General features: G+C 62.1%; 52 protein-coding genes (1 of these 52 only partly in view). 24 read left to right on the top strand and 28 right to left on the bottom strand.

Features of this window, described 5'->3' with window-relative positions; translation table 11 throughout:
* The 5 genes from K6M89_RS20690 to gyrB form a co-directional block, all read left to right on the top strand.
* Nucleotides 1–624, top strand: the 3' portion of a protein-coding gene (locus K6M89_RS20690; RefSeq protein WP_222140788.1) for a Tim44/TimA family putative adaptor protein. It extends 81 nt beyond the left edge of the window; only the last 624 of its 705 coding nucleotides appear in the window; the start codon falls outside the window, past its left edge; it ends in the stop codon at nucleotides 622–624.
* Nucleotides 617–1,738, top strand: a complete 1,122-nt coding sequence (gene mltA / locus K6M89_RS20685) for a murein transglycosylase A (protein WP_222140787.1) — start codon at nucleotides 617–619, stop codon at nucleotides 1,736–1,738. Before K6M89_RS20690 ends, mltA begins: the two co-directional genes overlap by 8 nt.
* Nucleotides 1,738–2,304: a Smr/MutS family protein gene (locus tag K6M89_RS20680; protein WP_222140786.1), complete on the top strand. Its 567-nt coding sequence runs from the start codon at nucleotides 1,738–1,740 to the stop codon at nucleotides 2,302–2,304. Before mltA ends, K6M89_RS20680 begins: the two co-directional genes overlap by 1 nt.
* Nucleotides 2,301–2,678, top strand: coding sequence for a helix-turn-helix domain-containing protein (locus K6M89_RS20675; RefSeq protein ID WP_222140785.1), 378 nt, complete (start codon nucleotides 2,301–2,303; stop codon nucleotides 2,676–2,678). The genes K6M89_RS20680 and K6M89_RS20675 overlap by 4 nt, the downstream gene beginning before the upstream one ends.
* Nucleotides 2,679–2,812: 134 nt before the next feature.
* Nucleotides 2,813–5,248, top strand: a complete 2,436-nt coding sequence (gene gyrB, locus K6M89_RS20670) for a DNA topoisomerase (ATP-hydrolyzing) subunit B (RefSeq protein WP_222140784.1) — start codon at nucleotides 2,813–2,815, stop codon at nucleotides 5,246–5,248.
* Nucleotides 5,249–5,315: 67 nt separating this feature from the next.
* On the opposite strand, the gene K6M89_RS20665 is transcribed toward gyrB, so the two are convergent.
* Nucleotides 5,316–5,915, bottom strand: coding sequence for a nitroreductase family protein (locus tag K6M89_RS20665; RefSeq protein WP_222140783.1), 600 nt, complete (start codon nucleotides 5,913–5,915; stop codon nucleotides 5,316–5,318).
* A gap of 42 nt (nucleotides 5,916–5,957) precedes the next feature.
* Complete coding sequence (locus tag K6M89_RS20660) at nucleotides 5,958–6,242, bottom strand: DUF2218 domain-containing protein (RefSeq protein WP_097584106.1); 285 nt, start codon at nucleotides 6,240–6,242, stop codon at nucleotides 5,958–5,960.
* A 346-nt stretch (nucleotides 6,243–6,588) separates the two neighbouring features.
* On the opposite strand from K6M89_RS20660, the gene K6M89_RS20655 reads away from it, so the two are divergent.
* From K6M89_RS20655 to K6M89_RS20615, 9 genes are all read left to right on the top strand, one after another.
* Nucleotides 6,589–7,431: a fumarylacetoacetate hydrolase family protein gene (locus K6M89_RS20655; protein ID WP_097584023.1), complete on the top strand. Its 843-nt coding sequence runs from the start codon at nucleotides 6,589–6,591 to the stop codon at nucleotides 7,429–7,431.
* Between the two features lie 205 nt (nucleotides 7,432–7,636).
* The gene (locus K6M89_RS20650) at nucleotides 7,637–8,917 is read left to right on the top strand and encodes a polyhydroxyalkanoate depolymerase (RefSeq protein WP_222140782.1); all 1,281 of its coding nucleotides are present in this window, start codon (nucleotides 7,637–7,639) and stop codon (nucleotides 8,915–8,917) included.
* 143 nt (nucleotides 8,918–9,060) lie between these two features.
* Nucleotides 9,061–9,498, top strand: a complete 438-nt coding sequence (locus K6M89_RS20645) for a DUF2852 domain-containing protein (protein ID WP_183840391.1) — start codon at nucleotides 9,061–9,063, stop codon at nucleotides 9,496–9,498.
* Between the two features lie 109 nt (nucleotides 9,499–9,607).
* Nucleotides 9,608–10,366, top strand: a complete 759-nt coding sequence (locus tag K6M89_RS20640; RefSeq protein ID WP_222140781.1) for a M48 family metallopeptidase — start codon at nucleotides 9,608–9,610, stop codon at nucleotides 10,364–10,366.
* Between the two features lie 75 nt (nucleotides 10,367–10,441).
* Nucleotides 10,442–11,110 (top strand): phosphoribosylanthranilate isomerase, encoded by a 669-nt coding sequence (locus K6M89_RS20635; RefSeq protein WP_222140780.1) that lies wholly within the window; start codon nucleotides 10,442–10,444, stop codon nucleotides 11,108–11,110.
* A 2-nt stretch (nucleotides 11,111–11,112) separates the two neighbouring features.
* Nucleotides 11,113–12,333, top strand: a complete 1,221-nt coding sequence (trpB, locus tag K6M89_RS20630) for a tryptophan synthase subunit beta (protein ID WP_222140779.1) — start codon at nucleotides 11,113–11,115, stop codon at nucleotides 12,331–12,333.
* Between the two features lie 3 nt (nucleotides 12,334–12,336).
* Nucleotides 12,337–13,176 carry a tryptophan synthase subunit alpha gene (trpA, locus tag K6M89_RS20625; RefSeq protein WP_097584037.1) on the top strand — a complete coding sequence of 280 codons (840 nt, stop codon included), beginning with the start codon at nucleotides 12,337–12,339 and terminating at the stop codon, nucleotides 13,174–13,176.
* A gap of 39 nt (nucleotides 13,177–13,215) precedes the next feature.
* A complete protein-coding gene (gene accD / locus K6M89_RS20620) occupies nucleotides 13,216–14,121 on the top strand; it encodes an acetyl-CoA carboxylase, carboxyltransferase subunit beta (protein WP_222140778.1) in 906 nt (301 codons plus the stop codon).
* 27 nt (nucleotides 14,122–14,148) lie between these two features.
* A complete protein-coding gene (locus K6M89_RS20615; RefSeq protein ID WP_222140777.1) occupies nucleotides 14,149–15,501 on the top strand; it encodes a bifunctional folylpolyglutamate synthase/dihydrofolate synthase in 1,353 nt (450 codons plus the stop codon).
* Between the two features lie 69 nt (nucleotides 15,502–15,570).
* On the opposite strand, the gene trxA is transcribed toward K6M89_RS20615, so the two are convergent.
* From trxA to K6M89_RS20555, 12 genes are all read right to left on the bottom strand, one after another.
* Nucleotides 15,571–15,891, bottom strand: coding sequence for a thioredoxin (gene trxA, locus K6M89_RS20610; protein WP_008528748.1), 321 nt, complete (start codon nucleotides 15,889–15,891; stop codon nucleotides 15,571–15,573).
* A 75-nt stretch (nucleotides 15,892–15,966) separates the two neighbouring features.
* On the bottom strand, nucleotides 15,967–19,518 hold the full coding sequence (addA, locus tag K6M89_RS20605; protein WP_222140776.1) for a double-strand break repair helicase AddA: 3,552 nt from the start codon (nucleotides 19,516–19,518) through the stop codon (nucleotides 15,967–15,969).
* A complete protein-coding gene (gene addB / locus K6M89_RS20600) occupies nucleotides 19,511–22,705 on the bottom strand; it encodes a double-strand break repair protein AddB (RefSeq protein WP_222140775.1) in 3,195 nt (1,064 codons plus the stop codon). The genes addA and addB overlap by 8 nt, the downstream gene beginning before the upstream one ends.
* A 3-nt stretch (nucleotides 22,706–22,708) precedes the next feature.
* Complete coding sequence (locus K6M89_RS20595) at nucleotides 22,709–23,440, bottom strand: nucleotidyltransferase family protein (protein WP_222140774.1); 732 nt, start codon at nucleotides 23,438–23,440, stop codon at nucleotides 22,709–22,711.
* Between the two features lie 13 nt (nucleotides 23,441–23,453).
* The gene (tsaE, locus tag K6M89_RS20590) at nucleotides 23,454–24,965 is read right to left on the bottom strand and encodes a tRNA (adenosine(37)-N6)-threonylcarbamoyltransferase complex ATPase subunit type 1 TsaE (RefSeq protein ID WP_222140773.1); all 1,512 of its coding nucleotides are present in this window, start codon (nucleotides 24,963–24,965) and stop codon (nucleotides 23,454–23,456) included.
* Complete coding sequence (locus K6M89_RS20585) at nucleotides 24,962–27,544, bottom strand: sensor histidine kinase (protein WP_222140772.1); 2,583 nt, start codon at nucleotides 27,542–27,544, stop codon at nucleotides 24,962–24,964. The genes tsaE and K6M89_RS20585 overlap by 4 nt, the downstream gene beginning before the upstream one ends.
* Nucleotides 27,545–27,747: 203 nt before the next feature.
* Nucleotides 27,748–29,148, bottom strand: a complete 1,401-nt coding sequence (gene ahcY / locus K6M89_RS20580; protein ID WP_012482107.1) for an adenosylhomocysteinase — start codon at nucleotides 29,146–29,148, stop codon at nucleotides 27,748–27,750.
* A 278-nt stretch (nucleotides 29,149–29,426) separates the two neighbouring features.
* A complete protein-coding gene (locus tag K6M89_RS20575) occupies nucleotides 29,427–29,702 on the bottom strand; it encodes an HPr family phosphocarrier protein (RefSeq protein WP_003571382.1) in 276 nt (91 codons plus the stop codon).
* Between the two features lie 9 nt (nucleotides 29,703–29,711).
* Complete coding sequence (locus tag K6M89_RS20570; RefSeq protein WP_004672623.1) at nucleotides 29,712–30,113, bottom strand: PTS sugar transporter subunit IIA; 402 nt, start codon at nucleotides 30,111–30,113, stop codon at nucleotides 29,712–29,714.
* 150 nt (nucleotides 30,114–30,263) lie between these two features.
* Nucleotides 30,264–30,713, bottom strand: coding sequence for an HPr kinase/phosphorylase (locus K6M89_RS20565; protein WP_222140771.1), 450 nt, complete (start codon nucleotides 30,711–30,713; stop codon nucleotides 30,264–30,266).
* Nucleotides 30,710–32,500, bottom strand: coding sequence for a sensor histidine kinase (locus K6M89_RS20560; protein WP_097584054.1), 1,791 nt, complete (start codon nucleotides 32,498–32,500; stop codon nucleotides 30,710–30,712). The genes K6M89_RS20565 and K6M89_RS20560 overlap by 4 nt, the downstream gene beginning before the upstream one ends.
* Nucleotides 32,501–32,578: 78 nt before the next feature.
* Nucleotides 32,579–33,316, bottom strand: a complete 738-nt coding sequence (locus K6M89_RS20555; protein WP_190233656.1) for a response regulator transcription factor — start codon at nucleotides 33,314–33,316, stop codon at nucleotides 32,579–32,581.
* A gap of 338 nt (nucleotides 33,317–33,654) precedes the next feature.
* Here K6M89_RS20555 and K6M89_RS20550 point away from each other — a divergent pair, with 338 nt between their 5' ends.
* The 3 genes from K6M89_RS20550 to K6M89_RS20540 all read left to right on the top strand — a co-directional run bounded on the left by K6M89_RS20550 (nucleotide 33,655) and on the right by K6M89_RS20540 (nucleotide 36,431).
* Nucleotides 33,655–35,265 (top strand): phosphoenolpyruvate carboxykinase, encoded by a 1,611-nt coding sequence (locus tag K6M89_RS20550; protein WP_222140770.1) that lies wholly within the window; start codon nucleotides 33,655–33,657, stop codon nucleotides 35,263–35,265.
* 115 nt (nucleotides 35,266–35,380) lie between these two features.
* The gene (gene arfB / locus K6M89_RS20545) at nucleotides 35,381–35,818 is read left to right on the top strand and encodes an alternative ribosome rescue aminoacyl-tRNA hydrolase ArfB (RefSeq protein WP_222140769.1); all 438 of its coding nucleotides are present in this window, start codon (nucleotides 35,381–35,383) and stop codon (nucleotides 35,816–35,818) included.
* 1 nt (nucleotide 35,819) lies between these two features.
* On the top strand, nucleotides 35,820–36,431 hold the full coding sequence (locus K6M89_RS20540) for an alpha-ketoglutarate-dependent dioxygenase AlkB family protein (protein WP_222140872.1): 612 nt from the start codon (nucleotides 35,820–35,822) through the stop codon (nucleotides 36,429–36,431).
* 24 nt (nucleotides 36,432–36,455) lie between these two features.
* Here K6M89_RS20540 and coaA read toward each other — a convergent pair whose 3' ends face one another.
* The 9 genes from coaA to hisB are packed head-to-tail and all read right to left on the bottom strand — an operon-like array spanning nucleotide 36,456 to nucleotide 41,886.
* Nucleotides 36,456–37,451 carry a type I pantothenate kinase gene (gene coaA / locus K6M89_RS20535; protein ID WP_097584061.1) on the bottom strand — a complete coding sequence of 332 codons (996 nt, stop codon included), beginning with the start codon at nucleotides 37,449–37,451 and terminating at the stop codon, nucleotides 36,456–36,458.
* Nucleotides 37,448–37,771, bottom strand: a complete 324-nt coding sequence (locus tag K6M89_RS20530) for a phosphoribosyl-ATP diphosphatase (RefSeq protein WP_097584063.1) — start codon at nucleotides 37,769–37,771, stop codon at nucleotides 37,448–37,450. Before K6M89_RS20530 ends, coaA begins: the two co-directional genes overlap by 4 nt.
* 17 nt (nucleotides 37,772–37,788) lie before the next feature.
* Nucleotides 37,789–38,577 carry an imidazole glycerol phosphate synthase subunit HisF gene (gene hisF / locus K6M89_RS20525; RefSeq protein WP_097584065.1) on the bottom strand — a complete coding sequence of 263 codons (789 nt, stop codon included), beginning with the start codon at nucleotides 38,575–38,577 and terminating at the stop codon, nucleotides 37,789–37,791.
* Nucleotides 38,578–39,324, bottom strand: a complete 747-nt coding sequence (gene hisA, locus K6M89_RS20520; protein ID WP_222140768.1) for a 1-(5-phosphoribosyl)-5-[(5-phosphoribosylamino)methylideneamino]imidazole-4-carboxamide isomerase — start codon at nucleotides 39,322–39,324, stop codon at nucleotides 38,578–38,580. It lies immediately after the preceding gene.
* A gap of 6 nt (nucleotides 39,325–39,330) precedes the next feature.
* Nucleotides 39,331–39,888: a hypothetical protein gene (locus K6M89_RS20515; RefSeq protein ID WP_222140767.1), complete on the bottom strand. Its 558-nt coding sequence runs from the start codon at nucleotides 39,886–39,888 to the stop codon at nucleotides 39,331–39,333.
* Nucleotides 39,885–40,067 carry a hypothetical protein gene (locus K6M89_RS20510; RefSeq protein ID WP_222140766.1) on the bottom strand — a complete coding sequence of 61 codons (183 nt, stop codon included), beginning with the start codon at nucleotides 40,065–40,067 and terminating at the stop codon, nucleotides 39,885–39,887. Before K6M89_RS20510 ends, K6M89_RS20515 begins: the two co-directional genes overlap by 4 nt.
* Before the next feature lie 52 nt (nucleotides 40,068–40,119).
* On the bottom strand, nucleotides 40,120–40,770 hold the full coding sequence (gene hisH / locus K6M89_RS20505) for an imidazole glycerol phosphate synthase subunit HisH (protein ID WP_097584072.1): 651 nt from the start codon (nucleotides 40,768–40,770) through the stop codon (nucleotides 40,120–40,122).
* A 2-nt stretch (nucleotides 40,771–40,772) separates the two neighbouring features.
* Nucleotides 40,773–41,255, bottom strand: coding sequence for a DUF2628 domain-containing protein (locus K6M89_RS20500; RefSeq protein WP_097584074.1), 483 nt, complete (start codon nucleotides 41,253–41,255; stop codon nucleotides 40,773–40,775).
* Between the two features lie 22 nt (nucleotides 41,256–41,277).
* Nucleotides 41,278–41,886 carry an imidazoleglycerol-phosphate dehydratase HisB gene (gene hisB, locus K6M89_RS20495; protein WP_222140765.1) on the bottom strand — a complete coding sequence of 203 codons (609 nt, stop codon included), beginning with the start codon at nucleotides 41,884–41,886 and terminating at the stop codon, nucleotides 41,278–41,280.
* A gap of 175 nt (nucleotides 41,887–42,061) precedes the next feature.
* Here hisB and hslV point away from each other — a divergent pair, with 175 nt between their 5' ends.
* From hslV to K6M89_RS20465, 6 genes are all read left to right on the top strand, one after another.
* On the top strand, nucleotides 42,062–42,589 hold the full coding sequence (hslV, locus tag K6M89_RS20490) for an ATP-dependent protease subunit HslV (protein ID WP_222140764.1): 528 nt from the start codon (nucleotides 42,062–42,064) through the stop codon (nucleotides 42,587–42,589).
* Nucleotides 42,576–43,088, top strand: a complete 513-nt coding sequence (locus K6M89_RS20485; RefSeq protein ID WP_222140763.1) for a GNAT family N-acetyltransferase — start codon at nucleotides 42,576–42,578, stop codon at nucleotides 43,086–43,088. The genes hslV and K6M89_RS20485 overlap by 14 nt, the downstream gene beginning before the upstream one ends.
* The gene (gene hslU, locus K6M89_RS20480) at nucleotides 43,085–44,392 is read left to right on the top strand and encodes an ATP-dependent protease ATPase subunit HslU (RefSeq protein ID WP_097584082.1); all 1,308 of its coding nucleotides are present in this window, start codon (nucleotides 43,085–43,087) and stop codon (nucleotides 44,390–44,392) included. The genes K6M89_RS20485 and hslU overlap by 4 nt, the downstream gene beginning before the upstream one ends.
* 189 nt (nucleotides 44,393–44,581) lie before the next feature.
* The gene (locus K6M89_RS20475; protein WP_222140762.1) at nucleotides 44,582–45,529 is read left to right on the top strand and encodes a DUF1402 family protein; all 948 of its coding nucleotides are present in this window, start codon (nucleotides 44,582–44,584) and stop codon (nucleotides 45,527–45,529) included.
* Between the two features lie 47 nt (nucleotides 45,530–45,576).
* The gene (locus tag K6M89_RS20470; RefSeq protein ID WP_222140761.1) at nucleotides 45,577–46,989 is read left to right on the top strand and encodes a cytochrome P450; all 1,413 of its coding nucleotides are present in this window, start codon (nucleotides 45,577–45,579) and stop codon (nucleotides 46,987–46,989) included.
* Between the two features lie 85 nt (nucleotides 46,990–47,074).
* Nucleotides 47,075–49,246: a malate synthase G gene (locus tag K6M89_RS20465; protein ID WP_222140760.1), complete on the top strand. Its 2,172-nt coding sequence runs from the start codon at nucleotides 47,075–47,077 to the stop codon at nucleotides 49,244–49,246.
* Nucleotides 49,247–49,425: 179 nt separating this feature from the next.
* Here the strand turns inward: K6M89_RS20465 and K6M89_RS20460 are convergent, their stop codons facing one another.
* Nucleotides 49,426–50,109, bottom strand: a complete 684-nt coding sequence (locus tag K6M89_RS20460; RefSeq protein ID WP_222140759.1) for a L,D-transpeptidase — start codon at nucleotides 50,107–50,109, stop codon at nucleotides 49,426–49,428.
* Between the two features lie 179 nt (nucleotides 50,110–50,288).
* Between K6M89_RS20460 and K6M89_RS20455 the strand changes: the two genes are divergently transcribed.
* Nucleotides 50,289–50,783, top strand: coding sequence for an MmcB family DNA repair protein (locus K6M89_RS20455; protein WP_010029986.1), 495 nt, complete (start codon nucleotides 50,289–50,291; stop codon nucleotides 50,781–50,783).
* An 11-nt stretch (nucleotides 50,784–50,794) separates the two neighbouring features.
* On the opposite strand, the gene K6M89_RS20450 is transcribed toward K6M89_RS20455, so the two are convergent.
* The 4 genes from K6M89_RS20450 to lhpI all read right to left on the bottom strand — a co-directional run bounded on the left by K6M89_RS20450 (nucleotide 50,795) and on the right by lhpI (nucleotide 56,188).
* Entirely contained in the window at nucleotides 50,795–51,373 is a 579-nt protein-coding gene (locus K6M89_RS20450; protein WP_097584093.1) for an ActR/PrrA/RegA family redox response regulator transcription factor, read from the bottom strand.
* A 70-nt stretch (nucleotides 51,374–51,443) separates the two neighbouring features.
* The gene (locus tag K6M89_RS20445; protein ID WP_097584095.1) at nucleotides 51,444–52,754 is read right to left on the bottom strand and encodes an ActS/PrrB/RegB family redox-sensitive histidine kinase; all 1,311 of its coding nucleotides are present in this window, start codon (nucleotides 52,752–52,754) and stop codon (nucleotides 51,444–51,446) included.
* Nucleotides 52,755–52,778: 24 nt separating this feature from the next.
* A complete protein-coding gene (gene hrpB, locus K6M89_RS20440; protein ID WP_222140758.1) occupies nucleotides 52,779–55,244 on the bottom strand; it encodes an ATP-dependent helicase HrpB in 2,466 nt (821 codons plus the stop codon).
* Nucleotides 55,241–56,188 (bottom strand): bifunctional Delta(1)-pyrroline-2-carboxylate/Delta(1)-piperideine-2-carboxylate reductase, encoded by a 948-nt coding sequence (lhpI, locus tag K6M89_RS20435; RefSeq protein ID WP_097584099.1) that lies wholly within the window; start codon nucleotides 56,186–56,188, stop codon nucleotides 55,241–55,243. Before lhpI ends, hrpB begins: the two co-directional genes overlap by 4 nt.
* Between the last annotated feature and the right edge of the window lie 341 nt (nucleotides 56,189–56,529).

Here is a 56,529-nt window from a genome sequence, read left to right as displayed (position 1 = left end):
CGCCGCACGGGAAACGAGAAGCCGCCGCGCGATCTCTATACGCCGCGGGACGCGGCGCCCGCTGAAGCCGCCGATGCCGGCAAGGTCGTGACGCTGCCGCGGCGTGACACGACGGCCGAGGACGAGGATCGCTTCGCCGCCATCGATGCCGTTGCCGCACCCGGAACGCCGCTCAACGAATCGCTGCGTGCCTTGAACAAGGCCGATCCCTCCTTCAGCCCGAAGGAGTTTTTGAACGGCGCCCGCATGGCCTATGAAATGATCGTCATGGCCTATGCCGACGGCGACCGGAAAACGCTGAAGAACCTGCTGTCCCGCGAAGTCTATGAGGGCTTCGATGCGGCGATCGGCGAGCGCGAAGCCCGCGGTGAGAAAGTGAAGTCCACTTTCGTCGGAATCGACAAGGCCGAAATCACCCATGCCGAGACGAAAGGCAGCGAAGCGCAGATCACCGTGCGCATCGTCAGCCAGCTGATATCGGCCACTTACGACAAGGCGGATGCGCTGATCGAAGGCGATGCCGAGAACGTCGCCGAGGTCAATGACCTCTGGACCTTCGCCCGCGATACCCGCTCGCGCGATCCGAACTGGAAACTTGTGGCGACCGAATCGGAACATGAGTGACCACGCATCGGACTTCGTCCTGCAGGCCATAAGCTTCGACACTTTGGAAGGCTGGAAGGATGATGATCCCTCCGGCCTTTTTGAAGTCATGCGATGCTGTCGGCGCCAGATCACCGAGGTCAAACCTTACCGCACCGGCTCGCTCGGCCTGAGTTCGGAGGATTTGCTTCCGCTTCTGATCGCCGCTGAAGATTTCACACCGTCCTCTCCCGCATCGGCACGCGGCTTTTTCGAAACACACTGCCGGCCCTTCCTGATCAGCCGCAAGGATGGCAATCCCGGCTTCGTCACCGCCTTCTACGAGCCCGAGATCGAGGTATCAGAAACGCCGGATGACGTTTTTCGTTTTCCCTTCTATCGCCGTCCGGACGATCTGATCGATCTCGACGACGGCAATCGCCCGGCCGAACTGGACGAGGCCTATGCGTTCGGCCGCCGCCATGATGACGGCCGCATCGGCGCCTATCCGGACCGCCGCGCGATCGACCAGGGTTTCCTCGAAGGCCGCGGCCTTGAAATCGCCTGGGCGAAGTCGAAGGTCGATGTCTTCTTCGTCCATGTGCAGGGCGCCGCCCGGCTACGTTACAGAGATGGCCATATCGGCCGGATCACCTACGCAGCGAAGGCCGGTCATGTCTTCTCGGCGATCGGCAAGCTGCTGATCGAGCGCGGAGAAATCGATCGAGCCGAGATTTCGATGCAGTCGATCCGCGCCTGGCTGGCGCGCAATCCCGAGCGGGTGGACGAAGTGCTATGGCACAACCGCTCCTATATTTTCTTCCGGGAAGCGGCGGTCGCCGATCCTGAGGCCGGTCCGATCGCGGCCGCCAAGGTGCCGCTTCTTGCCGGCCGCTCGCTGGCCGTCGATCGGCTGATCCATACCTTCGGCTTTCCCTTTTTCATCCGCTCCGAAAGCCTCACCCATCTCGACGATGGCCGGGCCTTCGCCAGGCTGATGCTGGCGCTCGATACCGGCTCGGCGATCGTCGGGCCGGCGCGCGGCGATATCTTCACCGGCTCGGGGGATATGGCGGGAGAAAGAGCGGGCACCGTCCGCAACGCCGCCGATTTCGCTGTCCTCATTCCCAATGCCGCCGCCGGACGATTCGACTGATGGCCAAGGATCGCAAGCTCAGCGCCGATGAAAGGATTCTCTGGGGCAAGGTTGCTCGCAGCACGCGGCCGATGCCCGGCAAGGCAGGTGAGCTGAGCGAACTCGATACCTTTCTCGCCGAGACGGAAGCGGCGGCGGAACGGGAGAAGGCCGAAAAGCTGCCCGCCTCGTTTACGCCGGAACATCCGGCCATGCCGTCGGCGTCGAAACGGCCGGCCGGGGTGCATCATCCGCTGGAAAAGCCGGTCAAGCGCAAGATCGCCAAGGGCCGGCTCGCTCTGGAGGCGCGCATCGACCTACACGGCCTGGTGCAAAGCGAGGCCCATGTCATCCTCCTCGATTTTCTGATCCGCGCCCATGAGCGCGGCATGCGCCACGTGCTTGTCATCACCGGCAAGGGCAGTTCGATGGGCAGTGCCGGTGCGCTGAAGCGGGCCGTGCCGCTCTGGTTCTCGAAGCCGGAATTCCGCTACCTGATTTCTTCCTATGAGCCGGCCGCACAGCATCATGGCGGCGAGGGCGCGCTCTATATCCGCCTGGCGCGGCGGCATGGGGAACGGCCATGACCCCCTTCGGCGAGGCGGTTCGCCGGCTGAGGGCGCGCAAGGGCGTCTCGCAGAAGGAGATGGCGGGAGCGCTGAACGTCTCTCCCGCCTATCTCTCGGCGCTCGAACATGGCAAGCGCGGTCTGCCGACATTCGATCTTCTGCAGCGCATCGCCGGCTATTTCAACATCATCTGGGACGAGGCCGAGGAACTGTTCCTGCTCGCCCGTTCCTCCGACCCGCGCGTCGTCATCGACACCTCGGGCCTGCCGCCGGAATATACCGAATTTGCCAACCGGCTGGCCCGGCGGATCCGCGAGCTTGACAGCGCTGAGATCGCCCGGTTATCGGCTCTTCTCGAAAATGGCGGCAAAGGCGACGGAAAAGCGTCATAATCCCCTGTTTTATGGCTTGTTCAGGGGACTTGCCATTGGGAACCGGGCTCAAAAAACCTATATACGAGGGTGAAGAAAGCCGGTGATTCGCAAGGCGCGCCGCCGCTTTACGACAACAGGGAAATCTCGACAGAATGAGCGATACATCCGCGACGGACAACGGCGTAAGCACCGAATATGGCGCAGATTCCATCAAGGTCCTGAAGGGCCTCGATGCCGTGCGCAAACGCCCCGGCATGTATATCGGCGACACCGACGACGGATCCGGCCTGCATCACATGGTCTACGAAGTCGTCGACAACGCGATCGACGAAGCACTGGCCGGCCATGCCGACATCGTCACCGTCAGCCTCAATCCGGATGGCTCGGTGACGGTCACCGATAACGGCCGCGGCATCCCGACCGACATCCACACCGGTGAAGGCGTGTCGGCCGCCGAAGTGATCATGACGCAGCTGCACGCCGGTGGTAAATTCGACCAGAATTCCTACAAGGTCTCCGGCGGTCTGCACGGCGTCGGCGTTTCCGTCGTCAATGCGCTTTCCGTCTGGCTGAAGCTGAAGATCCGCCGCCATGGCAAGATCCATGAAATGAGCTTCACCCATGGCGTCGCCGATGCGCCGCTGAAGGTCACGGGCGACGCCCCGGATGCGACCGGCACGGAAGTGAGCTTCATGCCGAGCAGCGAAACCTTCACCATGACCGAATTTGACTACGGCACGCTGGAGCATCGCCTGCGCGAACTCGCCTTCCTGAATTCCGGCGTGCGGATCCTGCTGAGCGACAAGCGTCATTCCGATATCCAGCAGGAAGAGCTGCGCTATGACGGCGGCCTCGAGGCCTTCGTCGCCTATCTCGACCGCGCCAAGAAGCCGCTCGTCGACAAGCCGGTCGCCATCCGCGGCGAAAAGGACGGCATCACCGTCGAGGTGGCGATGTGGTGGAACGACAGCTATCACGAGAACGTGCTCTGCTTCACCAACAATATTCCCCAGCGCGACGGCGGCACCCATATGGCCGGCTTCCGCGCGGCCTTGACGCGCCAGGTGGTTTCCTATGCCGATAATTCCGGCATCACCAAAAAGGAAAAGGTGACGCTGCAGGGCGAAGATTGCCGCGAAGGCCTGACGGCAGTCCTGTCGGTCAAGGTGCCTGATCCGAAATTCTCCTCGCAAACGAAGGACAAGCTCGTTTCCTCGGAAGTCCGTCCTGTCGTCGAAAGTCTGGTCAACGAGGCGCTGAGCACCTGGTTCGAAGAGCATCCGAGCGAAGCCAAGATCCTCGTCGGCAAGGTCGTCGAGGCCGCCGCCGCCCGCGAGGCAGCCCGCAAGGCCCGTGAATTGACCCGCCGCAAGGGCGCCCTCGACATCGCCTCGCTGCCCGGCAAGCTTGCGGACTGCTCCGAGCGCGATCCGGCAAAATCCGAAGTTTTCCTGGTCGAGGGCGATTCCGCCGGCGGCTCGGCCAAGCAGGGCCGCTCGCGCGAAAACCAGGCGATCCTGCCGCTGCGCGGCAAGATCCTCAACGTCGAGCGTGCCCGTTTCGACAAGATGCTGTCGAGCCAGGAAATCGGCACGCTGATCACGGCACTCGGCACCGGCATCGGCAAGGACGAGTTCAACGCCGAGAAACTGCGTTATCATAAGATCATCATCATGACGGACGCCGACGTCGACGGCGCCCATATCCGCACCCTGCTGCTCACCTTCTTCTTCCGCCAGATGCCGGAGCTGATCGAGCGCGGCCACCTCTACATCGCCCAGCCGCCGCTCTATAAGGTCGCACGCGGCAAGTCGGTGCAATATCTCAAGGACGAGAAGGCGCTCGAGGAATATCTGATCGCCCAGGGTCTGGAAGATGCGGCGCTGAGGCTCGGCAGCGGCGAGGTCCGCACCGGCCAGGATCTGCGCGAGGTCATTCTGGATGCGCTGCGCATGCGCGCTCTGCTCGACAATCTTCATTCGCGCTACAATCGCGCCGTCGTCGAACAAGCGGCAATTGCCGGTGCGCTCAACGCCGAACTCGTCAGTGACCAGGCAAGAGCCCAGGCACTGGCGAGCGAGGTCGCAAGCCGTCTCGACATCATCGCCGAGGAAACCGAGCGCGGCTGGCAGGGCGATCTGACCAGCGATGGCGGCCTGCGCCTCGAGCGCATGGTCCGCGGTGTCAAGGAGATCGTCGTGCTCGACATGGCGCTGATCGGCTCGTCCGATGCCCGGCATATCGACCAGCTGACGTCACGTCTCAAGGAAATCTACCAGACGCCGCCGTCGCTGCATCGGCGCGAAGGCGACATCGAGATTTCGGGGCCGCGCGCCCTGCTTGACGCGATCTTCGCCAGCGGCCGCAAGGGCCTCTCTATGCAGCGCTACAAGGGGCTTGGCGAAATGAACGCCGAACAGCTCTGGGAAACGACGCTCGATCCGAACGTCCGTTCGCTGCTGCAGGTCAAGGTCACGGACGCCACCGATGCCGATGGTCTCTTCGCCCGCCTGATGGGTGACGAGGTCGAGCCGCGGCGCGAATTCATCCAGGAGAACGCGCTCAGCGTTGCAAATCTCGATATCTGATCGTTATTTTTTCAGCAAAAGGCCCCGCTGTCCTCGAACCGCGGGGCCATTGTTTGTCCGGTTTCGCTCAGTTCGCGACGAAACGGCCGTTGAAGGCGACTTCGGAGAGCGGCTTGCGCTGGCTGGGGAATTCGCGCGCCTGGTTGCGTTCGGAGAGGACGCCCTTATCGGCCAGCCGGCCGACGGCGACACCCGCCTCGACCCTGTACCCCTCGGGAATGCCGAAGGTCTTCATGATGTCTTCGTGTTTGATACCGCCCATGCCATGGGCGTAGAAACCGGAGAGGCGCGCCTGCAGCGCCAGGTGGCCCCATGCCGCGCCGGCATCGAAGGAATGCGTGTAGCTCGGCTTTTCCTCGCCGGAACCGGCAACTCCGGTGAAGCTGCGCGACAGGACGAAGATCAGCGCTGACGCATTCTTCGCCCATTCCTGATTGGCATCGACGAGCAATGCGGCGAATTTCTCCCAATGTTCCGAACCTTTCAGGGCATAGACGAAGCGCCAGGGCTGCTGGTTGGAAGAAGACGGCGCCCAGTGGGCGGCGTCGAGCAGGCTGAGAAGCTGTGCCTCCTCGATAATCTCGCCGGTGAAGGCGCGCGGCGACCAGCGGTTGAGAAAAATCGGATCGATGGGATATTGGGATTCGCGGTTATTGCTCTTCGTCATAATTGTTCCGGGGTCGGGGCAGAAATTCGGATCAGGTTCGGGTCAGTCCGTCCAGACGATGTCGAGTTCCTCGCGAAAGGCGAAGCGCTTCAGGTGATCGTCGATGACGCCCTGCATCCTTGCCTGCTGCGCGGGATCGGCAACAGAAAGCATCATGGTCAGGCCCGCATCACTCGCGGCAAAGGTCACTTCAGCGCTATCGCTGAACGGAACCCGGCCCCTGTGCGGGTCGAAATCGACGCTGAACTTGTGGCTCCAATGTTTGCAGAGCTGCTGCAGGTAGCGGCTTGCATGTTCGGTGCGCACGGTTGCCTTGGAGAGGTGCATGTCGAACTCCATCTCATCTTGGACTGCAGAAAAGTCATATTTCCTGCCTCGCAGTCTTGGCAAGCGCAGCGTCGTCGCAGTTGGGGTGCACAGACTGTCTTCATAAAAGCAACCTCTCGCCGTCGAAGCAGGATAAAGAACCCTTCAGTCAATCGATCGGAGAATTGCGCATGCTGGTGAAGGGAAAATGGACGGAAGACTGGCAGCCCGAAGATCGTTCCGGCCGGCCCTGACCTATCAGAAATTTTCTAGAAGGCCGTACCGCTTCCCGGCAAAGCCGTAATGACACCGATGAATAATTCGTTCATAGGTGATCGCAACTTCGTTTTTGATGAGGAGGAATTCCATGAAGCTGATGCGTGTTGGCGAAGCAGGTCGTGAAAAACCGGCACTTCTCGATGCCGATGGCAAAATCCGCGATCTCTCCGGTCATGTCGCCGATATCGGCGGCGAGGCGATCTCGCCGGCGGGCCTTGCAAAGATCGCGGCGATCGATCCGAACAGCCTTCCCGAACTTGCTCCCGGGCGCATCGGCGCCTGTGTTGCCGGCACCGGCAAATTCATCTGCATCGGCCTCAATTTCTCCGACCACGCCGCCGAAACCGGCGCCACCGTGCCGCCGGAGCCGGTGATCTTCATGAAGGCGACGTCGGCCATAACAGGCCCGAACGACACCGTTCTCATCCCGCGCGGTTCGGAAAAGACCGATTGGGAAGTCGAGCTCGGCGTCGTCATCGGCAAAACCGCGAAATACGTCGGCGAAGCCGACGCGCTCGACTACGTCGCCGGTTACTGCGTCTCGCACGACGTTTCCGAACGCGCCTTCCAGACGGAACGCGCCGGCCAGTGGACCAAGGGCAAGTCCTGCGACACATTCGGACCGATCGGCCCCTGGCTTGTTACCAAGGACGAGATTGCCGACCCGCAGAACCTCGGCATGTGGTTGAAGGTCAACGGCCAGACGATGCAGAACGGCTCCTCGAGGACGATGGTCTACGGCGTCGCCCACATTGTTTCCTATCTCAGCCAGTTCATGTCGCTGCATCCGGGCGACGTCATCTCGACAGGCACGCCGCCCGGTGTGGGCATGGGCATGAAGCCGCCGCGCTATCTCCGGGACGGCGATGTCGTCGAGCTCGGCATCGAAGGCCTCGGCAGCCAGAAGCAGAGCTTCGTTGCCGATCGTTAACGATGCTAACTGCGCTGAAGCTTAAGCTTTCAGTTCTATGGTGATGCCAGGGATCAACACTCTGGCATTTCCTGTGCAGGTTCGGCACGTCCATGTTGCTGTGCAACAAAAACCTGTTAGTCTGCGTTACGTGCCAGCGTGCGGAAAGAAATTCGATGTCCATCAATCGACGTCATCTTTTCGATAGAGAAAGGCGGCGCCTTGTATGTTTTATCAGCTTTATGAATTGAATCATGCTGCCATGGCGCCGTTTCGCGCCGCGGCGGATATCATGCGTTTTGCCTATGCCAATCCACTGAACCCGTTTGCCCACACCCCGTTCGGCCGAACGATCGCGGCAAGCCTCGAAATGTTCGAACGCACGACACGCCGCTACGGCAAGCCGGAATTCGGCTTGAAGCAGACGACGATCGGCGACCAGACGGTTTCCGTTCGTGAAGAGGTCATCTGGTCGCGCTCCTTCTGCAATCTGCTGCATTTCGCGCGGAACGTTCCGCCCGGCCGCGCCAGCGACCCGCGCATTCTGATCGTGGCGCCGATGTCCGGTCACTATGCGACGCTGTTGCGCGGCACGGTCGAGGCGCTGCTTCCGAACGCCGATGTTTACATCACCGACTGGATCGACGCCCGTATGGTGCCGATGACGGAAGGCACGTTCGATTTCGACGATTACGTCGATTACATCATCGAGATGCTGCATTTTCTCGGTCACGACACGCATGTGATCGCCGTCTGTCAGCCGTCCGTCCCGGTGCTGGTCGCAGCCGCGGTGATGGAGGAAGCCAACGATCCGCTCTCGCCATCCTCGATGACGCTGATGGGGGGGCCTATCGATACGCGTATCAATCCGACCGCCGTCAACAAGCTCGCCCAGGAACGGTCGCTGCAGTGGTTTTCCGACAATGTCATCATGAATGTGCCCTGGCCGCAGCCGGGCTTCATGCGGCCTGTCTATCCGGGATTCCTGCAGCTTTCCGGCTTCATGTCGATGAACCTCGACCGGCACCTCGTCGCCCACAAGGAATTCTTCATGCACCTCGTGAAGAACGACGGCGAACCGGAAAAACATCGCGATTTCTACGACGAATATCTGGCGGTGATGGATTTGACGGCCGAATTCTACCTGCAAACGGTCGAACAGGTCTTCATGAAGCATTCGCTCCCGAAGGGTGAATTGATGCATCGCTGCAAACGCGTCGATGCCGCGGCGATCCGCAACGTCGCGCTTCTGACCGTTGAAGGTGAGAATGACGACATCTCGGGCGTCGGCCAGACCAAGGCGGCGCAGACCATCTGCGTGAACATTCCCGAGGATATGCGTATGCATTATCTCCAGCCGGATGTCGGCCATTACGGTGTTTTCAATGGCTCGCGTTTCCGCCGCGAGATCGCGCCGCGCATCGTCAATTTCGTCAGCCAGCATTCGCGTGCCACGGTCAAGCGCCGCCCGGTGCCGCGCGTCATCAAGGGCGGCCGGACGGCGTAAATCAGGGCCAGCTGAATTAGAAAAATGGATTCAAGACTTTGTCCGATTTCGCGGGCAATCGTCTTGAAGCCTGCTATTGCGGTAACCACATCGATTTCAGCGTTCGGCATCTTGCCGGGCGCAGAACGCGAGGATACCGCACGATGAACCAGTCAGCATTGCTTCGACCGGATTGGACTCCGGCTACCATTGCCCTGATGATTCTCGGCTTCATGGTTTTCTGGCCTCTGGGTCTGGCCATGCTTGCCTACATCATCTTCGGCGAGCGTCTGCGCGGCTTCAAGCGCGACGTAAACCAGGCGACCGACGGCTTCTTTGCCTCCTGCCGCCGTTCGCATGGCCATCACCGCCCGCATTTCTCGACCGGCAACGTCGCTTTCGACGACTGGCGTAAGGCCGAACTTGACCGGATCGAGGAGGAGCGCCGCAAGCTCGATGAAATGCGCAAGGAATTCGACGAGTATCTGCGTGAACTCCGCCGCGCCAAGGACCAGGAAGAGTTCGACCGTTTCATGCGTGACCGCAGGAATGCCAAGCGCGACGATAACGGCGGCCCGGTCGCGGAATTTCAGACGCCGTGAGCGATTGAGTGATGAAGCGATGACCGGCATCTTGACCGATGCCGGTTTTTCCACGTCTGCCTGCCGGGCAATCGTTTAGATTCGCCGGCGAATCGTATAGAAAACACCCATGTTTCCGCTTCTGAAAACACGGCCAAAGGCGCGCAAGCTGGCTCCGCCCGAAACGCGGACGCTTGATGTCGCCGGCCGGCTGATGCCTCTCACCATTAAGCATCATGAACAGGCGACGCGTATTACCCTGCGCATCGAGCCGGGCGGCCGGGCCTTGAAGATGACGGTTCCGAAAGGGCTTGCACCGCGCGAGGTCAATGCCTTCCTTGACCGTCACCAGGGCTGGCTGCTCACCAAGCTTGCCAAATTCTCGACCGATGGCGGCCTGCGCGATGGCGGCAGGATCCTCTTGCGCGGCGTTTCCCATCGGATCGAGCATTCCGGCAGCCTGCGCGGATTGACGGAGGTGGTCTTGGCGGAGAACGGACCGGTCCTGCGCGTCAGCGGCATGCCGGAGCATATGGGGCGGCGTGTCGCGGCGTTTCTCAAGAAGGAAGCGCGCACCGATCTCGAGAAACTGGCGGCGATGCATGCCGCAACCATCCGGGCGCCGATCCGCTCGATCTCGATGAAGGATACCCGCAGCCGCTGGGGTTCCTGCTCGTCGGAGGGAAATTTGAGTTTTTCCTGGCGGATCGTCATGGCGCCGCCTGCGGTGATCGATTATCTTGCCGCTCACGAGGTCGCCCACCTCAAGGAAATGAACCACGGGCCGCGCTTCTGGGCGCTTTGCCGCAAGCTTTGTCCCGGGATGGAGGAGGCGAAAGCCTGGCTGAAGCGGCATGGCAGCCAGCTGCACGCCATTGATTTTAATTAGTCGAACGCCGCGCTAAATACAGCTTCCCATGCAAATTGGCTCGACTCTTGCCGCATTTCGTGTCACTTCGCTGCCATGAAACCGGATATCAAAATCTGTGGCTTGAAGACGCCGGAAGCGATTGATCGCGCGCTGAAACGCGGCGCGACCCATATCGGTTTTATCTTCTTTGAAAAGAGCCCGCGCTACATCGAGCCGGACGTGGCGGCAAAACTTGCCGAACCCGCGCGCGGTAAGGCGAAAATCGTCGCTGTCGTCGTCGATCCCACCAATGACGAGCTGGACGAGATCGTCTCGCTGTTGAAGCCGGATATTCTGCAGCTCCACGGCAGCGAAAGCCCCGAACATGTGCTGACCATAAAGGCGCTCTATGGCTTGCCAGTCATGAAGGTCTTTTCGGTGCGCACCGCCGACGATCTGAAGCGGGTCGAGGCCTATATCGGCATCGCCGACCGTTTCCTGTTCGATGCGAAAGCGCCCAAAGGTTCCGAACTGCCGGGTGGCAACGGTATTTCCTTCGACTGGAGCCTTCTCGGTTGGATCGACGAGAGCATCGACTACATGCTGTCCGGCGGCCTGAACAAGAACAATGTCGCGGATGCGCTGGCGAACACCAAGGCGCGTGGTATCGACGTCTCCTCGGGTGTCGAAACCGAGCCCGGGGTGAAAAGCGTTGCATTGATCGATGAATTTTTCGATGCGGTCGAAAAGGCGGATGCGCCTGTCATGGCCTCAGGGAGTTGAGAGTGAACGAGACGCCTAAACCGAATTCCTTCCGTTCCGGCCCCGATGAAGATGGCCGCTTCGGCATTTATGGCGGTCGTTTCGTTGCCGAAACATTGATGCCGCTGATTCTCGACCTGCAGGACGAGTGGAACAAGGCGAAGACCGATCCGGTCTTTCAGGCCGAATTGAAGCATCTCGGCGCGCACTACATCGGCCGCCCGAGCCCGCTCTATTTTGCCGAGCGACTGACGGCCGAACTCGGCGGCGCGAAGATCTATTTCAAGCGCGAGGAGCTGAACCACACCGGTTCGCACAAGATCAACAATTGCATTGGCCAGATCCTGCTTGCCAAGCGCATGGGCAAGACGCGGCTCATCGCCGAAACCGGTGCCGGCCAGCACGGTGTCGCCTCCGCCACGGTTGCCGCCCGCTTCGGCCTTCCCTGCGTCGTCTATATGGGCGCCACCGACGTCGAACGTCAGGCGCCGAACGTTTTCCGCATGAAGCTGCTCGGCGCCGAAGTCAAACCGGTGACCGCCGGCAGCGGCACGCTGAAGGACGCCATGAACGAGGCGCTCCGCGATTGGGTCACCAATGTCGAGGATACCTACTACCTGATCGGCACGGCGGCCGGTCCGCATCCCTATCCGGAGATGGTCCGCGATTTCCAGTCGGTGATCGGCACGGAAGCGAAAGAGCAGATGCTGGCAGCCGAAGGCCGCCTTCCCGATCTCGTCGTTGCGGCCGTCGGCGGCGGTTCGAACGCGATCGGCATCTTCCACCCCTTCCTCGACGATTCCTCCGTCAAGATCGTCGGCGTCGAAGCCGGCGGCAAGGGCCTGCAGGGCGACGAACATTGCGCGTCGATCACCGCCGGCTCGCCGGGCGTGCTGCACGGCAACCGCACCTATCTTCTGCAGGACGGCGACGGACAGATCAAGGAAGGCCATTCGATTTCGGCCGGTCTCGATTATCCCGGCATCGGCCCGGAACATTCGTGGCTCAGTGATATCGGCCGGGTCGACTATGTGCCGATCATGGATCACGAAGCGCTCGAGGCCTTCCAGACCCTGACCCGCCTCGAAGGCATCATCCCGGCGCTCGAGGCCGCGCATGCGATTGCCGAAGTGATCAAGCGCGCGCCGACGATGGGCAAGGACGAGATCATCCTGATGAATCTCTCCGGCCGCGGCGACAAGGATATCTTCACCGTCGGCAAGATTCTGGGAATGGGACTGTAAGACATGACCGCACGCATGGACAAACGCTTCGCCGAGCTGAAGGCCGAGGGCCGTCCGGCGCTCGTGACCTATTTCATGGGCGGCGATCCTGATTACGACACCTCTCTCGGCATCATGAAGGCGCTGCCGGAGGCGGGCTCCGACATCATCGAGCTCGGCATGCCCTTTTCCGATCCGATGGCTGACGGCCCGGCGATCCAGCTGGCTGGCCAGCGCGCCCTGAAAGGCGGCCAGACGCTGAAGAAGACGCTGCAGCTGGCGGCCGATTTCCGCAAGACCGACGATGCGACGCCGATCGTGATGATGGGCTATTACAATCCGATCTATATCTACGGCGTCGAAAAGTTTCTTGATGATGCGCTCGCCGTCGGCATCGACGGCCTGATCGTCGTCGACCTGCCGCCCGAGATGGATGACGAGCTCTGCATTCCGGCGATCCGCAAGGGCATCAATTTTATCCGCCTGGCAACGCCGACTACCGATGAGAAGCGCCTGCCCGCCGTGCTGAAAAATACCTCGGGCTTTGTCTACTACGTCTCGATGAACGGCATCACCGGCTCGGCGCTGCCCGATCCGTCGCTGGTTTCGGGCGCCGTCCAGCGCATCAAGCAGCATACCGAGCTGCCCGTCTGCGTCGGCTTCGGCGTCAAGACGGCGGAACATGCCAAGGTCATCGGCGGATCGGCAGACGGCGTCGTCGTCGGCACCGCCATCGTCAATCAGGTCGCCACCAGCCTGACCAAGGACGGCAAGGCGACGGCGGACACGGTTCAGGCGGTCGCAACGCTGGTGCGCGGCCTCTCATCGGGAACCCGTTCGGCGCGCCTTGTTGCTGCCGAATAGTTTCCCCACATTGGCACTCGTCAATCAGGAGTATTCGAGTTGAACTGGATCACCAACTACGTTCGCCCGCGGATCAATTCCATGCTGGGCCGTCGCGAAGTGCCGGAGAACCTCTGGATCAAGTGCCCGGAAACGGGTGAAATGGTCTTTCATAAGGATCTCGAATCCAACAAATGGGTCATCCCGGCATCCGGTTATCACATGAAGATGCCGGCTAAGGCCCGGCTGGCCGATCTCTTCGACAACGGCGAATACGAATCGCTGCCGCAGCCGAAGGTCGCCCAGGATCCGCTGAAGTTCCGCGATTCCAAGAAATATATCGATCGCCTGCGCGATAGCCGCCTGAAGACCGAACAGGAGGACACGATCCTTGCCGGTCTCGGAAAGGTGCGGGGGCTGAAGCTCGTCGCCGTCGTGCACGAGTTCAACTTTATCGGCGGCTCGCTCGGCATTGCCGCCGGCGAGGCGATCGTCAAGGCGTTCGAACGTGCGACGTTGGAAAAGTGCCCGCTGGTGATGTTCCCCGCCTCCGGCGGCGCGCGCATGCAGGAAGGCATTCTCTCCCTGATGCAGCTGCCGCGCACGACGGTTGCCGTCGACCTGCTGAAGGAATCCGGCCAGCCCTATGTCGTCGTTCTGACCAACCCGACGACCGGTGGCGTGACCGCGTCCTACGCCATGCTCGGAGATATCCATCTGGCCGAGCCCGGCGCCGAAATCGGCTTTGCCGGCAAACGCGTCATTGAGCAGACGCTGCGTGAGAAGCTGCCGGAGGGCTTCCAGACCTCCGAATATCTGCTGGAACATGGTATGGTCGACATGGTCGTCAAACGTCACGACATCCCGGAAACGCTCGCGCGCCTCCTGAAGATCCTGACGAAGAAGCCCGTCTCGGCGGCTAACGACATGAATAGCGGCGCCATCGCCCTGGCGGCGAGCGCCTGATAACCGACAAGCAGGCGGGGTGCCGAATTGATACCCAGAGGCCAAACCGCGGTGAGTGAGGCAGCGCAAGAGATCGAAAAACTCATGGGATTGCATCCCAAGGGGTTCGACTTGTCGCTCGATCGCATCACTCGTCTTCTCGATCAACTCGGCAATCCACACAGGAAACTGCCGCCGGTGATCCATGTCGCCGGCACCAATGGCAAGGGCTCGGTCACCGCCTTCTGCCGGGCTTTGCTCGAGGCCGGCGGCTACAGCGCCCATGTTCACACCTCGCCCCATCTCGTCAATTGGCATGAGCGTTATCGCATCGGTGTGGCGGGCGGACGCGGGCAGCTCGTCGATGATGCCGTGTTTGCCGAGGCCGTCCGCCGTGTTGCCGACGCCAATGCCGGTCAGCACATCACCGTCTTCGAAATCCTGACGGCGGTCACCTTCCTTCTGTTTTCCGAACATCCGGCCGACGCGGCGATCATCGAAGTCGGTCTCGGCGGACGCTTCGATGCCACCAATGTCATTTCCGATCCGGCTGTTTCGGTGATCATGCCGATCTCGCTCGATCACCAGCCCTATCTCGGCGACAGGGTCGAGCTGATCGCAGCCGAAAAGGCCGGCATCATGAAGCCGGGACTGCCTGTCGTCATCGGCCACCAGGAATATGATGCCGCGCTCGACGTGCTGATGTCGACGGCCGAGCGGCTGCATTGCCCGAGCGCCGTTTTCGGGCAGGATTTCATGGCGCATGAGGAATATGGCCGGCTCGTCTATCAGGACGAATACGGGCTTGCCGACCTGCCGCTGCCGCGCCTTCCCGGCCGCCATCAATATGCCAATGCCGCTGCCGCCATCCGCGCCGTCAAGGCCGCGGGCTTCACCGTCACCGAGACGATGATGGAAAACGCGATGAATTCGGTCGAATGGCCGGGCCGGCTGCAGCGCTTGGGCGAGGGCCGGCTGCTGCAGCATGCTCCCGCCGGCGCCGAGATCTGGGTCGATGGCGGCCATAATCCCGGTGCCGGCGAAGTGATCGCCGAAGCCATGGCCAATTTCGAGGAACGCCAGTCTCGACCGTTGTTCCTGATCATCGGCATGATCAACACCAAGGACCCGGTCGGCTATTTCAAAGCCTTCGCCGGGCTGGTCGAAAAGGTTTTCTGCGTGCCGATCCGCGGCAGCGATGCGATGGTCGATCCGGTGATACTCTCGCATGCTGCCTATGATGCCGGTTTGGTTGCCGAACCGATGTCGACGGTCGGCGAGGCGCTCGAAGCCATAAAGGCCGTCACCGATCCGCAGGCGCTGCCGCCGCGCATCCTTGTCGGCGGTTCCCTCTACCTCGTCGGCGATGTGCTTTCCGACAACGGCACGCCGCCGAAATGAGCGCTGCCTATTGAAAATAGCCCGGTCGAAGCCGGGCTTTTCATCAATGAGATAATCAGGCGATATCAATCAGGCAGCGTTCGAAATCCAGTTCGAAAGCGCGGTCTTCGGCTTGGCGCCGACCGAGATGTCGGCGACTTCGCCGCCTTTGAAGATTGCAAGGGTCGGAATGGAGCGCACGCCGAACTGCGCGGCAAGCTCCGGATTCTCGTCGATATTCAGCTTGGCCACCTTGACCTTGCCTTCCATCTCGACAGCGATTTCCTCGAGGCTCGGAGCAATCATTTTGCACGGCCCGCACCATTCAGCCCAGAAATCGACGACGACGGGTTCTGCGGATTCCAGAACTTCCGACTGGAAATTATTGATATCGACTTTCACGGTAGCCATGGGCTGCTCCTTTGGAGGAATTGGGTGTTGAACCACATGTGATGGTGCGGTGCCGAATTTTCAATGTCCGGTATTTCACTTTGTCTTGAGTCCTGCAAGCGCCAAACCGAGCGCCTTTTCGCTCAGCGTGTAGAGCGAGGCATTCTCGGTATAGACGAGCATGCAGTCGATGCGCTTGCCGGGATAGAGCGGCGCCAGGATCTCGCGATAGATCGCCAGCTGGGCCCGGTGCGCGAAGGGGATGGCCTCCTCGGTCGCCGGCGGCACCCGATTGGTTTTGTAATCGAGAATGACGACGCGATCGGCAAGCACGGCGAGCCGGTCGATGCGGCCGGAAACGGCATAGCGTCTGCCGTCGAGCATCAATGTCCCCATGATCGAGACCTCAGGCCGGGCCTGCTCCCCGAGGACGGGCTGCAAGTCCTTCTCGTCCAATAGTTTCAGAACCGAATCGACCAGCTTGCGCCGTTCGGCCTCCGGCCAGAAACGGGCCGCCCGTTCGCCGTAACGCTGTGCCGCATCGGGCCGCTCCTCCGGCGGAATATCGGGAAGCGCCTGCAGCATGCGATGCAGCAGCCTGCCTTTCTCCAGCGAGCGATCACTGCGTGGCTTCTCTGAAAAGAGCGGCGACGCGACAACCAGGCGGCCTTCGTCCTCGTCGATGATGGTCCCGGCGCCTGAAGGGCTGAGGGGCCGGGGCAGTTCCGCCTGTGGCGGCAATGGTCGCAACAGGCCTTCCGGCAGGCCAATTTCGTCGTCGCGCGCCTGGCTGCGGCTGATACGCTCGAAGCTCCGCTCCACCCGCGGCACGCGCCACCGGATGCCCGGCCATTCCCCGTCGGGGCCGGAGAAGCTGGCCGCCTCCACATGCGGATGGCCTTCGCTGAGCGCAGTGGAAATCATCATATGCCAGCTGTCGTTGTTCGCGCGCACGCCGCGGTAGCCGCAGACGACCAGCCGGTCTGCGGCCCGCGTCATGGCGACATAAAGTAGCCGGCGGTACTCCTCTTCGGCCAGTATCTGAATTCGCGCTGCATCGTTCTGCGTCAACGAATTGGCGAGGTCGGCGACGGGAACCCAGGCGGGCATCGGCGGTTCGTCCGGGTCTGTTTCGATCAGGCGAAGCTTCGGCATATGCGTATGCGTGAAGGCTTTTGAGCCGCCGTCGACCAGGAAAACGATCGGTGCTTCAAGACCCTTTGAGGCATGCACGGTCATGATCCTGACCTCGTTGCGCCCCTTGTCCTGCTCACGCTTCACCTCGGGTGCTTCGAGCTCAAGCGTCGAGATGAAGGATTGAAGCCCGGGAAGGCCGGAGCTCTCATGGTCCAGGGTGAAGGTCAGGAATTCGTCGAGAATATCGCTGACTTCGGTGCCGAGGCGGGCAAGAAACTGCCGCCGTCCGCCTTGGCTGCCCAGCAGGCGCGCATAGAAATCATGCACCGACAGGTTTTTCGATTGCCGGAGGAACAGTTCCAGCTTTTCGACCGCCGCGCGGAAACGCACGTTACCGTCGGCGGCGAATTTCCTGAGATGGCTCCAGACGCTCTCATTGTCGCCCCGCAGTGCCGCGGCTGCAAAGATGTCCTCCTCGGAGAGATCGAAAAGCGGGCTCTTGAGCACGGCGGCGAGCGAAAGGTCGTCTTGCGGCAGAAGCAGGAAGCGGCCGAGTGCGAGCAGATCCTGCACGGCGATGTGGCTGGTCAGCACCAGCCTGTCGGCACCGGCGACGGGAATGTCGCCGCGACGCTTCAAGGCGCGGGTCAACGCATTGACGAAGGCGTCGCGCTTGCGCACCAGCACCAGAATGTCACCGGCCTCGATCAACCGCTCCTTGCCTTTGTCGACGATCGTTTCGCGGCCGACGAGCGCGCCGATCGAATGGGCGATCCGCCGCGCCAGGATTGCGGCCGGCGCGCTTTCCGGCGTCGCATCGAAGGGCGCCGTCCAATCCTCTTCCTTCACCACCGCTTCCGGCGCGACCATTTCCCAGAGGTCGACGGCGCCGGGATGTCCGATGCGGCTGGAACGATGCACGACCGGCTCGCCGACGGCGCTGAGGCCCCGCGCATTGTCGGATGTCCTGAAGATCTCGTCGACGGCCTCGAGCACGTCGGCGGTCGAGCGGAAGGAGAGCGGCAACCGCACGGAAGAAAAGCTCTGCCCGCTGTCGGAGACGCGCCGCCGCGTCCGGTCGCTCTCTTCGGAAAAACGCTCGGGCCGCGCCCCCTGAAAAGAATAGATCGACTGTTTCTCATCACCGACGGCAAACAGCGTGCGCACGATCGGCCGGGCGCTCTCGCCGGAAAAGAAATCCTCGGCGAGCGACTGGATGACGCTCCATTGGATCGGACTGGTATCCTGCGCCTCGTCGACGAGGATATGATCGATACCCCGGTCGAGCTTGTAATGGATCCAGGGGCCGACGCCGCTCTTCGTCAGCAGGTCGGCGGTACGGGTGATCAGGTCCTCGAAATCGAGTTGGCTACGCTGTTTCTTCAGTTCCTCGTAATCGTGGTTCAGCCGGTCGGCGAGCACGAGCGCGGCCTGCGTGGCGCCGTGCATCCGCATCAGCTTCAGCCGGTCGCGGCTTGCCGCGACATGCGCGCGGGCGGCGTCGACGGCCTCCGTCAATTGCGGCGCTTCTGCAAGCATGGCCTTGACCAGGAACTGCGAGTCCGTTTTCGGCTCGCCCTTGGCCGTCAGGAAAATTTTCTCGAGCATCGCGGCGCGTCTGGCGTCATCCGGCTCCCGGCCGGCGAGCCTGAGGCCATAGGCAACCTCCTGCGCCTTGGCGCCGCCCTTTTGGTCGGCGAGCGACAGATAGAGTTCCAGCGTGCCGCTGGAAAGTCCCGGCAGCGGCCAATATTGCGCCGCGATCCCTTTCTCGGTGTCATCGGCGGCGAGACCGAGCCTTTTGCGCAGAACCACGTCCACGCCGCCCTGCTGTGCGGCCGCGGCGGTGAAACGGCGGATGGCGTTGCGGTTGGCGACAATGTCGCCGAGTAGGTTCTCCAGGCCAGATTCGTCGCCGAGATTGAGCACGGCGGCGAAAGACACTGCAAGGGCGCTGCCTTCTTCCGGCGCGGTCGCCGTCAGCAGCGCCCGGCGCGCATCGGAAAGCAGCGCCGTGGCGGCGCGATCGTCGAGAACGGAGAAATGCCCGGCGACATTGGCCTCCAGCGGGAACTGATGCAGCAGCGCCTCGCAAAAGGCGTGGATCGTCTGGATCTTCAAGCCCCCCGGCGTCTCCAGCGCCTTGGCAAACAGCCGCCGGGCCTCGGCCAGTTTTATCCGATCGGGCGCCGTACCTTCGATCTGCATGATCCGCCGGCTGAGATCGTCATCGTCAAGCACGACCCAGTCCGCCAGCCGTTCGAAGACGCGGTTCGACATTTCCGAAGCTGCGGCCTTGGTGTAGGTGAGGCAGAGAATGGCCGAAGGCCGCGCGCCGGCGAGCAGAAGCCGGATGACGCGCTGGGTCAGGACATGCGTCTTGCCGGAACCGGCATTGGCCGAAACCCATGCCGAGCGCACCGGGTCGGAGGCGATCGCCTGCTGGATGGTGGTCCAGCCGATCCAGGCCCCGGGATCGTCGCTATCAGGAAGGTCGCTCGCCTCACTCATCGCCGCCACCTTCCTCATTCTCGGCCGTCGACCATTCGGAGACGCGGGCGAGATGATCGTAGTCGCCGCCGAAATCAAATTGCTGCGCCGGAATGAGCCGCGAGGTAAAGCCCTTTTCGCCGGATTGCAGCAAGCTGACGAACTTGACCAGCTGGTCGACAGATTCCTCGGCAAGGTCGATCGCCGATTTCGCCTTGTCGCTGCGGGCGGCGTTTTCATTGTTGACCATATCGACCTGGAACCGGTTTCCGGGACGCAGGCGGACATAGAGCAGATCCTGCGGCGTGAGGCTGCCGGCATCGCGAAAGGCGCCGGCGCGCAAGGCTGCCGCTTCTAGCGCGAGCTGCGGATCGAGAAGCGCGCGTGCCTGCGCCGGCGAGGGGTTGTAGCCGGTCTTGTAGTCGATGATATCGGCGGCGTTCGGACCGGTAATGTCGATCCGGTCCGCGACGCCATTGAGCCGGATATTGATTGCCTCCAGCTCCACGCCGCCATGCACTTCCGTCAGCGTCCTGCGGATGGCTGGCCGTCGTCCGGCCTCCCATTCGAGGAAGGCGCGCGCCACTTCCCGAAAGCGCGGCCGCCAGACGGCATCAATATGCGGCGGCAGCTTTTCCATGTCGAACAGTTCGGTCAGGATAAGCTCCATCGCCGCTGCCGCCTCCGGCGTGCCGGCCACATGGGCCGCGCGGATGAACCGGTCGATGATCGTGTGATAGAGCGTACCGCGTTCGGCTGCCCCGGGATCGCGATTGAACGCGTCGACGGGATCGAGCCGCAGGATGCGGCGGGCATAGATGGCATAGGGATCGCGGCGCAGCCGCCCGACCTCGCTGAAGGAGTAGGATTTCGGCTGCAGCGCCAGCGGCGGTTTCGGCGAGGGCCGCTGCGCCGGCGCCTGGCTCTCTCCCCGATCGATGAGACCGGCCCATTGCAGGAAACGGGCGCCGCGCCCCTTGAGTTCATCTTCGAACGCCTCCCCGCCGAGCGCCAGCAGCCGCTGCAGCCAGCGCGACGCGACCGTGGGCGTCGAGCCCTGGCGCAGCGCCCTGGAATAGATCAGGTGGCGGGTGCCGTTCGCCATCTCGAAATCATGCGCCAGCTGGCCGATGCGCCGCTCGGGCGGTTCGAGCCCGATCTCCGTCTTCATCATTCGCGGAATGAAGGGATTGTTGGCGCTCTGCCCGGGCCATGAGCCTTCGTTCAGCCCGCCGAGGATCAGCGTATCGACGCTCTGCAGCCGGGCTTCCAGCGTGCCGAAGATGAACAGCCTGGGATGGCTCAGCGCCCGAGGCTTCACCGCATGGCCGGCGGCAAGCGCGGCCACGATGTCGATCCATTGCGGCCCGTCGGCCTCCATCTGCCCGTCCGTGTCGATCACTTCGCCGAGAAGGGAGGCAAGCGCGTCCCCCGCCTCGTTCGACCAGAGATCGGCAAGATTGCCCTGCGGATCGGCCGCGACCGCTTCGAGAGCACGACCGGTGCGCTGGGCCCATTCGGACAGCGTGAAACTTGCCGTCTTGCCGCGATCTTCGGGGCGGTGCCGGAAGAGCGCAGAGGCGAGAGGCTCGGTCGCCTGGGTAATCCGGCGGGCAAGCTCGGATGCGGCATTGGCGGCGTCGGCTGGAAGCGCCTTTCGCCATTGCGGTGCGTGCCGGTCCAGGGCCTGTTCGGCAAGCTGGTGGGTCAGAAGCACCTCGAGCGCGCTGATATCCACCTCGGTCACGCCGCCGCGCAGCGCCAGCAGCTCGAGCGCCTCGGTGGCGGAAATCAGGGTGTCGCGTTCGAGGCCGAAGCGGGCCAGGGGATGTTTGAGCAGAGCGACGGTCGCGACCGGATCGCCCGGCCGCAGTGCCGCCTCCAGCAGCAATTGCAGAAGCGTGCCTTGCGGCGTGGCCGAAAGCGGCGTGCCGGCCGAATCGTCGGCGAGGATGCCGAAGCGGGAAAGCTCCGCCATCACCCGACGGGCGAGGTTGCGGTCCGGCGTGATCAGGGCTGCCCGGCTCTCGCCGTCCTGCCCCGGCCGTTCTAGCGCCAGTCTGAGCGCGACGGCAATCGCGGTTGCTTCCTCGCGCTCGTTGGCGGCTTCGATCAGCGAAACGTCGTTGAAGGCCGAAGTCAGCGCTCCCCCGGGAAGCTCGCTCTTCCATGTTCCCCAGTCGCTAGTCGCCTCTGCCGGGGCAAGCGCCCGGGACAGGATTTCGGCGCGCCGGTCAAGATCGGCCTCCGGTCTGTCAAGGATGCTGACATCGGCCCGTGTCAGCCTTAGCCTCGTCAGCAGCGACGACAGCCCGTATTGCGGATGGCTCCGGCTGGCGGGATTGGCATGCTGGCCCGGCGCCGGTTCTGGCGCGACCATCTGCCAATGTCCTTCGGGCATGGCGAGATCGAGGCCTGGAAGCAGGATCACGCCTTCGGGCAGATCGGCGACGGCGGCAATCAGATCGGCGGTCGCCGGTACCGAACCCGTCGACCCGGCGATGATGACCGGCCCGCTAGGCTTTGCCGCCGAAAGCCGGGCCGCTTCGGCCCGGAGAATGGCGTTTCTGTGCCGTGCCGGCGACGATTTGCCGAGTTCGGAAAGCCGCGCCGGCCAGAAGGCGCTGGCGATCTGCAGAAACTCCGCCGTCAGCTGCCACCAGGCGGCATAGTCGCCGGTATCGAGCTTCGACAGTTCCGACCAGTCGAGATCCTCGGTTTCGATGGAATCGATCAGCTCGGCGAGGTTGCGGGCAAGCCAGATCGCGTCCGCCGGGCTTGCCGGCGCAACGAGCGGCGAGTCCGAATGAATATGGCGGACGATCTCCGGCAGTTTGTTGCGCCAGGCGAGAATCAGGCGCGCCAGCTCCAGCAGCCGCGCAGTATTCGACAGTGGCTGGGCGAGGTCGATCGTCGCCGGCAGTGCCTCGTCGAAATAGCCGCTGTCATCGTCGGTTTCGCCGAGGGGGCGGATGATAGGCAGGATCGCCGACCGGCCGCCAAGCAGATCGACGAATTCCGAGCGCAGCACACGCACGGCGCGCCGGGTCGGCAGATAGATGGTTACTCTGGCAAGCGACAGCGGGTCGTCGGCGTCATGCCGGAAGAGCGGCGTCAACCGGCCGTCGCAGAGTGTCGTCGCCAGGGTTTTCAGGAAGGGAAGGCCCGCCGGGATCGTCAGGATTCGTGGCTGGTGCCGCTCCCTCATGGCTCACGCGAACGCCCGCAACCTGCGGATCGTCTCCTCCGCCTCGCCGATCGCCTCCGGCGTTCCGACAGTCAGCCAGTGCCCATCGAGCACCAGGCCGAAAAGCCGGTCGCGTGCGATCGCCTTGTCGAAATAGATATTCAGATTGAAGGCATCCTGTGGCGCATCGTCGAACAGCGACGGGTTCATGGCGATCGCGCCGGCATAGACAACGGGATTGGATGGATCGTCGCGGTAACGCCTCAGCCGGCCGTCGGCTGCAAGGCTGAAGTCGTTCTTGCCGTTGTGACCCGTGGTATCTTCGATGCCGACACAAAGCAGCGCCATGTCCATCTGATCGGCATCGAAGAATCCGGCTAAGCGCTGCAGGTTCGTCGGCCGTCCCGGCTGCTCGCCGATCCAGAAGAGGTCCGCATTCATGACGAAGATATCGTCTCGGTCGAGCAGCCTCAGTCCCTTCGCCAGCCCGCCGCCGGAATTCATCAGCCCGTCCCGCTCGTCGGATATGATGATCTCGAGGCCGCGATAATTGCCGAGATGGGCGAGCATCTGGTCGGCATGGTGGTGAACGTTGACGACGGCCCGTTCGACGCCGGCCGCCACCAGCGCGTCCAGCGCATAATCGATCATGGCCTTGCCGTCGATCTTCACCAGCGGCTTCGGGATCGTGTCGGTGATCGGGCGCATGCGGGTTCCAAGACCCGCGGCCAGTACCATGGCTTGTCTGATGGTCATCTTGATCCGGAATTTATGATTCGCTCTGGCCTATTCCAGCCCTTGCGCACCAATCGCGCAAGGGGGCAAGCGTCTCATGCTCGAGCGCGACGTTGAGATAGGCGAGCGTGCGCGGCATATGTTTGAGATAGCCGGGCTTGCCATCCCGCTGCAGCAGCCGCACCCAGAGACCGGCAAGTTTGCAGTTGCGCTGCGCCGACATGATCGCCCAGGCCCTCATGAATCCGGCTTCGTCGAAACCGCCCTGCGCACGGCGATGGATGAGATAATCGTCCATCAGCTGCCGGAAGAGTTCCGGCTCGATCGTGACGCGTGCGTCCTGGACGATCGAGGCAAGATCATAGGCCGTGGGGCCGATCATGGCATCCTGAAAATCGATGAGACCGATCCGTCGGACGCCGGTCTCCTGCGGGCGCCAGATGATGTTCGGCGAGTGGAAATCGCGCAGCAGCAGGTTCTTTTCGGCTGCGGCGAGCTCATCGATCAGCGCGTCCCAGATCGCCAGATAGTCCTTGCGCTCTGCGTCCGAGGGTGCGGAGCCGCGCTTCCAGGCGATGTGCCAGTCGAGCACAAGCTGCACTTCCATCTTCATCGCGGTGCGATCGAAGTCGGGAATATGATGCGTGTGTGCGGCGGAAACGGGGATATCCTGCGGAAACTGCATGGAATGAAGATGGGCAAGGCAGGCGACGCTTTGCCGGTAACGCTCGGCGATCGGCCGGCCGGCGTCATCGAGCACGCCTTCGGTGCCTAAATCTTCGATCAGCAGGATGCCCTGCTCGTAATCGACCTTGTAGATCTCCGGCGCTGCAAAACCCCGTTCGCGCAACGCATCGGCAATGGCAACGAAGGGATAGGCGTTCTGTGCCAGATGCGCGACCTTGGGATAGGGCTTGCCGTCGTAGACCGGCGGCCCTTCGGGATGCGGGCGCCAGTCCATCAGGATTTTTCGCGGAGCAGCGTCCGGATAGATCGCTTCATAGGCGCGCAGCGACGCATCGCCGGTCAGGAAGCGGCGTTTGGCGTCGGGATAGCCGGCCCCGTCGAGGAAATCGCGGATCGCGAAGACCCGGCGGATGCGCTGGGCCTGCTGGCCGGCGGCCTCGATCGTTGCCCGGCGACCGCTGCCCTCATGCACCAGCGCCAGGGCGATGCGCTCTGTCGGCAATTCGCTCTCAGCCATCTCCGGCCATTCGACGAGGCAGATGCCGTTCTCCAGCGCCTCGTCGAAGCCGAGCTCCGTCAATTCGCTGGCGTCGCCGAGCCGATAGAGGTCGAAGTGCGAAACCGGGATCCGCAGGTCGTAGGATTGCACCAGCGTGAAGGTCGGGCTCGGGACCTCAAGCCCATCGTCATCGGCCATGGCACGCAGGATGGCTCGGGCGAGCGACGATTTGCCGGCGCCGAGGTCACCGGAAAGAGCAAGGCAATCGCCGGCCTTCAAGGCGAGCGCCAGATCTTCACCGAGGCGAATGGTGGCCGCCTCGTCCTTCAGGAAAAGCGAGATCGTATTGGTGGTCGTCATTCGGCAGCGGCGGAATGGGGGATATTGACCGAGGGGATACGGCAGACGACCGTCGTGCCCTTGCCCGGCTCGCTGTCGATCCTCACGTCGCCGTGATGCAGGCTGACGAAACTGTCGACGATCGAAAGGCCGAGGCCGGCGCCGCCGCGTTTTCCGCTTTTAGCGCCCGTCGCGAACCGGTCGAACACGGTCGCGATCATGTCGGGCGAGATGCCGGGGCCGCGATCGCGGACGGAGAAAACGAAATCCGTGCCTTCGCGTTGGCATTCCAGCGAAATCGAGCTGCCCTCCGGCGAGAAGTTCGCCGCGTTGGAGAGAAGCTTCAGCAGGATCTGCTTCAGCCGCTGCGGATCGGCGACGATCGAACCGAGATAGGCAGGCGCGGTGATTTCGAGCGCCACGCCGCTTTCCTGCAGCCGATCGGCGATCTGCATCGAGACGTCGTCGAGCAGGTCGTTGAGATCGATTTCCGCATAGTTGAGACGCATGATGCCGGCATCGACGGTCGCAAGGTCGAGAATATCGTTGACGAGCGTCAGCAGAACCGAGGACGAGGTCGAGATATGGTCGATATATTCGGCCTGCCGCTCGTTCAGCGGCCCCACACCCTGCGTGCGCAGCAGGTCGGTGAAGCCGATGATATTGGTCAGCGGCGAGCGCAATTCATAGGAGACGTGCTGGACGAAGTCGTTCTTCAACTCGTCGGCCTTGCGCAGCGCCTCGTTCTTTTCGGTCAGCGCCCGCTCGGCCCGCACGCTGTCCGTCATATTGACGAAGGTCAGCATCGTCTGCGCGTTCGGCAGCGGGATGACGGCGTAGTCGAGCACGAGGCCGGAGAACAGTTCCAATGTCCCCTGGCCCGAGCGGCGCTCGTCGTCGAAGCTGGTGATCAGTTCCGCGAAGGTCTTCCAGCCGTCCGGCCGGTCGTAGGAGGGGGCGCAGGCCTCGCCGAGTGCACGAATATGGGTGCCGGGCTTGGCCTCGGCTTCGGTGATCCCCCAGAGCGCCCGGAAGGCCGGGTTCGATAGACGGATGCGTCCATCCGGACCGAACACCGCCACACCTTCGGAAAGATGGTCGATCGTTTCGCCTTGCACCTTGACCAAGGTGTTGTAGCGCGTTTCGAGATCGACCTGCTCGGTCAGGTTTTCGAACACCCAGGTGGCGCCGCCCTGCGGATGGGCGGTGGCGAAGACGCGCAGCGTCTGACCGTTCGGCAGGTGCCAGAGGTCCGATTGCGTATCGAGCGCGCGATAGACGGAAAGCGCCGCTTCCTTCCAGCTTTTCCAGTTGAGCTGGTCCGGCAGCTTCTTGGCCGCCCGCAGGCGCTCGAGCAGCTCGCTATTGTCCGGCCGGCCTTCGAGAAAGGCGATATCGAGCTCCCAGAGCGCCACGAAGGCCTGGTTGTAGAATTGCAGCCGGCGCTCGCCGTCGAAGATGGCGACGGGCGTGGCGAGATGGTCGAGCGTCTCGGCATGGCTTTTCAGCGTCCGGTCCAGCTCGGCGCGCACCGCCTCGATATCGGACACGTCGATCGCCATCCCGGCCGAGCCGCCGGGAAGCGTGACGTCGACGACATCGAAGAATGTTCGGTTGCCATGCACGACCGTCGAGATCGTGTCGTGGAACGGCGATTCCGGCGTCGTCGTCGCGCGAATGCGTTCGCGCGCCACCGTCGTCAGCATCTCGCGGCCTTCATTGATCGCCTGTTGGGGCGAGCGCGCCTCGACCGCGTCGCCATAGGCCTGGTTGACCCAGGTGAGGCGACCCGCCGGGTCGCGCTGCCAAGCCGGCATGTCGATCGCGTCGAGCATGGTCTGGAACGCCGAGATCGACGTCATCAGCCGGTCGCGCTCGATCCGGAGTTCGGCAAGCTCGGCGCGCAGATTGTTGAGCGCCACGAAGCGGACGAAGGCGCGTCCGCCGGAAACTCGGCCCTGCGCCTCGAGGATCTCATCGCGGATGGTCTCGACCACCATGTCGAAGCTCTGCGCCTCGTCGCGCAGCCGGTCGATCGCCTTTTCCAGGTCAGCGGCGGAGCGTGATTTCAGCCAGAGGCCGAAGGCCAGGAATTCGCCATCCTGCGGCGCGCCGGTCTCCGGCGGAAGCTGGCCGAGCAATTCAGGACGGGCATTGCCGTCCCAGATGACGATCCGCCGGTTCTTGTCGGCGATCAGCGCTTGATATTGTGAAATGCGTTGCTGGGCGTCTGAGAGCGCCGAGCGGACTTCCCGGCTCTCGTTTTCCAGATTGCCGCGCTGGCGCACCAGCCAGAGCGTCGAAAGCAGGGCCGCCGATATGACGCCGATGACGACGGAAACGCCGATGACCTGTGAGGAGGTGAAGAGGTGAGCCGAGGCTGCCGCCTGCTCGCTCTGGGCCAGAACCGGCCGTGCCAGCGCGGCAAGCGCCGTGCCGGCCGCGCAGGTTTTCAAGAAGCGCGCCAATGATCCATGCTCTTGCTTTGCGGCCTCGTGTGCCGTCGCAGATTTATAGTCTTGGCCTGCCGTCGGCGGGCGGTGATGGGCGCGAGCGCCGTCGTCCGCCTGACCGGGCAGGCTGTTTTTCAATTCCGACATCCGCGGTATGTCTCCGTCCTTCAATGTGCCGCATTACGACAAGACATCCCATTTTCGGAGCGGTCGGACGGGGTCCGGCGCCACGAATCAAGTCTTAAAACAATACTTCGGATGGGAATCGGCGGGAAGGGAGCGGCCAAAAAATAAGCCGCGGCATTTGTCAATGCCGCGGCTTCTACATCTTGTGGATATCGATGATGAGATCAATATCTGTAGTGGTCGGACTTGAACGGGCCCTTCGGCGAGACGCCGATATAGGCAGCCTGCTCTTCGCTAAGCTGGGTAAGCTTCACACCGAGCTTGTCGAGATGCAGGCGCGCGACCTTTTCATCGAGGTGCTTCGGCAGGATGTAGACCTTGTTCTCGTACTGGCCGGGCTTGGTAAAGAGCTCGATCTGCGCCAGCGTCTGGTTGGTGAAGGAAGCCGACATGACGAAGGACGGATGACCGGTGGCGTTGCCGAGGTTGAGCAGGCGGCCTTCGGAAAGCAGGATGATGCGGTTGCCCTTGGGGAATTCGATCAGGTCGACCTGCGGCTTGACGTTGGTCCACTTGAGGTTCCGCAGGGCGGCGACTTCGATTTCGTTGTCGAAGTGGCCGATATTGCCGACGATCGCCATGTCCTTCATCTCGCGCATATGGTCGATGCGGATGACGTCCTTGTTGCCGGTCGTGGTGATGAAGATGTCGGCCGAGGAAACGACGTCCTCGAGCAGCACGACTTCATAGCCGTCCATCGCCGCCTGCAGGGCGCAGATCGGATCGGCTTCGGTGACCTTGACGCGGGCGCCGGCGCCGGAGAGCGAAGCGGCAGAACCCTTGCCGACGTCACCGTAACCGCAGACCACGGCGACCTTGCCGGCCATCATCACGTCGGTGCCGCGGCGGATGCCGTCGACGAGCGATTCCTTGCAGCCGTACTTGTTGTCGAACTTCGACTTGGTGACGGAATCGTTGACGTTGATCGCCGGGAAGGGCAGCAGGCCCTTCTGGCTGAGTTGGTACAGACGGTTGACGCCGGTCGTGGTTTCTTCGGTAACGCCCTTGATCGCATCGCGCTGCTTGGTGAACCAGCCCGGCGAAGCGGCAAGGCGCTTCTTGATCTGGGCGAAGAGGATTTCCTCTTCCTCGGAATGCGGATGGGACAATACGTCCTCGCCGGCTTCGGCGCGAGCGCCGAGCAGGATGTACATGGTGGCATCGCCGCCGTCATCGAGGATCATGTTGGAAAGGCCGCCATCGGCCCACTGGAAGATCTTGTCGGTGTAGACCCAGTAATCCTCGAGCGACTCGCCCTTGATGGCGAAAACAGGAACGCCGGCAGCGGCGATCGCCGCAGCGGCATGATCCTGCGTCGAGAAGATGTTGCACGAGGCCCAGCGGACTTCGGCGCCGAGGGCCACCAGCGTTTCGATGAGCACGGCCGTCTGAATGGTCATGTGCAGCGAACCGGTGATGCGCGCGCCCTTCAGCGGCTTTGCGTCGCCGAATTCGGCGCGGCAGGACATCAGCCCCGGCATTTCGGTTTCGGCGATCGTAATTTCCTTGCGGCCAAAATCCGCAAGCCCGATATCGGCGACGACATAATCTTTTTCAGTGCTCATAGAGGTCTCCAGGCTGAAAAACGTCTCAAAAATTGGCGCAGGCGCGAAGATGACCGCGCGACGGATAGGCCGCGTGCCGATGCATATCGCCCGGATATGTGCAGCAGTTCCGGGATCGCGAGATGCACAACCAAAGAGCCAAACCGCATTGCATGAACTAGGTTCGATGCGACACGCTTCAGCGCACGGCATGTCCGCCGTTTAGCAGGCTTCCGATGGGAAGGCAATAAGGATATAAAGAAGTCTTTATATGTTTATATGAACTCGGCCTGGTAAGCTCATATCTCTTCGCCGAACCGGTTTTGGATCAGCTGGTCCAAGGCCTCCAGCGCTTCCTCGGCCTGGCTGCCGCTTGCCGAGACGACGACGCTGGAGCCCGGGCTTGCCGCAAGCATCATCAGCCCCATGATCGACGTGCCGCCGACCGTCATTCCGTCCTTGGAGACGGTGATGGCGGCATCGAAGGTCTCGACCATCTGAACGAATTTGGCGGAGGCGCGCGCGTGAAGGCCGCGCTTGTTGATAATGAGGAGTTCCCGGGAAAGCGATGTCATGAAGCGCCGTTATTTTCCGCTGAGCACACGGCTCGCGACATTGATATATTTCCGGCCGGCTTCGGAAGCCTCGACCAGCGCCTTCTCCATGTTGTTCTCGCCGCGCACCCCGGCGAGCTTGATCAGCATCGGCAGGTTGACGCCGGCGATGACTTCGGTGTGGCCGCTGCTCATGACCGATATGGCGAGATTGGACGGCGTGCCGCCGAACATGTCGGTCAGGATGACGACGCCATGGCCGTCATCGGCGCCGGAGACGGCTTGCAGAATGTCCTGCCGTCTCTGGTCCATGTCGTCTTCGGGGCCAATACAGACCGTCTCGATGAATTTCTGAGGACCGACGACGTGCTCGACAGCATGACGAAACTCTTCAGCCAGCTTGCCATGAGTGACAAGCACAAGTCCGATCATGATATTACTGCTCCCATATACGCAAACGATGGCTGAGATATCGCAATGCAGCAATTACGTCCACCGGTGGGGGCACATCTTGGCGATGAAAAGCCGAAGTGCAAGATAAAAATGCAAACATATAAGGCAGATTGATCAATCTGGAAGCCTTCAATCGCCGATATCAGGCGCTTTCGCCATCAGGACTGCCAGCGGTGACGGCACGCCTGTGAGCAACCGCAACGCGGGAAGCGAAAAACCGGCGGCGAGGCTGACGATTTCGCCCTCGGGGGGGACACGGTTTTCGCCGGAAGCACTGCCTGGAAGCACGGCATAATGCATGGCCGCCCGAGGGATATGGTCCAGCCGGACGATGCCGGTGCCGCGCAGTTCGATCAGCCCGGCGATCGACGACGGGCAGGTGGCGATCACCGAGCCTGCCTCTCCTGACAGCAGCACCTGATCGTCGGCAACCAGCGCCGTGAAGAGACCGAGCCGGCGGGCCTCCGTCATGCAGGTAAAGGCCAGCATCGATTTGCCCCAGCCGGAGGGCCCGCAGAACAGGAGCCCCGTCCTGCCCACGACGATCGCCGTCGCATGGATGTTGGGAGCCTCGCTCATGCTGCGGCATCGAGGGGCAGGGCGAGGATGAAGCGCGCGCCGAGTATGCGCCCGCTCTCGCCCTCGGTGATGTTTTCCGCCCGCAGCGAACCGCCATGGGCTTCGGCGATCTGCCGGCTGATCGAAAGGCCAAGGCCGGAATTCTGGCCAAAACCTTCCGATTCCGGCCGATCCGTATAGAAGCGCTCGAAGATCCGGTCGATATTCTCCGCCTGGATGCCGGGACCGTTGTCCTCGATGGTGGTGACGCAGCGCGACCGTGTGCGCACCAGCCGCACGGTGATCTTGCCGCCCTTCTCTGGCACGAAGGATCGGGCATTTTCGATCAGGTTCGTTATGATCTGGCCGATGCGCAGGTCGTGGCCGTTGACGACGAAGCGCGTCTTGATGTTCGGCTTGCGCTCGATCGCATATTCGATCTCCACCTGCTTCTTGCTGCCCCTGATCTGGCGGGACACGTCGATCAGGTCGCGCAGCAGCACTTCCATGTCGACGGAGCCGGCATCGACGCGCGCGAGTTCGGCGTCGAGGCGCGAGGCATCGGAAATATCGCTGATCAGGCGGTCGAGACGGCGGACATCGTGCTGGATGACATCCAGCAGTCGTTTCTTGGAATCCTCGGATTTGGCGAGCGGCAGCGTTTCGACGGCGCTGCGCAGCGAGGTCAGCGGGTTCTTGAGTTCGTGGCTGACATCGGCCGCAAAGCTCTCGATTGCATCGATGCGGTCATAAAGGGCCGTCGTCATCTCGCGCAAGGCGATGGAAAGATTGCCGATTTCATCCTGGCGGGCGGAGAAGTCGGGGATCTGCTCGCGTGTTTTGGCGCCGCGGCGCACCCGGATGGCCGCTGCCGAAAGACGGCGCAACGGATTGGCGATGGTCGACGACAGCACCAGCGAAAGCAGCACGTTGACGAGCGTCGCCACGCCGAAGACCCGCATGATGGCAAGCCGTTCGGCATGCACGATATTGTCGATGTCGCCAGCCTGCGTCGACAAGAGCAGCACGCCGAGCACGGCGCGGAAGCGCTGGATCGGCACGGCGACGGAAACGATGAGTTCGCCCTTCTCCGTGGTGCGCACGACCGCGCCGCGCACGCCGGTCAGCGCGTTCATGACTTCGGGATAGATCGAACCGTCGCCGCCCGGTGCTTCCTTATAGAGCGGCAGATTGCCGGGCTGCAGCGCCTTGTTGAACAAGGTCACGAACCAATCGCTCCAGGTCTGCTTCTCTTCCTCGACCGGCGGCAGGTCGAAGCGCAGCACCTGGCCACGCGAATAAAGGTGACGCGAATCGAGCAGCAGATTGGCGTCGGCATCGAAGATGCGGGCGCGTGTGCGCGTCGGAGAGATCAGCCGGCGCAGGACGGGGGCGACCTTCTCGGGATCGATCGGAAACTCCAGGTCCTCGTCGTTCGGCACCGGGGTGATGCTCTGGCCGGCCTGCAGCTCGAGCAGCTTCTGCGGATCGATGGTGATCGAATTCGTATCGACCGATGCGGAGGCCGAAACGGCGCCGGCGATGATCTCGCCCTGGGTCAACAGGCTTTCGGCGCGGGCGTCGATCAATCCCTCGCGAAACTGATTGAGGTAGAGGATGCCGCCGACGAGCACGAGCAGCGCGACGAGATTGAAGAAGACGATGCGCCGCGTCAGGCTCGAAAAGACGGCATTGCCGAAGATGCGGCGAATCAGCGTGAAGGGATGCGACCAACGGCGGCCTCTGACGCGACGGGTGCTCACGCCCTCCGCATCGTCCAGATCCCTTTCCTGCACCAATTGTGCCAATGACAGGCCCTTTCGAAGGGTGGGGCCGGATAACCGGCCCGCAACCCTCAATTATGTCTCGCGCTGCGCCGTCGAGGCTCAGGCTGCTTCGCGGAACCGGTATCCCACTCCGTAGAGCGTTTCAATCATATCAAAATCGGTATCGACCATCTTGAATTTCTTGCGCAGCCGCTTGATGTGGCTGTCGATCGTCCGGTCGTCGACATAAACCTGTTCGTCATAGGCAGCATCCATCAGCGCGTCGCGGCTCTTGACGACGCCCGGACGCTGCGCCAGCGAATGCAGGATCAGGAACTCGGTCACCGTCAGCGTCACCGCTTCGCCCTTCCAGGTGCAGGTATGGCGCTCCTGGTCCATGACCAGCTGACCACGCTCCAGCGAACGGGCCTGCTGCACGGCCCCGGCCTTCGGCGTGCCGCTCGGGCTCGTGCCGCCGGCGGCCGCGGCTTCGCGGCTCGAAGCGCGACGCAGGACGGCGCGCACGCGCTCCACCAGCAGGCGCTGCGAGAAAGGTTTGGTAATGAAATCGTCGGCGCCCATCTTCAGGCCGAACAGCTCGTCGATCTCCTCATCCTTGGAGGTGAGGAAGATGACCGGGATATCCGATTTCTGCCGCAGGCGGCGCAGCAGCTCCATGCCGTCCATGCGCGGCATCTTGATATCGAAGATCGCCAGCTGCGGCGGTCGCGCCAGAAGGCCATCGAGCGCCGAGGCACCGTCCGTATAGGTCTCGACCTTATATCCTTCGGCCTCCAGCGCGATCGACACCGAGGTGAGGATGTTGCGGTCGTCGTCAACGAGCGCGATTGTCGGCATGGTGTTGGTCTCCGTCATCAGTGCGCAATCTCCCGGATTTTCGTCGTCCCCAGGCGGTCTCAGTGACCGGATGCGCTTATGGAGGATAAAGGTGGAACAAATTGTGGCAAAGATAAAGGGAGGATTGTCGCAAAATTTCCCCACAATCTTAAGGCGCGCGACAAACTGTTGCAACGCGACCTCTTCAAACGATTTAAAATACCGACAAGAAATTTAAATCGATTAATTGTTTGATATTACTGAACTTTCTCAATTTTAGTCTCTTGTGTTTTAAAATTTCTACCCTTATTTTCGCAGTTAGTTTTAACGGCAACGCGCCTGAGCGAAGGGAAGTAGCCATGGAAAAGTTCGGAGTTCATAACCCGGCAACGGAGCTTGCAACGGTTGGATTGGGCGGCGCAGCCAGCGTTCGCTATAACTTTTCCGCCGCAGCGCTCTATGAAGAATCCATCCGCCGGGGTGAAGCCGAACTGACCGCTCAGGGCGCCCTCAGAGCTCTTACCGGTCAGCATACGGGCCGGTCCCCGCGCGATAAGTTCGTCGTTCGCGACGCAAATACCGATGGCCAGATCTGGTGGGACAACAACAAGCCGCTCTCGCCGGAGCATTTCGCGCTGCTGCGCGACGATATGTTGGCCCATGCCGCCGGCAAGGACCTTTTTGTCCAGGACCTCATCGGCGGTGCCGAGGAAGGCCATGCCCTGCCGACCCGCGTTGTCACCGAATTCGCCTGGCACTCGCTGTTCATCCGCAATCTTTTGATCCGCCCGGAGACGGCGGCGCTCGCCACCTTCGTGCCGAAGCTGACGATCATCGACCTGCCCAGCTTCAAGGCCGATCCGGCCCGCCACGGCTGCCGCACGGAAACGGTGATCGCTTGCGATCTCACCAACGGCCTCGTTCTCATCGGCGGCACGTCCTATGCCGGCGAAATGAAGAAGTCGGTCTTCACCGTGCTCAACTATCTGCTGCCGGCCAAGGGCGTGATGCCGATGCACTGCTCGGCCAATGTCGGCCCCAATGGCGATGCGGCCGTCTTCTTCGGCCTTTCCGGCACGGGTAAGACGACGCTTTCGGCCGATCCGGCGCGCACGCTGATCGGCGACGACGAGCACGGCTGGAGTGAGAACGGCATCTTCAACTTCGAAGGCGGCTGCTACGCCAAGACCATCCGTCTGTCGGCCGAGGCCGAACCGGAAATCTATGCGACGACCCAGCGCTTCGGCACCGTGCTCGAAAATGTCGTACTGAACGACCGCCGCGAGCCCGATTTCGACGACGGGTCGCTGACCGAAAACACCCGCTGCGCCTATCCAATGCATTTCATCCCGAATGCCTCGGCAACCGGCCGGGCCGGGCATCCGAAGACAATCATCATGCTGACCGCCGATGCCTTCGGCGTCATGCCGCCGATCGCCCGGTTGACGCCGGATCAGGCGATGTACCATTTCCTCTCCGGTTACACCGCTAAGGTGGCCGGCACTGAAAAGGGCGTCGTCGAGCCGGAAGCGACCTTCTCGACCTGCTTCGGCGCCCCCTTCATGCCGCGGCATCCGGCCGAATACGGCAACCTGCTCAAGGATCTGATCGGCCGCCACGGCGTCGAATGCTGGCTTGTCAATACAGGCTGGACCGGCGGCGCCTACGGCACAGGCAAGCGCATGCCGATCAAGGCGACGCGCGCGCTGCTCGCCGCCGCCCTCAGCGGCAAACTCGGCCAGGTCGAATTCCGCACGGATGCGAATTTCGGCTTCGCCGTGCCGGTTTCCGTCGACGGTGTCGACGGCGGCATTCTCGATCCGCGCTCGACATGGGCCGACAAGCCGGCCTATGACGCGCAGGCCGAAAAGCTGGTTTCGATGTTCATCGCCAACTTCGCCAAGTTCGAGAATCACGTCGACGGCGGCGTCCGCGATGCGGCGCCCGGCGTCAAGGTCGCTGCCGAATAAGCCGAAAGGAAGAACAGATCTCTGACTCACGTGAAACCCGGCATCGCAGGATCGCCGGGTTTTTCGATTGACGGCCGATATTTTCAACCGGCTGCCGATATGAGATAGAACCCGCATGGCCAGCGACGCGCTCTATATCGATGACAGGATCACCATCTCAGGATGGGAGCTGACGGAACAGTTCGTTCTGGCAGGCGGCCCCGGCGGTCAGAACGTCAACAAGGTTTCGACGGCGGTCCAGCTGTTTTTCAACGTCGCGAATTCGCCCTCCCTCAATGACCGCGTCAAGGCCAATGCGATCAGGCTTGCCGGCCGGCGCCTGTCGAAGGACGGCGTGCTGATGATCGAGGCAAGCCGCTTTCGCAGCCAGGATCGCAACCGTGAGGACGCGCGCGAACGGCTGAAGGAACTGATTCTGGAGGCCGCCAAGCCGCCGCCGCCGCCGCGCAAGAAGACCAAGCCGACCAAGGGTTCGGTCGAGCGCCGTCTGAAGGAAAAATCCGGCCGCTCGGAAGTCAAGAAAATGCGCGGCCGTCCCGGTGGCAGCGATTGACATGCCCGATCTGTCGAACGGCGTCCGCCATCTGCCTGAATATCTCGACCGGTCGCGTCAGGAAGCGCTGGTCGAGGTGATCCGTGCCGTGGTCGCCGAGGCGCCGCTTTTCGTGCCCGTCATGCCAGGCACCGGCAAGCCGATGTCGGTGCGCATGACCAATTGCGGGCCGCTCGGCTGGGTGACGGACAAGGAGCGCGGCTATCGCTATCAGCCGACGCATCCTGTCACCGGCAGGCTCTGGCCTGATATGCCGCAGGCGTTGCTCGATATCTGGAATGACGTGTCGGGTTATGAAAAACTGCCGGAAGCCTGCCTCGTCAATTTTTATTCCAATGACGCGCGCATGGGCCTGCATCAAGATAAGGACGAGCGCAATCTGCAGGCGCCTGTCGTGTCGATCTCGCTCGGCAACAGCTGCCTCTTTCGCGTCGGCGGTCTGAGCCGGAACGATCGCACGCTATCTTTCAAACTGTCGAGCGGTGATCTGGTCGTATTGGGCGGCGAGGGAAGGCTGTGTTTCCACGGCGTCGACCGGATTCATCCGGCAACATCGACGCTGTTGAAGAATGGCGGCCGCATCAATCTGACGCTGCGCCGCGTCAATCCCTGAGACCGATAGTCGAAGGATCGCCTGCTACAATTTTCGCAGCGCCACCTGTTCGATCAGGTGATCCTTGCCCTTTTTTAGGATGAGATCGGCGCGTGGCCGCGTCGGCAGAATGTTCTGGCGCAGGTTCTTCAGGTTGATATTCGTCCAAAGATCCGCGGCGATATCGAGAGCTTCCGCATCGCTGATCGAGGCATAGCGATGGAAGTAAGAGTTCGGATCGCGGAAGGCGGTCTCCCGCAGCCGCATGAAGCGCGTGACGTACCAGTTATGAATCTGGTCTTCCGCGGCATCGATATAGATCGAGAAGTCGAAGAAGTCGGACACCATCGGCACGATCTTGCCATCGGCCGGCAGGTCGCGCGATTGCAGCACGTTGATGCCTTCGAAGATCAGGATGTCGGGCCGGTCGACGATTTTGTACTCGTCCGGCAGCACGTCATAGACGAGATGCGAATAGCAGGGCGCCTGCACGTCCGGCCGGCCGGCCTTGATCGCCGAGAGGAAGCGCAGGATCGCCGCCGTGTCGTAGCTTTCCGGAAAACCCTTGCGCTGCATCAGCTTTTCCCGCTGCAGCACGGCGTTCGGATGCAGGAAGCCGTCGGTGGTGACGAGATCGACCTTCGGGCTGGAAGGCCAGCGCCCCAAGAGCTCCTTGAGGATACGGGCCGTGGTCGATTTTCCGACAGCGACCGAGCCGGCAATGCCGATGACGAAGGGCGTCTTCGTCACATCGGAGAGGCTGAGGAAGCGGTTGCGCTGTTCGAACAGCATCTGCGAGGATTCGACATGCGCCGAAAGCAGCCGCGACAGGGAGAGATAGATGCGTCGGACCTCGTCGAGATCGATCGGGTCGCCCATCGAACGCAGCCGTTTGACCTCGTCGCTGGTCAGCGTCAGCGGCGTGTCGGCGCGGAACTTCGCCCATTGTTCAGAAGAGAAGAAGTGATAGGGCGAATAGGATTCCGACTGGAAGTGATCCAACGTTTCCGGCACCCCGATAATCTCAGTCGCGATACTCATGAACTCTGCCGGCTGGCCTTTTCCTTGAGGCCGGACTGCGCGGTTCTGCGCTCGAGTTCGGCCATGACATTTTCTAACGGTATTTCAGCAATCTTCAATACGACCAAAAGGTGATAGAGCACATCGGCGGCCTCAAAGGTCAGATTGTCGCGGTCGCCGGTTACCGCCGCCATCACCGCTTCGATCGCCTCTTCGCCGAGCTTCTTTGCCGCTTTCGGCTGGCCGGCGGCGACGAGTTTCGCCGTCCAGGATTGCTCCGGCGAGGCTTTCGATCGCTCGGCGACGATGCTTTCGAGATCGGCAAGGGAAAATCCGCTCATATCTGCGCTTTCAAGTTTCAGTCGAGACGCATGTCGATGCCGCACTTCGACATATAGTGCTTCGCCTCGCCGACAGTATAGGTGCCGAAGTGGAAGATCGACGCGGCGAGCACGGCACTGGCATGCCCCTCCTTGACCCCGGCGACGAGATCGTCGAGGTCGCCGACGCCGCCCGACGCGATGACCGGCACACGCACAGCATCGGCGATCGCCCGCGTCAGTTCCAGATCGTAGCCGACCTTGGTGCCATCGCGGTCCATCGAGGTGACCAAAAGCTCGCCGGCGCCGCGCGCCACCATCTTCTGGGCGAATTCGATGGCATCGAGCCCCGTCGCGTTGCGGCCGCCATGCGTATAGATCTCCCAGGCGCTGAGATTGTCGCCGCCAACCGCTTGGCTACGCCGGCGTTTGGCGTCGATCGAGACGACAATGCACTGGTCGCCGAATTTGTCGGCGGCCTCGGCGACGAAGTCCGGGTTGCTGACCGCGGCCGAATTGATCGACACCTTGTCGGCCCCGCAAAGCAGGAGCTTACGAATATCGGCGATGGTTCTGATCCCGCCGCCGACCGTCAGCGGCATGAAGCACTGGTCGGCCGTGCGCGAGACGACATCGAAGATCGTCTCGCGATTGTCCGAGGACGCGGTGATATCGAGGAAGCAGAGTTCGTCGGCGCCGGCCGCATCATAGGCCTTCGCCGCTTCGACCGGATCGCCGGCATCGACGAGATTGAGAAAGTTGACGCCCTTGACGACGCGGCCGTCCTTGACGTCGAGGCAGGGGATGACACGGGCCTTGAGGGTCATTTAAGCGGTCTCCTTGGCCCTGCTGGCCTTGACCAGCGCCAGCGCCTGGCTGGGGTCGATACGGCCGTCATAAAGCGCGCGGCCGGAAATCGCCCCTTCGAGCTTCTGCGCATCGGGCTCGAGCATGCGTCTGACATCGTCGAGCGAGGCAAGGCCGCCCGAAGCGATGACGGGAATGGAAACGGCCTCAGCAAGCTCAAGCGTCGAGGCCCAGTTAATGCCGGCCAGAATTCCGTCACGGTCGATATCGGTGTAGATGATCGCGGCGACGCCGGCGCCTTCGAATTTTTGGGCAAGCTCGATGACGCCGAGTTCGGAAGCCTCCGCCCAGCCTTCGACGGCCACCTTGCCGCCCTTGGCGTCGATGCCGACGGCGACGTGACCGGGGAACTTCCGGCAGGCCTCGATGACCAGATCAGGATTCCTGACCGCCACCGTGCCGAGAATGACGCGCCGCAGCCCGCGCGCGAGCCACGCCTCGATATGATCGAGCGTGCGGATGCCGCCGCCGAGCTGCACCGGATTCTTCGTCGCCTTGAGGATCGCTTCGACGGCGTCGCCATTGGCCGAATGTCCCGCAAAGGCGCCGTCGAGATCGACCACATGCAGCCACTCGAAACCCTGGTCTTCGAAGGATTTCGCCTGGGCGGCCGGATCGGTGTTGTAGACCGTCGCCTGCTGCATGTCGCCGAGCTTCAGGCGGACGCATAGGCCGCCCTTCAGGTCGATCGCGGGAAAAAGGATCATGTCGTCTTACGTCCGTAAAGTGGTCGATACCATCAGAGCATTCCACGCATCTACGATATCCGAGCGGAAAAGGACAGCGGCAATGGCGGCCGCGCCGAAAAGCAGAAGAAGCAGCAGGGTGACGGTCAAACCGGCGCGAACCTGGCGCCAGAAGCCGAGGCGCCGCTTCATCGATTTCTCGATGTCGCGCACCTCCCGCAGCGCCTGGCTGTTGACGGCGGCGAGCCGAATTTCCGGTTCCATCGCCTCCACATAAGTTTCGGCATAACTTGCAAGGATCTGCGAGGCGCGGTCGCGCAGCGCATTGCGCAGGTCGGTCGAGAGATAATTGCCGGAGACGGCGGCAAGCTCGGCCTCGTTGGGCGAACGGCCGGCATTGCGCTTGCGGTAGCTGAGCACGAAATCGCGCTTCTGCCGCTCATAGAGGGCATAGGCAAGCAGGCCGATCAGATCGTCCTCGCCTTCGATATAAAATTCCAGCACGGCTTCAGTGATGTCGCCGGCGTTGATGCCGTTGGCGCGCAGCTGCGAATTCTCGTTGCCGGCAAGGAATTCATGGATCATCGGTCCAGCCTTTCTGTCAACGCCTTGGCCGCATTGGAAAGCGCTCTCCTGTGAATGGCCTCATCGACACGGCGGATGATCGTTCCATCGGGAAGCCGGATGTCCGAGAAGGGCGGCAGGCCCTCTCTGGAGGGTCTCAGCGTATAGAACACCTTGCCTGATTTCCGCGAAGCCGGCATCGAGCGCACTCCTGTTCCCGTGTTTTCATAAAGGGAAAATAAGGCGGCGGTATTACGGGTTCCAGCGCAGGAAATTGGCGATCAGGGCGAGGCCGAGCTTCTGGCTCTTTTCCGGGTGAAACTGAGCGCCCACCATGTTGTCGCGCCCGACGAGAGCCGTCATCGGACCGCCATAATCGACCGTCGCAATGACGTCGTCGGCATTTTCGGCGGCAAGATGGTAGGAATGCACGAAATAGGCGTGCAAGCCCTCGGAGCCCGTTGGAATGCCGTCGAACAGCGGATGTTCGCGCTTCAGATCGAGCGTGTTCCAGCCGATCTGCGGAATTTTCAATGCGGGATCGCCAGGTGTCATCTCGATGACGTCACCGGGGATCCAGCCGAAGCCGTGCGTCACCGTCTTCTCGAGGCCGCGCGAGGACATGAGCTGCATGCCGACGCAGATGCCGAGGAACGGCCGCGCCCTCTTTTCGACAGCCTCGATCAACACCTCGGCCATGCCGGGCACGGCATCGAGACCGCGTCGGCAATCGGCATAGGCGCCGACGCCTGGAAGCACGATGCGATCGGCGGCGGCAACATTTTCCGCTTTGTCGGTGAGATCGATCTGCGCATCGATGCCCGCCTCGCGCGCGGCCCGCTCAAAAGCCTTGGTGGCCGAGCGCAGATTGCCGGAACCATAGTCAATAATTGCGACGCGCATCGTCAGCGTCCTCCATCAAAACCAAAGAGACCAAGCGATGTAGCCTGGCCATGCGGGCTGTTCGGTCGGGTCTTGTTCTCCCAGCCCGGCACGGCGGCGTCAGTATCGGCCTGGACCGCCTTGTCGGAGAAGTAGACGTCTTCGGCAATGCCCATCGTATCGGCTGCAATGAGTGCGTCTTCGTTCCAGCCCTTGCCGGCGAGATTGCGAATACGGAGGTTCTGGCCCTCGAGACCGACAAGCAGGTTCACGCCCAGGGTGATTGCCGCTCCCGCCGGCCAGAGACCCGGTTCGTCCATCAGCGCACCGCCAATTGCCTGCAATAGAAAGGCTGCTGCCGCGTATAGCCAAAGCCGATGGACCAGCAGCCAGACCCATGGAAACAGCAAACCGAGCCATGTGAAGCCGTCGCGGATCACCCGCGTCTCGTCAAGGCGAGTGCCTGCGCTGCCGGGCGGCGTCAGAAAAATATAGCTGGATGTCATTGTCGCCGCTCCCTTGAGAGGCTCAGACGAGCGTGCCCTTGGTCGAGGGAACACGGCCCGCCTGTCTCGGATCGATCTCTGTCGCCGTGCGCAATGCGCGGGCGACGGCCTTGAAGCATGTCTCGGCAATATGGTGGTTGTTGGCGCCATAATGGTTGAGAATATGCAAGGTGATGCCGGCATTCTGGGCGAGCGCCTGGAAGAATTCGCGGACGAGTTCGGTGTCGAAGGTGCCGATTTTCGGAGCGCTGAAGGCGACGTTCCAGACGAGGAACGGCCGGCCGGAAAGATCGACCGCTGCCTTGGTCATCGTCTCGTCCATGGCAAGATCGATCGAGGCATAGCGGGTGATGCCGCGCCGGTCGCCGAGCGCCTTGGAGATCGCCTGGCCGATCGCAATGCCGGTATCCTCGACCGTATGATGGTCGTCGATATGCAGGTCGCCCTTGGCGTCGATTTCCATGTCGATGAGGGAATGCCGAGAAAGCTGGTCGAGCATATGGTCGAAGAAGCCGACGCCGGTCGAAATCTTCGAATTGCCGGTGCCGTCGAGATTGACGGAAACGGAAATCGAGGTCTCGTTGGTCTTGCGGGAAACGCTGCCCGTACGGCTTGCTGCGGTCTCGGCCATTTGGCCCTCCATCGGAATAAGGCCGTTCCTTATCAGGCGCATCGGCAAATATCCAGAAGCCGGGGAAGAGAAAAGCCGGCCCATTTGCAATCGGCTCCGGCCTGCTTACATAGGGCTCAACAAGGCCGATGTGCGGTCGAGGTAAAAGCCCGCGTCATGGGCAGACAGGTGTTTTATGACTACGATCATTACTGTTCGAAAGGGCGGCAAGGTGGTGATGGCGGGCGACGGCCAGGTGAGCCTCGGCCAGACCGTGATGAAGGGCAATGCCCGCAAGGTGCGCCGCATCGGCAAGGGCGAAGTGATCGCCGGTTTTGCCGGCGCCACCGCCGATGCCTTCACCCTGCTCGAAAGGCTTGAAAAGAAGCTGGAGCAATATCCCGGCCAGCTGATGCGCGCCGCTGTCGAGCTCGCCAAGGACTGGCGCACCGACAAATACCTGCGTAATCTCGAAGCCATGATGCTCGTCGCCGACAAGTCGATTACGCTCGCGATCACCGGCAACGGCGACGTGCTGGAGCCGGAACACGGCACGACGGCGATCGGTTCGGGCGGCAATTTTGCCCTCGCGGCCGCCCTGGCACTCATGGATACCGACAAATCGTCCGAAGAGATCGCCCGCCGCGCTCTCGATATCGCGGCCGACATCTGCGTCTACACGAACCATAATGTGGTGATGGAAATGCTGGATGCCGAAGGCTGAACCCTATGCCTTCCGGCCGCTTGCCGTGGCTGATCTGCCGCTCCTCGCCAAATGGCTGGAAAGCCGACATGTCAGGCGCTGGTGGCGCGATCCGGCCGAGGCGCTGGCTTCAATGGAAGAGCATATCGATACGGCCTCCGTCTCTTGCTTGATCGTCACGCTGAATGGAAAGGACTTCGCCTTTATCCAGGCGGCCAATCTCGACGACGAGGACGATGAAGCGCTCGCCGGCCAGCCGAAGGGCACCTACGGCATCGACCAGTTCATCGGCATAGAGGAACTCGTTGGCAAGGGTCACGGACCGGCCTTTATGATAGGGTTCTGCGATATGCTCTTTGCAAAGGGCGCGCAGCGGATCCTCGTCGATCCGCATCCTGACAATGTTTTCGCAATCAGAGCCTATACCAAGGCGGGCTTTCAAGGACTTGGCGAAACAACGACCAATTACGGCCGGGCGCTGTTGATGGCCCTGGACCGCCAGGAGAATGATACGCAATGACCACCTTTTCCCCCCGCGAGATCGTTTCCGAACTCGATCGCTACATCATCGGCCAGCATGACGCCAAACGTGCCGTCGCGATTGCGCTGCGCAATCGCTGGCGCCGCCAGCAGCTCGACCCGAGCCTGCGAGACGAAGTCATGCCGAAGAACATCCTGATGATCGGCCCGACTGGTGTCGGCAAAACGGAGATCTCCCGCCGCCTGGCAAAACTCGCCGGCGCGCCCTTCATCAAGGTGGAGGCGACCAAATTCACCGAGGTCGGCTATGTCGGCCGCGATGTCGAGCAGATCATCCGCGACCTGGTCGAAGTCGGCATCGGCCTGGTGCGCGAAAAGAAGCGGGCCGAGGTCCAGGCCAAGGCGCATGTCAGCGCCGAGGAGCGTGTCCTTGATGCGCTGGTCGGCACCACCGCTTCGCCCGCCACCCGCGAAAACTTCCGCAAGAAGCTGAGAGACGGCGAACTCGACGACAAGGAAATAGACATCGAAGTGGCCGATACCGGTTCCGGCATGGGCGGCTTCGAGATCCCCGGCATGCCGGGCGCCAATATCGGCGTGCTCAATCTGTCGGAAATGTTCGGCAAGGCAATGGGCGGGCGCACCAAGAAGGTCCGCACGACGGTCAAGGCCTCCTATACCGACCTGATCCGCGACGAGTCCGACAAACTGATCGACAATGAGGTGATCCAGCGCGAGGCCGTTCGCTCCACCGAGAATGACGGTATCGTCTTCCTCGACGAAATCGACAAGATCGCCGCCCGCGACGGCGGCATGGGCGCCGGCGTTTCGCGAGAAGGCGTCCAGCGTGACCTCCTGCCGCTCGTCGAAGGCACGACGGTTTCGACCAAATACGGCCCTGTCAAGACGGACCATATCCTGTTCATCGCCTCCGGCGCCTTCCATGTCTCCAAACCTTCGGATCTTCTCCCCGAACTGCAGGGCCGCCTGCCGATTCGCGTCGAGTTGCGGGCGCTGAACAAGGAGGATTTCCGCCGGATCCTGACCGAGACGGAAGCAAGCCTGATCCGCCAGTATCGCGCACTGATGGAAACGGAAAGCCTGAACCTCGAATTCACCGACGACGCGATCGACGCGCTTGCCGATGTCGCCGTGCATCTGAACTCCTCGGTCGAGAATATCGGCGCCCGCCGTCTGCAGACGGTGATGGAGCGGGTCCTGGACGACATTTCCTACAACGCGCCGGATCGGGGCGGGACGGCCATCACCATCGATGCCGCCTATGTGCGCGAGCATGTCGGCGATCTCGCGCAGAATACCGATCTGTCGCGCTTCATTCTGTGATATCGGCGCACCGGTCCATGTCTTTCCCGATGTGATACCGGATTGTGACGAACTCTATCCTCGACAGCGGGCCTTTTACTTTTTAGTGAAGGCCCGTTTTGTTTTCCGCTGCGGCTTTATTCGGCCAAGATTCTGGTCCAGTCAGCCGCATCGCAAACAGGACGATGGAACGGGACGGGATAGCGGATCGTGCGACGCCTTTTGACAAGCCTTTTGATTGCCGCTGCCCTGGTGAATTCGGCGCCGGCTTTCGCCATGCAGACAGTTCCGGCGGGCAACCGTCACGTCGAGCAGCCCGATATTCCGGGCGCCTCCGTTCGCCGCACCAAGGGCACCAAGAGCAGCTTCGATCTGAAATACGAAAAGGTCCATGAGCTTCTGGCGACCGACCGGGACCTGATGGCGAAAATCCGCAAGGTCTCCAGTGCTTACGGCATCAATCCCATCCATGTCGTCGGCGCCATCGTCGGCGAGCACACCTATAATGTCGATGCCTACGACCGGCTGCAGGCCTATTACGTCAAAGCCGCCTCCTATGCCGGAGAAAGCTTCCGCTTTGCCTATGACGGCGAAAACGTCGATGATTTCGTGGCGCGGCCGCAATTTGCTCAGTGCAAGGGCCAGAGCGATTCCTACACGCTCTGGTCCTGCCGGGAAGATGTCTGGGAAAGCGATTTCCGCGGCAAGACGGTCGGCGGCCAGAGCTTCCCCAATAACCGCTTCAGCGCGGTTTTCTTCCAGCCCTTTTATGCCGGCCAGACTTTCGGCCTTGGCCAGGTCAATCCGCTGACGGCGCTGACGCTCTCCGATCTCGTCAGTCGCGTGTCGGGTTATCCGAAGCTGAACGAGAAGAATGCCGGCGCCGTTTACAGGGCGATCATGGACCCCGATATCTCGCTCGCCTTCGTCGCCGCTTCCATCCGCAGGTCGATCGACGACTACAAGGAGATTGCCGGCATGGATATCTCGGGCAATCCCGGCCTGACGGCGACCCTTTATAATGTCGGCAATTCGCGCCAGCGCGCCGCGGCACTCGCTGCGAAAAACCGTTCTTCCGGTGCGACCGTCTGGCCCGAAGAGAATTATTACGGCTGGCTGATCAACGACAAGCTGGACGAACTCAAGGGCCTGCTCTAGCTTCAAGCCTGACGGGAGGCGTTGATCCTCCCCGAAAGGCTTTTCCGATGGACATGCGTCCTGATCCCTTCGTTCCGCCGGCGCCGCTGCCGCGCACCGTGCCGCCGAGCCGGCTTGAGATCATCCGCATCATCCTGCGCAATCCGCTCGAACTCTGGGGCGAGCCGTCCTACACGCTGCCCTGGATCAGGACGAGTTTCTTCGGTCAGCACACCCTGATCGTCAACGATCCTGGCCTGATCAAGCATGTGCTGGTCGACAATGCAGCGAACTATCGCATGTCTGACATTCGCCAGCTGGTGCTGCGGCCGATCCTGCGGGATGGCCTGTTGACGGCGGAAGGTCAGGTCTGGAAGCGATCGCGAAAAGCAGTCGCACCCGTCTTCACGCCGCGTCATGCCAAAGGTTTCGCCGGCCAGATGCTGCGGCAATCCGAAGAATACGTCCGCAAATACGAAGGCGCCGGTCCGGCTGGTCAGGTCTTCGACATCGCCGCCGACATGACCGATCTCACCTTTGCGATTCTTGCCGAAACGCTTTTCTCCGGCGAAATCGTCTCCTCCAGCGGCCATTTTGCCGACGACGTCAACGAACTTCTCCACCGCATGGGCCGCGTCGATCCGATGGACCTGTTGCGCGCGCCCTCCTGGGTGCCGCGGCTCACCCGTATCGGCGGCCAGAAGGTGCTGGAGAAATTCAGGGCGATCGTGCGCGATACCATGGACATGCGGCTTGCAAAGATGAAGGCTGACCGCGCCGCAGCGCCGGACGATTTTCTGACGCTGCTTCTCGAGCAGGCCGGTCCCGACGGCCTGACCAAGGAGGAGATCGAGGACAATATCCTGACCTTCATCGGCGCCGGCCACGAGACGACCGCGCGGGCGCTGGCTTGGACGCTTTATTGCGTCGCAAACAGCCCGCATATTCGTGAAGCAATGGAGGCGGAGATCGACACTGTTCTGGCAACCGACGCCGAGCCGGTCGAATGGCTGGATCTCATGCCGGTGACGCGGGCAGCGTTCGAGGAGGCGCTCAGGCTTTATCCGCCCGCACCCTCCATCAATCGCGCCGCGATCGCCGATGACGTCTGGACCAATGCGAAGGGCGAAAAGGTTGAGATCCCGGCCGACATCACCGTGCTCATCATGCCCTGGACGCTGCATCGTCACGAACTCTATTGGGACAGGCCGCGCGCCTATATGCCGGAACGATTCTTTCCTGAAAATCGCGGCAGCATCGGCCGTTTCCAGTTCCTGCCGTTCGGCGCCGGCCCGCGCGTCTGCATCGGCGCGACTTTCGCATTGCAGGAGGCGGTGATCGCGCTTGCCGTCATGATGCACCGTTTCCGCTTCGACCAGACGGAAGCGACCAACCCCTGGCCGGTGCAGAAGCTGACGACGCAGCCGCAGAATGGACTGCCGATGCGCGTGACGCCGCGGACAATTTCCCGTGCGGCATAAATCTTTCGAATTATTGCGGAATTGACTATGAATGAAAGCCGGGCAAAGTGGCAGCATTCAAAGTCGTTGCCAGGGAGAATGTCGCATGAGCCGCGTTGATAAGAACGGTCTTGCCGTCGAAGCCGTCCTTCATGATTTCCTCGCCCAGGAAGTTCTGCCCGGTCTGGCGATCGACGCGGACAAGTTCTTTGCCGATTTTTCTGCGATCGTCCATGATCTCGCCCCCAGGAATCAGGCGCTGTTGATGAAGCGCGACGAGCTGCAGCTCAAGATCGACGACTGGTATCGCCAGCATGGCGCTCCGACCGATATGGATGATTACCAGTCCTTCCTGCGCGCAATCGGTTATCTCCTGCCTGAGGGGTCGGACTTCCAGGTTTCGACCCAGAATGTCGATCCCGAGATCGCCTCGATCGCCGGTCCGCAGCTCGTCGTTCCCGTCATGAACGCGCGTTATGCCCTCAACGCCGCCAATGCCCGCTGGGGTTCGCTCTATGATGCGCTCTACGGCACGGACGCCATTCCCGAGAGCGACGGCGCCAAAAAGGGCAGGGGATACAACCCGAAGCGCGGCGAGAAGGTCATCGCCTGGGTGCGCGATTTCCTCGATACATCAGTGCCGCTGCAGGACAGCCACTGGAAGGATGTCGCAAGCTTCGCCGTCAGGGATGGAGCGCTGGTTGTCAGATCGGTCGATGGCGAGCAGGCAGTGCTGAGGGACGGCGGCCATTTTGCCGGCTATCGCGGCGATGCCGCCGCCCCGACCCATCTTCTCCTGAAGAACAACGGCATTCACATCGAGATCGTCATCGATGCGGCGACGGCGATCGGCAAGACCGATCCGGCTCATATTTCCGATGTCTGGCTGGAATCGGCGATCACCACGATCATGGACTGCGAGGATTCGATCGCCGCCGTCGATGCCGAGGACAAGGTCGTCGTCTACCGCAACTGGCTCGGCCTGATGAAGGGCGATCTGCAGGAAGAGGTCGCAAAGGGCGGCGCGAGCTTCATCCGCAAGCTCAACCCGGATCTGAATTATACAGGTCCGGATGGGACCGCCTTCGAATTGCATCGCCGCTCGCTGATGCTGGTGCGCAATGTCGGCCACCTGATGACCAATCCTGCCATTCTCGACCGCGAGGGCAACGAAGTGCCTGAGGGCATCATGGATGCCGTCATCACCGGCCTGATCGCGCTTTACGATATCGGCCCGGCCGGCCGGAAGAAGAATTCCCGCACCGGCTCCATGTATGTGGTCAAGCCGAAAATGCATGGACCCGAGGAGGTCGCCTTCGCCGTCGAGATCTTCTCGCGGGTCGAAGATGCGCTTAGGCTGGCGCGCAATACCATCAAGATGGGCATCATGGACGAGGAGCGCCGCACCACGGTCAATCTCAAGGAATGCATCCGCGCCGCCCGCGAGCGTGTCGTCTTCATCAATACCGGCTTCCTGGATCGCACCGGCGACGAAATCCACACCTCGATGGAAGCCGGTCCGATGATTCGCAAGGGTGATATGCGTCAGGCCGCCTGGATATCGGCCTATGAGAACTGGAATGTCGACATCGGCCTTGAGTGCGGCCTTTCCGGCCATGCGCAGATCGGCAAGGGCATGTGGGCGATGCCGGATCTGATGGCGGCGATGCTGGAGCAGAAGATCGCCCATCCCAAAGCCGGCGCCAACACCGCCTGGGTCCCGTCGCCGACGGCCGCAACCCTGCATGCCACCCATTATCACCGCGTCAATGTCGCCAAGGTTCAGCAGGGACTGAAGGACCGCACCCGCGCCAAACTATCCGACATTCTCTCGGTGCCGGTCGCGGTGCGGCCGAACTGGTCTCAGGAGGAAATCCAGCGCGAACTCGACAACAATGCCCAGGGCATCCTTGGCTACGTCGTGCGCTGGGTCGATCAGGGCGTCGGTTGCTCGAAGGTGCCCGATATCAACAATGTCGGCCTGATGGAGGATCGCGCCACTTTGCGCATTTCGGCCCAGCACATGGCGAACTGGCTGCATCACAAGGTGGTCAGCGAAGCCCAGATCGTCGAAACGATGAAGCGCATGGCTGCCGTCGTCGACCGGCAGAACGAGCAGGACCCGGCCTATCAGCCGATGGCCGGTAATTTCGATGGGTCGATCGCCTTCCAGGCAGCCCTCGACCTCGTGTTGAAGGGCAGGGAGCAGCCGAACGGCTATACCGAGCCGGTGCTCCACCGCCGCCGCCTCGAACTGAAGGCGAAGCAGGTCGGTTGAGCGCCTAAAGCATGTCGCGCAAAAGTGTGCAGCGGTTTTGCGCCAACGACATGCGTAAAAAACAAAGAGCAAAAGCGCAACGAGCGAATCTGAAGATCGCGACGCGCTTTAGCTGAGAATAAGAAAGGCCGCCGGAACGACAGTCCGGCGGCCTTTTTTATACCGAATTCGGTCTCTACTTACTGGATGACGATGACCTTGGAAGTGCCCTTGCCGGGACGGACGCGGCTGTAGAGGTCGATGACGTCCTGATTCATCAGGCGAATGCAGCCCGAGGAAGCGGCAGTGCCGATCGAAGCCCATTCCGGCGTGCCGTGCAGGCGGAACAGCGTGTCCCTGCCTTCCTCGTTGAAGAGATACATGGCGCGCGCACCGAGCGGATTGCTGAGACCCGGGCCCATGCCGTCTTCGACATATTTGGCGACGTCGGGGCGGCGGACAGCCATTTCCTTTGGCGGATGCCAGGTCGGCCATTCCTGCTTCCAGGCGACGTAGGCGGTGCCGGCCCATGCAAAGCCCTGCTTGCCGACGCCGATGCCGTAACGCATCGCCTTGCCGTTGGCGAGGATGTAATAGAGGAAGCGCTCGCGCGTGTTGACGATGATCGTTCCCGGACGCTCGGTAGTCTGGTAGCTGACGACCTGGCGGCGGAACTGCGGCTTGACCCTGTCGATCGGGATCGCCGGCAGCGAGTATCCGGCATCCTTCGTCAAGCCATAGGCGTCATTGAAGATTTGCGCCGTCTGGACTGTCGGGCCTGCGCCCTTGTCGTCGACGGAGGCGCTGTCTGAGGTCGTGGAGCAACCGGCCAGAGCGAGCGTCGCCAGCAGGCCAAATACAGGGAATGCATTGCGGAAGCGCATAGATGACTCTTGAAGTTTTGCGGCAAGGAGAACGGTCTTTCGACCATCGTTGATTATGGTTTATTTTCGATTAACTTGCGCTTTGCAAGGCTGCTGCGGCGCGGCGAAATGGTCCGCCGCGCAAATTAAAAGCGCATGGTTTTTTTGCAACAACCTGCCCAGCCCCACGACGGTTATCCATGACGATTTTGAGCGTTTACAATAACAATCCGTTAATCGATGGCCGGCAATCGGACAGGGCAATGATGGTGCGCCGCGGCACGCAGATATTGCTGCATGAAATGCGCCACGCGGTGCTGCCCGAACTGCCGCTGGCGAGCGGGCGTCGCGCCGATCTGATCACGCTTTCGGAAAAGGGCGAGGTCTGGATCATCGAGATCAAGACCTCGATCGAAGATTTCCGGGTCGATCGCAAATGGCCGGAATACAGGCTGCATTGCGACCGCCTGTTCTTTGCCACGCACCAGGACGTGCCGCTCGACATCTTTCCCGAGGAATGCGGGCTCTTCCTCTCGGATGGCTATGGCGCCCACATGATTCGCGAGGCGCCGGAACATCGTATGGCGCCCGCGACCCGCAAATCCGTCACACTCAATTTCTCGCGTGCCGCCGCCCAAAGGCTGATGATGGCCGAATGGGCGAACGGAAAACCGTTCACGGTGGACGACGTCTGAGGGATACCTCCCTATTTCGGCGCGCGTTTGGCGAGGATGCGCTGCAGCGTGCGCCGGTGCATGTTGAGCCGGCGCGCTGTTTCCGAAACATTGCGCTCGCACATTTCATAGACCCGCTGAATGTGTTCCCAGCGCACCCGATCGGCCGACATCGGGTTTTCGGGAAGTTCCGCCTTTTCGCCCGGCCGCTGCGTCAGCGCCGAAAAGACGTCGTCGGCATCTGCGGGTTTTGCCAGGTAGTCGACGGCGCCGAGTTTCACGGCCGTCACCGCCGTCGCGATATTGCCGTAGCCGGTGAGCACGATGATTCGCGTGTCGTCGCGCCGCTGGCGGATCGCTTCGATGACGTCGAGCCCATTGCCGTCGCCGAGCCGGAGGTCGACCACTGCATATTTCGGCGGCCTGCCTTTCGATTTCGCAACGCCTTCCGCCACGGACTCAGCCGTTTCCACCTGAAAGCCGCGCGTTTCCATCGCCCGTGCGAGACGGCGCAGGAACGGCCCGTCGTCGTCGACGATCAGCAAGCTGGCGTCGGGCCCGATATGGTCTTCATCCGACGCGGCCAAATTTCCATGATTCTGTTCTGTCATCGTCTCAGGTCCCGGCGCTTGAACGCCCGATCTTGGTCAACCGTTTTTCATTCTACTTATGCCGATAAATTCATTTTGTCGAATTTGCGTCGAGCAGCATTCGCGGCCATTCGATGCGGATGCGCGCGCCGGCTCTCTCCGGCTCGCGATTCTCGAAAATCAGCGATGCGCCGGAGCGCTCCAGCAGCGTTTTGGCGATGAAAAGTCCGAGCCCGAGGCCCCCCGCCGTGTCTTCCTTCTGCCGCCTGGTCACATAGGGCTCGCCGATCCGGGTCAGGATGTCGGGTGAGTAACCGTTGCCGTCGTCCTCGATGATGATCAGCACCTTGTCGTGATCGTGCTCGACGGTGATCGTCACTTTCTCCCTGGCGTAGTCGACGGCATTTTCGATGAGGTTGCCGAGTCCGTACATGATCCCGGCATTGCGATCGGTGACCGGCTCGCTCTTGCGCGGGCTTTTTTCGATCAGCTCGAGCGCGATGCCGAATTCCCGGTGCGGCGCAACGATCTCCTCGATCATCGAGGACAGCGGCAGCCGGCGCATATGCGCCTCGTCTTCGGAAGACAGCGTCGTCAGCCGCCGCAGAATGTCACGGCAGCGTTCGCTCTGGCTGCGCAGCAGCATGACGTCCTCGCGGAACCGATCGTCGTCCTTCAGTTCCCGCTCCATTTCCTTGGCAACGACGCTGATCGTCGCAAGCGGCGTGCCGAGCTCGTGGGCCGCCGCCGCCGCCAGCCCGTCGAGCTGTGAAAGGTGTTTTTCCCGCTGCAGCACCAGTTCGGTCGCGGCCAGCGCATCGGCAAGCTGGCTCGCTTCCATCGAAACGCGGTAGGCGTAGAAAGCGGCAAACGCCATTGTCGAGGCGATCGAGCACCAGACGCCGAACTGCATGACATTGTGGACGTTGATCTCGGCCCCGTCGAACCAGGGCAGCGGAAACGGCGAAAAGGCAAGCACCGTGATGCAGACCATCGCAATGCCGATCAGCGCGGTGCTGTAGCGGATCGGCTGCGAGGCAAAGGAGATGATAACAGGCACGCAGACGAGGGCTGCGAAGGGATTGGCAAGGCCGCCGGTGATGAAGAGCAGCGCACAGAGCTGCAAAAGATCGAAGCCGAGCAGCGCAAAGGCGGCCGGCGGTTCCAGCCGATGCGTCGGCGGGTAGCGGATCGTCAGATAGAAATTCACCCAGGCAAGAGCGGCAATCAGCGAAGAGCTGGCGATCAGCGGCAAGGGAAATTTCAGCCAGAAGGCAACGATGAAAACGGTCAGCGCCTGACCGCCGACGGCAAGCCAGCGCAGCCGCACCAGCGTCTGCAGGCGGAGCCTGCGGCTGCTGTGTCGATCCTCCATCGTATGGCTTTCTGCCTTGTCGATCATTCCGAGGGACTCCTTGGGTCGCCCTCATGTACCACGCGGCTTTGCCCGTGTCGTCGGCAACGCGTCTTCGGGCCGCTCCGGCCAGGGATGGCGGGGATAGCGCCCGCGCATATCGGCACGCACGTCCTTCCATGAGCCGGCCCAGAAGCCCGGCAGGTCGCGTGTCGTCTGGATCGGCCGGTGCGCTGGCGAGGTGAGTTCGAGCAGCAGCGGCAGGCGGCCTCCGGCAATCGACGGGTGCTGCTTGAGCCCGAACAGCTCCTGCACGCGGATCGTCAGCACCGGCTCCTCGCCTTCGTATTGAATCGGATGTCGTTGGCCGGTCGGCGCCTCGAAATGCGTCGGAGCAAGCCGGCTAAGATCACGGTGCAACTCGTGTGGAACCAGTGACATCAGCCCGTTGGATAGCCCGCCCGCCGATATGTCCGAGAGGCCGCGGGCGTCGCTCTGAAACGGCGCGAACCATTCGTCCAGGCGGGAAAGCAGCGCGGCGTCGCCGACATCCGGCCAAGGATCGCCGATTGTCCTGTGAAGGAACCCGATCCGCTCGCGAAGCTGAATGGCTTCCTTCGAGAAGGCAAGCTGGTCGAGCCCGAGTTCGCGCACGCCTTCCATCAGTGCCTGGGTCACGGCTGCTCCGGAAGGGCGCGGCAGGGGCGTCTCGTCGAAGATGATCGCGCCGAGCCGGGTGGCGCGCCGCGCCCGTATCTGCCGGCTCTGCCGATCGAGGAATATCTGGTCGTCTGTTCTGATCTCGCCGGGCAGCTCGGCTTCGATATCGCCGCGCGTCACCTCGGCGGCCGCCAGAACCCGCGCCTGCGCCGCCCGGCCGGTGAGATCGGCGATGACAAGCATCCGGCTGCCGGCGAGCCTCTCGGTTTCCGGCAGCTCCGCTCCGCGCCCGTTGGCCATCACGAATCGTCCCCGTCCGCCGCGCTGAAGCGCTATTCTGTCAGGGAAGGCGTGCAGCAGCAGCTGCCCCGCCAGCGCCGGCGCCGTTGCCTCAACCCTGTCGAGGCCGTTCGCCAGCCGCCCTGCCAGCCGCCGCGAGGCCTCCGCCCTTTCGCCGCGCTCGGCCTTGAAGCGCCGCAGCCGCTCCTCGATATCGAGGCTCGTTCCGCCGAGCCCCTGTTCGGTCAGCAGCACGGCAATTAATGCCGCATCCCGGGCATGCCCCGATTCGCCCGCCGATACGACCATCGCGGCAAGTCGTGGCGGCAGGGCGAGATCGCGCATGACCTTGCCGCGTGCGGTCAGCATTCCGTCCTTGTCGAGCGCGCCGAGCTGGCCAAGCAGCATCCGCGCTTCCTTAAGCGTCGTTTCCGGCGGCTGATCGACAAAGGCGAGCGATGCCGGGTCCTGAACGCCCCAGTGCGCGAGATCGAGCACCAGCCCGGAAAGATCGCTCGAAAGGATCTGCGGCGGCGTGAAGGCCGGCAGCGCCGCCGTCTGTCCCTGGTGCCATAGCCTGATGGCGATGCCCGGTTCCGTTCGCCCGGCGCGGCCCGCTCGCTGATCGGCGGAAGCCCGCGACACGCGCACCGTCTCGAGACGAGTGATTCCGGTCGATGCCTCGAACACCGGCAGACGCTGCAACCCGCTGTCGATGACGATCCTCACGCCGTCGATGGTGATCGAGGTTTCGGCAATCGATGTCGCAAGCACGATCTTGCGCATACCGGCGGCGGCGGGCCGGATCGCGGCGTCCTGTTCCTTCTGGCCAAGATTGCCGTAAAGCCGCGCAATCAGCGTTTCGGGGCCGAATCGTCCCTGCAGCCGCTCTGCGGTCCGGGTGATTTCCGCCTGGCCGGGCAGGAAAGCAAGGATCGAACCGGTTTCGCTGGCATGCGCGTCGACAATCGCCCGCGTCACGGCATCTTCGATGCGTTCGCCGCCCGGCCGATCCTGATAACGGATATCGATGGGAAAGCTGCGTCCCAGGCTTTCGATGACAGGCGGATCTTCCAGCAGGGCGGCCACACGTTCGATGTCGAGCGTCGCCGACATCACCAGGATGCGCAGATCCTCGCGCAGGGCCGATTGAACGTCGAGCGCCAGCGCCAGCCCGAAATCGGCATCGAGCGAACGCTCGTGGAATTCGTCGAAGATCACGGTCGAGACGCCGGAGAGTTCGGGATCATCGAGGACCATCCGGGCAAAGACCCCTTCCGTCACCACCTCGATCCGTGTCGCCGCCGATATCCTGTTGTCGAGGCGCATGCGGTAGCCGACCGTGCCGCCAACCTGTTGACCGATCAACGACGCCATCCGGCTTGCCGCCGCCCGCGCCGCCAGCCGCCGCGGTTCCAGCAGGATGATCCTGCCGTCGCCGCGCCAGGCGTGTTCGAGCAGGTAAAGCGGCACCAAGGTCGTTTTGCCGGCGCCGGGCGGTGCCGAAAGAACCGCACGCTTCTGCTCGGCCAACGCCGCACCGATAGCCGGCAGGACATGTGAAACCGGAAGTTCCGGCAATGAAGGACTGATCGTCACTTGCGGCCCGTCACCGTTTCATAGGCAAGAATCGCGCCGGCGAGATCTTCCAGCGCCGCGCCGACGGATTTGAACAGCGTGATTTCGATCTCATCGCTTCGCCCGCCATGGGCGCCGCTGACAAGTTCCGCAAGCTCCGCTCTGATGTCGCTTTCCCTCAGCACGCCGGTTTTCAGCGGCTGGACGATATCGCCCGCCTCGCTGATGGCGCCGGCACGGGTATCGACATAGACGTTGGCGCGGCGGATCGCCTCGTCATCGCTTTCGCGCATGCTCGGCTTGAAGGCGCCGACGAGATCGAGATGGGCGCCGGGCTTCAGCCATTCGCCTGAAATCAGCGGCTCGCTGGAAAGCGTGGCGCAGGAAATGATATCGGCCGTTCGCGCTGCCGCTTCAACATGGGTGACCGCCTCGGCATCCAGCCCGAGCGCCCGTGCTTCAGTCGCGATCTTTTCGGCAGCCTGCCCATTTCGACCCCAGACCCGGTACCTCTTGATCGGCCGGGTCGTGCCGTGGGCAAGCATCAGATTGAGCGACAGTCGACCGGTGCCGCAGACAAGCAGCTCCTCGGCGTCGGGACGGGCAAGATGACGTGCCGCCAGCGCTGATGCCGCCGCCGTCCGCCGCGCGGTCAGCTCGCCGCCGTCGATGGCGGCCAGCATTTCGCCGGTGGCGCCGGAGGAAAGAAGATAGGTTCCGAAGATCGCCGGCAGGCCGCGCCGCATATTGCCCGGGAAGACCGAGACGGTCTTCACCCCGGCATAGCGGCCGGGAACCCAGGCCGGCATCAGCAGCAGCGTCGCGCTCTCCTCATCAGGCACTTCCATCTCATGGTGATGGCGCACCGGCATGACGCAGTCGCTCTGGAACATGCGGGCGATTGCCTCGATCAGTTCCGGCCAGGGCAGGGCCGCGCGCGTCTGTTGTTCATCGAGGACAAGCATTCTTCACTCCGCCGGTTCATCTTCATCGCCAAATTAGCGAGCGAGGCACGTTATAAGCAAGCACCCTGGAAATCCGCGCCGAGCTCCCTATATAAGCCTTGTCTCCCTCGCCGAAGCCGTTCTTCGGGATTCGGCGAAAACGAATTTCAAAAACCACCCATTCGGGCGGTGAATTTCGTCGTTTTTGGAGATGGTTTCTAAAACCTCTTCTTTTTCAACCTGTTACAAAAATGTCAAAAAACTTTTGGTATGGCTGTTGACTTGGAAAAGGGGTTGGTTCTATAAGCCCACTCACTGAACGAGGGCGGCGGCGCTGCTGGCGACGAAGTCTCTCGCTCTCA

Origin of the sequence: Rhizobium croatiense (assembly GCF_019793465.1) — a bacterium.
Taxonomy (GTDB): Bacteria; Pseudomonadota; Alphaproteobacteria; order Rhizobiales; family Rhizobiaceae; genus Rhizobium; species Rhizobium croatiense.
This window is presented reverse-complemented; position numbering and strand designations above follow the sequence as displayed.

What these genes read in the sequence shown, in the direction of transcription:
- K6M89_RS20515 (WP_222140767.1), bottom strand. Translation starts at nt 39,888, where the DNA reads ATGATCCATGAATTCCTTGCCGGCAACGAGAATTCGCAGCTGCGCGCC.
- K6M89_RS20555 (WP_190233656.1), bottom strand. Translation starts at nt 33,316, where the DNA reads ATGCCGACAATCGCGCTCGTTGACGACGACCGCAACATCCTCACCTCG.
- K6M89_RS20650 (WP_222140782.1), top strand. Translation starts at nt 7,637, where the DNA reads ATGTTTTATCAGCTTTATGAATTGAATCATGCTGCCATGGCGCCGTTT.
- coaA (WP_097584061.1), bottom strand. Translation starts at nt 37,451, where the DNA reads ATGAGTATCGCGACTGAGATTATCGGGGTGCCGGAAACGTTGGATCAC.
- K6M89_RS20510 (WP_222140766.1), bottom strand. Translation starts at nt 40,067, where the DNA reads ATGCCGGCTTCGCGGAAATCAGGCAAGGTGTTCTATACGCTGAGACCC.
- K6M89_RS20530 (WP_097584063.1), bottom strand. Translation starts at nt 37,771, where the DNA reads ATGAGCGGATTTTCCCTTGCCGATCTCGAAAGCATCGTCGCCGAGCGA.
- trpA (WP_097584037.1), top strand. Translation starts at nt 12,337, where the DNA reads ATGACCGCACGCATGGACAAACGCTTCGCCGAGCTGAAGGCCGAGGGC.
- K6M89_RS20500 (WP_097584074.1), bottom strand. Translation starts at nt 41,255, where the DNA reads ATGACATCCAGCTATATTTTTCTGACGCCGCCCGGCAGCGCAGGCACT.
- K6M89_RS20485 (WP_222140763.1), top strand. Translation starts at nt 42,576, where the DNA reads ATGCCGAAGGCTGAACCCTATGCCTTCCGGCCGCTTGCCGTGGCTGAT.
- mltA (WP_222140787.1), top strand. Translation starts at nt 617, where the DNA reads ATGAGTGACCACGCATCGGACTTCGTCCTGCAGGCCATAAGCTTCGAC.
- K6M89_RS20675 (WP_222140785.1), top strand. Translation starts at nt 2,301, where the DNA reads ATGACCCCCTTCGGCGAGGCGGTTCGCCGGCTGAGGGCGCGCAAGGGC.
- K6M89_RS20665 (WP_222140783.1), bottom strand. Translation starts at nt 5,915, where the DNA reads ATGACGAAGAGCAATAACCGCGAATCCCAATATCCCATCGATCCGATT.
- K6M89_RS20595 (WP_222140774.1), bottom strand. Translation starts at nt 23,440, where the DNA reads ATGACCATCAGACAAGCCATGGTACTGGCCGCGGGTCTTGGAACCCGC.
- K6M89_RS20585 (WP_222140772.1), bottom strand. Translation starts at nt 27,544, where the DNA reads ATGTCGGAATTGAAAAACAGCCTGCCCGGTCAGGCGGACGACGGCGCT.
- K6M89_RS20640 (WP_222140781.1), top strand. Translation starts at nt 9,608, where the DNA reads ATGTTTCCGCTTCTGAAAACACGGCCAAAGGCGCGCAAGCTGGCTCCG.
- K6M89_RS20460 (WP_222140759.1), bottom strand. Translation starts at nt 50,109, where the DNA reads ATGCGCTTCCGCAATGCATTCCCTGTATTTGGCCTGCTGGCGACGCTC.
- addA (WP_222140776.1), bottom strand. Translation starts at nt 19,518, where the DNA reads ATGAGTGAGGCGAGCGACCTTCCTGATAGCGACGATCCCGGGGCCTGG.
- K6M89_RS20570 (WP_004672623.1), bottom strand. Translation starts at nt 30,113, where the DNA reads ATGATCGGACTTGTGCTTGTCACTCATGGCAAGCTGGCTGAAGAGTTT.
- K6M89_RS20660 (WP_097584106.1), bottom strand. Translation starts at nt 6,242, where the DNA reads ATGCACCTCTCCAAGGCAACCGTGCGCACCGAACATGCAAGCCGCTAC.
- hisF (WP_097584065.1), bottom strand. Translation starts at nt 38,577, where the DNA reads ATGACCCTCAAGGCCCGTGTCATCCCCTGCCTCGACGTCAAGGACGGC.
- hslU (WP_097584082.1), top strand. Translation starts at nt 43,085, where the DNA reads ATGACCACCTTTTCCCCCCGCGAGATCGTTTCCGAACTCGATCGCTAC.
- hisB (WP_222140765.1), bottom strand. Translation starts at nt 41,886, where the DNA reads ATGGCCGAGACCGCAGCAAGCCGTACGGGCAGCGTTTCCCGCAAGACC.
- K6M89_RS20550 (WP_222140770.1), top strand. Translation starts at nt 33,655, where the DNA reads ATGGAAAAGTTCGGAGTTCATAACCCGGCAACGGAGCTTGCAACGGTT.
- K6M89_RS20540 (WP_222140872.1), top strand. Translation starts at nt 35,820, where the DNA reads ATGCCCGATCTGTCGAACGGCGTCCGCCATCTGCCTGAATATCTCGAC.
- K6M89_RS20575 (WP_003571382.1), bottom strand. Translation starts at nt 29,702, where the DNA reads ATGACATCGCTTTCCCGGGAACTCCTCATTATCAACAAGCGCGGCCTT.
- gyrB (WP_222140784.1), top strand. Translation starts at nt 2,813, where the DNA reads ATGAGCGATACATCCGCGACGGACAACGGCGTAAGCACCGAATATGGC.
- K6M89_RS20470 (WP_222140761.1), top strand. Translation starts at nt 45,577, where the DNA reads ATGGACATGCGTCCTGATCCCTTCGTTCCGCCGGCGCCGCTGCCGCGC.
- K6M89_RS20635 (WP_222140780.1), top strand. Translation starts at nt 10,442, where the DNA reads ATGAAACCGGATATCAAAATCTGTGGCTTGAAGACGCCGGAAGCGATT.
- trxA (WP_008528748.1), bottom strand. Translation starts at nt 15,891, where the DNA reads ATGGCTACCGTGAAAGTCGATATCAATAATTTCCAGTCGGAAGTTCTG.
- addB (WP_222140775.1), bottom strand. Translation starts at nt 22,705, where the DNA reads ATGAGGGAGCGGCACCAGCCACGAATCCTGACGATCCCGGCGGGCCTT.
- ahcY (WP_012482107.1), bottom strand. Translation starts at nt 29,148, where the DNA reads ATGAGCACTGAAAAAGATTATGTCGTCGCCGATATCGGGCTTGCGGAT.
- tsaE (WP_222140773.1), bottom strand. Translation starts at nt 24,965, where the DNA reads ATGACGACCACCAATACGATCTCGCTTTTCCTGAAGGACGAGGCGGCC.
- K6M89_RS20445 (WP_097584095.1), bottom strand. Translation starts at nt 52,754, where the DNA reads ATGATCGACAAGGCAGAAAGCCATACGATGGAGGATCGACACAGCAGC.
- K6M89_RS20655 (WP_097584023.1), top strand. Translation starts at nt 6,589, where the DNA reads ATGAAGCTGATGCGTGTTGGCGAAGCAGGTCGTGAAAAACCGGCACTT.
- hisA (WP_222140768.1), bottom strand. Translation starts at nt 39,324, where the DNA reads ATGATCCTTTTTCCCGCGATCGACCTGAAGGGCGGCCTATGCGTCCGC.
- arfB (WP_222140769.1), top strand. Translation starts at nt 35,381, where the DNA reads ATGGCCAGCGACGCGCTCTATATCGATGACAGGATCACCATCTCAGGA.
- K6M89_RS20465 (WP_222140760.1), top strand. Translation starts at nt 47,075, where the DNA reads ATGAGCCGCGTTGATAAGAACGGTCTTGCCGTCGAAGCCGTCCTTCAT.
- hisH (WP_097584072.1), bottom strand. Translation starts at nt 40,770, where the DNA reads ATGCGCGTCGCAATTATTGACTATGGTTCCGGCAATCTGCGCTCGGCC.
- hslV (WP_222140764.1), top strand. Translation starts at nt 42,062, where the DNA reads ATGACTACGATCATTACTGTTCGAAAGGGCGGCAAGGTGGTGATGGCG.
- K6M89_RS20565 (WP_222140771.1), bottom strand. Translation starts at nt 30,713, where the DNA reads ATGAGCGAGGCTCCCAACATCCATGCGACGGCGATCGTCGTGGGCAGG.
- lhpI (WP_097584099.1), bottom strand. Translation starts at nt 56,188, where the DNA reads ATGCTTGTCCTCGATGAACAACAGACGCGCGCGGCCCTGCCCTGGCCG.
- K6M89_RS20455 (WP_010029986.1), top strand. Translation starts at nt 50,289, where the DNA reads ATGACGATTTTGAGCGTTTACAATAACAATCCGTTAATCGATGGCCGG.
- K6M89_RS20645 (WP_183840391.1), top strand. Translation starts at nt 9,061, where the DNA reads ATGAACCAGTCAGCATTGCTTCGACCGGATTGGACTCCGGCTACCATT.
- K6M89_RS20450 (WP_097584093.1), bottom strand. Translation starts at nt 51,373, where the DNA reads ATGACAGAACAGAATCATGGAAATTTGGCCGCGTCGGATGAAGACCAT.
- K6M89_RS20680 (WP_222140786.1), top strand. Translation starts at nt 1,738, where the DNA reads ATGGCCAAGGATCGCAAGCTCAGCGCCGATGAAAGGATTCTCTGGGGC.